Origin of the sequence: Halomonas rhizosphaerae, assembly GCF_030010555.1 — a bacterium.
GTDB lineage: Bacteria > Pseudomonadota > Gammaproteobacteria > Pseudomonadales > Halomonadaceae > Halomonas > Halomonas rhizosphaerae.
The window spans coordinates 53620-103190 of record NZ_JASCQP010000044.1 but is presented as its reverse complement, the minus strand read 5'-3'; the positions used below and the strand labels follow the sequence as shown (position 1 = coordinate 103190).

At 67.3% G+C, this 49571-nt stretch carries 42 protein-coding genes and 8 tRNA genes (1 of these 50 running past the window's edge); 28 read left to right on the top strand and 22 right to left on the bottom strand.

The features are described from left to right. Positions 1-464, bottom strand: a 464-nt coding sequence (locus QLQ83_RS18405; protein ID WP_282733626.1) for a transposase, incomplete at its 3' end; no start/stop codon positions are given. Then, on the bottom strand, positions 436-2901 hold the full coding sequence (plsB, locus tag QLQ83_RS18400) for a glycerol-3-phosphate 1-O-acyltransferase PlsB (RefSeq protein ID WP_282736947.1): 2466 nt from the start codon (positions 2899-2901) through the stop codon (positions 436-438). The genes plsB and QLQ83_RS18405, both read right to left, overlap by 29 nt. Before the next feature lie 128 nt (positions 2902-3029). Here plsB and QLQ83_RS18395 point away from each other — a divergent pair, with 128 nt between their 5' ends. After that, positions 3030-4151 carry a phospholipase D-like domain-containing protein gene (locus QLQ83_RS18395; protein ID WP_282736946.1) on the top strand — a complete coding sequence of 374 codons (1122 nt, stop codon included), beginning with the start codon at positions 3030-3032 and terminating at the stop codon, positions 4149-4151. A gap of 169 nt (positions 4152-4320) precedes the next feature. Here the strand turns inward: QLQ83_RS18395 and QLQ83_RS18390 are convergent, their stop codons facing one another. Beyond that, positions 4321-4971 carry a YecA/YgfB family protein gene (locus tag QLQ83_RS18390; protein WP_282736945.1) on the bottom strand — a complete coding sequence of 217 codons (651 nt, stop codon included), beginning with the start codon at positions 4969-4971 and terminating at the stop codon, positions 4321-4323. 74 nt (positions 4972-5045) lie between these two features. On the opposite strand from QLQ83_RS18390, the gene QLQ83_RS18385 reads away from it, so the two are divergent. The 3 genes from QLQ83_RS18385 to QLQ83_RS18375 all read left to right on the top strand — a co-directional run bounded on the left by QLQ83_RS18385 (position 5046) and on the right by QLQ83_RS18375 (position 8604). Further along, positions 5046-5594: a SprT family zinc-dependent metalloprotease gene (locus QLQ83_RS18385; RefSeq protein ID WP_282736944.1), complete on the top strand. Its 549-nt coding sequence runs from the start codon at positions 5046-5048 to the stop codon at positions 5592-5594. 176 nt (positions 5595-5770) lie between these two features. After that, a complete protein-coding gene (gene acs, locus QLQ83_RS18380; protein WP_282736943.1) occupies positions 5771-7720 on the top strand; it encodes an acetate--CoA ligase in 1950 nt (649 codons plus the stop codon). A gap of 221 nt (positions 7721-7941) precedes the next feature. Next, a complete protein-coding gene (locus QLQ83_RS18375) occupies positions 7942-8604 on the top strand; it encodes a LuxR C-terminal-related transcriptional regulator (protein WP_282736942.1) in 663 nt (220 codons plus the stop codon). Between the two features lie 103 nt (positions 8605-8707). Here QLQ83_RS18375 and QLQ83_RS18370 read toward each other — a convergent pair whose 3' ends face one another. The 4 genes from QLQ83_RS18370 to QLQ83_RS18355 form a co-directional block, all read right to left on the bottom strand. Continuing rightward, entirely contained in the window at positions 8708-12649 is a 3942-nt protein-coding gene (locus tag QLQ83_RS18370; RefSeq protein ID WP_282736941.1) for a hybrid sensor histidine kinase/response regulator, read from the bottom strand. 77 nt (positions 12650-12726) lie between these two features. Next, complete coding sequence (locus tag QLQ83_RS18365; RefSeq protein ID WP_282736940.1) at positions 12727-13242, bottom strand: hypothetical protein; 516 nt, start codon at positions 13240-13242, stop codon at positions 12727-12729. A gap of 98 nt (positions 13243-13340) precedes the next feature. Beyond that, positions 13341-15137 carry a sodium:solute symporter family protein gene (locus QLQ83_RS18360; protein WP_282736939.1) on the bottom strand — a complete coding sequence of 599 codons (1797 nt, stop codon included), beginning with the start codon at positions 15135-15137 and terminating at the stop codon, positions 13341-13343. Positions 15138-15143: 6 nt separating this feature from the next. Further along, positions 15144-15404: a DUF4212 domain-containing protein gene (locus QLQ83_RS18355; RefSeq protein ID WP_040185430.1), complete on the bottom strand. Its 261-nt coding sequence runs from the start codon at positions 15402-15404 to the stop codon at positions 15144-15146. Positions 15405-15932: 528 nt separating this feature from the next. Here QLQ83_RS18355 and QLQ83_RS18350 point away from each other — a divergent pair. The 3 genes from QLQ83_RS18350 (at position 15933) to ttcA (ending at position 19439) form a co-directional block, all read left to right on the top strand. Beyond that, positions 15933-17756 carry a putative nucleotidyltransferase substrate binding domain-containing protein gene (locus QLQ83_RS18350; RefSeq protein ID WP_282736938.1) on the top strand — a complete coding sequence of 608 codons (1824 nt, stop codon included), beginning with the start codon at positions 15933-15935 and terminating at the stop codon, positions 17754-17756. Between the two features lie 50 nt (positions 17757-17806). After that, positions 17807-18433, top strand: a complete 627-nt coding sequence (locus QLQ83_RS18345) for a 3'-5' exonuclease (RefSeq protein ID WP_282736937.1) — start codon at positions 17807-17809, stop codon at positions 18431-18433. A gap of 88 nt (positions 18434-18521) precedes the next feature. Beyond that, complete coding sequence (ttcA, locus tag QLQ83_RS18340; RefSeq protein ID WP_407650035.1) at positions 18522-19439, top strand: tRNA 2-thiocytidine(32) synthetase TtcA; 918 nt, start codon at positions 18522-18524, stop codon at positions 19437-19439. Between the two features lie 129 nt (positions 19440-19568). Here ttcA and fnr read toward each other — a convergent pair whose 3' ends face one another. The 11 genes from fnr to ccoN form a co-directional block, all read right to left on the bottom strand. Next, positions 19569-20312, bottom strand: a complete 744-nt coding sequence (gene fnr, locus QLQ83_RS18335) for a fumarate/nitrate reduction transcriptional regulator Fnr (protein WP_282736935.1) — start codon at positions 20310-20312, stop codon at positions 19569-19571. Positions 20313-20428: 116 nt separating this feature from the next. Further along, on the bottom strand, positions 20429-21811 hold the full coding sequence (gene hemN / locus QLQ83_RS18330) for an oxygen-independent coproporphyrinogen III oxidase (RefSeq protein ID WP_282736934.1): 1383 nt from the start codon (positions 21809-21811) through the stop codon (positions 20429-20431). A 97-nt stretch (positions 21812-21908) separates the two neighbouring features. Further along, complete coding sequence (locus tag QLQ83_RS18325) at positions 21909-22607, bottom strand: sulfite exporter TauE/SafE family protein (RefSeq protein WP_282736933.1); 699 nt, start codon at positions 22605-22607, stop codon at positions 21909-21911. Continuing rightward, a complete protein-coding gene (ccoS, locus tag QLQ83_RS18320; protein WP_282736932.1) occupies positions 22607-22822 on the bottom strand; it encodes a cbb3-type cytochrome oxidase assembly protein CcoS in 216 nt (71 codons plus the stop codon). Before ccoS ends, QLQ83_RS18325 begins: the two co-directional genes overlap by 1 nt. Then, on the bottom strand, positions 22819-25302 hold the full coding sequence (locus QLQ83_RS18315; protein ID WP_282736931.1) for a heavy metal translocating P-type ATPase: 2484 nt from the start codon (positions 25300-25302) through the stop codon (positions 22819-22821). Before QLQ83_RS18315 ends, ccoS begins: the two co-directional genes overlap by 4 nt. Positions 25303-25320: 18 nt before the next feature. Further along, positions 25321-25833, bottom strand: a complete 513-nt coding sequence (locus QLQ83_RS18310; RefSeq protein WP_282736930.1) for a FixH family protein — start codon at positions 25831-25833, stop codon at positions 25321-25323. Then, complete coding sequence (gene ccoG, locus QLQ83_RS18305; protein ID WP_282736929.1) at positions 25833-27266, bottom strand: cytochrome c oxidase accessory protein CcoG; 1434 nt, start codon at positions 27264-27266, stop codon at positions 25833-25835. Before ccoG ends, QLQ83_RS18310 begins: the two co-directional genes overlap by 1 nt. Before the next feature lie 133 nt (positions 27267-27399). Further along, complete coding sequence (gene ccoP / locus QLQ83_RS18300; RefSeq protein WP_282736928.1) at positions 27400-28329, bottom strand: cytochrome-c oxidase, cbb3-type subunit III; 930 nt, start codon at positions 28327-28329, stop codon at positions 27400-27402. After that, positions 28326-28541, bottom strand: coding sequence for a cbb3-type cytochrome oxidase subunit 3 (locus tag QLQ83_RS18295; RefSeq protein ID WP_282736927.1), 216 nt, complete (start codon positions 28539-28541; stop codon positions 28326-28328). Before QLQ83_RS18295 ends, ccoP begins: the two co-directional genes overlap by 4 nt. Before the next feature lie 2 nt (positions 28542-28543). Then, positions 28544-29152, bottom strand: a complete 609-nt coding sequence (gene ccoO, locus QLQ83_RS18290) for a cytochrome-c oxidase, cbb3-type subunit II (RefSeq protein WP_282736926.1) — start codon at positions 29150-29152, stop codon at positions 28544-28546. 23 nt (positions 29153-29175) lie between these two features. Beyond that, complete coding sequence (gene ccoN / locus QLQ83_RS18285) at positions 29176-30600, bottom strand: cytochrome-c oxidase, cbb3-type subunit I (protein ID WP_282736925.1); 1425 nt, start codon at positions 30598-30600, stop codon at positions 29176-29178. A gap of 163 nt (positions 30601-30763) precedes the next feature. On the opposite strand from ccoN, the gene QLQ83_RS18280 reads away from it, so the two are divergent. The 10 genes from QLQ83_RS18280 (at position 30764) to QLQ83_RS18235 (ending at position 39373) form a co-directional block, all read left to right on the top strand. Beyond that, positions 30764-31486, top strand: a complete 723-nt coding sequence (locus tag QLQ83_RS18280) for an alpha/beta family hydrolase (RefSeq protein ID WP_282736924.1) — start codon at positions 30764-30766, stop codon at positions 31484-31486. A gap of 136 nt (positions 31487-31622) precedes the next feature. Next, positions 31623-31698, top strand: a tRNA-Val gene (locus QLQ83_RS18275). A 42-nt stretch (positions 31699-31740) separates the two neighbouring features. Further along, positions 31741-31817 (top strand) — tRNA-Asp (locus QLQ83_RS18270). 28 nt (positions 31818-31845) lie between these two features. Then, positions 31846-31922 (top strand) — tRNA-Asp (locus QLQ83_RS18265). A gap of 39 nt (positions 31923-31961) precedes the next feature. Continuing rightward, positions 31962-32038: transfer RNA gene (locus QLQ83_RS18260), tRNA-Val, on the top strand. A 3-nt stretch (positions 32039-32041) separates the two neighbouring features. Continuing rightward, positions 32042-32118: transfer RNA gene (locus QLQ83_RS18255), tRNA-Asp, on the top strand. A gap of 174 nt (positions 32119-32292) precedes the next feature. Next, positions 32293-34305 carry an NADPH-dependent 2,4-dienoyl-CoA reductase gene (locus tag QLQ83_RS18250; protein WP_282736923.1) on the top strand — a complete coding sequence of 671 codons (2013 nt, stop codon included), beginning with the start codon at positions 32293-32295 and terminating at the stop codon, positions 34303-34305. Positions 34306-34567: 262 nt separating this feature from the next. After that, a complete protein-coding gene (locus QLQ83_RS18245) occupies positions 34568-36490 on the top strand; it encodes a PrkA family serine protein kinase (protein WP_282736922.1) in 1923 nt (640 codons plus the stop codon). A 15-nt stretch (positions 36491-36505) separates the two neighbouring features. Then, positions 36506-37792 (top strand): YeaH/YhbH family protein, encoded by a 1287-nt coding sequence (locus QLQ83_RS18240; protein WP_282736921.1) that lies wholly within the window; start codon positions 36506-36508, stop codon positions 37790-37792. A gap of 30 nt (positions 37793-37822) precedes the next feature. Next, entirely contained in the window at positions 37823-39373 is a 1551-nt protein-coding gene (locus QLQ83_RS18235; RefSeq protein ID WP_282736920.1) for a SpoVR family protein, read from the top strand. A 63-nt stretch (positions 39374-39436) separates the two neighbouring features. On the opposite strand, the gene QLQ83_RS18230 is transcribed toward QLQ83_RS18235, so the two are convergent. After that, positions 39437-39751 carry a high-potential iron-sulfur protein gene (locus QLQ83_RS18230; protein ID WP_282736919.1) on the bottom strand — a complete coding sequence of 105 codons (315 nt, stop codon included), beginning with the start codon at positions 39749-39751 and terminating at the stop codon, positions 39437-39439. Positions 39752-39968: 217 nt separating this feature from the next. Between QLQ83_RS18230 and QLQ83_RS18225 the strand changes: the two genes are divergently transcribed. The 3 genes from QLQ83_RS18225 to QLQ83_RS18215 all read left to right on the top strand — a co-directional run bounded on the left by QLQ83_RS18225 (position 39969) and on the right by QLQ83_RS18215 (position 41752). Beyond that, positions 39969-40442, top strand: coding sequence for a methylated-DNA--[protein]-cysteine S-methyltransferase (locus QLQ83_RS18225; protein ID WP_282736918.1), 474 nt, complete (start codon positions 39969-39971; stop codon positions 40440-40442). Positions 40443-40556: 114 nt separating this feature from the next. Next, positions 40557-40832: an Lrp/AsnC family transcriptional regulator gene (locus QLQ83_RS18220; protein ID WP_023004511.1), complete on the top strand. Its 276-nt coding sequence runs from the start codon at positions 40557-40559 to the stop codon at positions 40830-40832. A gap of 53 nt (positions 40833-40885) precedes the next feature. After that, positions 40886-41752, top strand: a complete 867-nt coding sequence (locus QLQ83_RS18215; RefSeq protein ID WP_282736917.1) for a DNA/RNA non-specific endonuclease — start codon at positions 40886-40888, stop codon at positions 41750-41752. Between the two features lie 87 nt (positions 41753-41839). Here the strand turns inward: QLQ83_RS18215 and QLQ83_RS18210 are convergent. The 3 genes from QLQ83_RS18210 to QLQ83_RS18200 all read right to left on the bottom strand — a co-directional run bounded on the left by QLQ83_RS18210 (position 41840) and on the right by QLQ83_RS18200 (position 42218). Beyond that, positions 41840-41926 (bottom strand) — tRNA-Leu (locus QLQ83_RS18210). A gap of 41 nt (positions 41927-41967) precedes the next feature. Then, positions 41968-42054: transfer RNA gene (locus tag QLQ83_RS18205), tRNA-Leu, on the bottom strand. Between the two features lie 77 nt (positions 42055-42131). After that, positions 42132-42218, bottom strand: a tRNA-Leu gene (locus tag QLQ83_RS18200). A gap of 236 nt (positions 42219-42454) precedes the next feature. Here QLQ83_RS18200 and rnr point away from each other — a divergent pair. The 8 genes from rnr to QLQ83_RS18160 all read left to right on the top strand — a co-directional run. Then, positions 42455-44833 (top strand): ribonuclease R, encoded by a 2379-nt coding sequence (rnr, locus tag QLQ83_RS18195; RefSeq protein WP_282736916.1) that lies wholly within the window; start codon positions 42455-42457, stop codon positions 44831-44833. Next, entirely contained in the window at positions 44833-45693 is an 861-nt protein-coding gene (gene rlmB, locus QLQ83_RS18190) for a 23S rRNA (guanosine(2251)-2'-O)-methyltransferase RlmB (protein WP_282736915.1), read from the top strand. The genes rnr and rlmB overlap by 1 nt, the downstream gene beginning before the upstream one ends. Positions 45694-45865: 172 nt before the next feature. Then, positions 45866-46237, top strand: coding sequence for a 30S ribosomal protein S6 (gene rpsF / locus QLQ83_RS18185; protein ID WP_040185479.1), 372 nt, complete (start codon positions 45866-45868; stop codon positions 46235-46237). Between the two features lie 34 nt (positions 46238-46271). Continuing rightward, on the top strand, positions 46272-46499 hold the full coding sequence (rpsR, locus tag QLQ83_RS18180) for a 30S ribosomal protein S18 (RefSeq protein WP_013333281.1): 228 nt from the start codon (positions 46272-46274) through the stop codon (positions 46497-46499). Positions 46500-46512: 13 nt separating this feature from the next. After that, positions 46513-47364, top strand: a complete 852-nt coding sequence (locus QLQ83_RS18175) for a YybS family protein (protein WP_282736914.1) — start codon at positions 46513-46515, stop codon at positions 47362-47364. Between the two features lie 16 nt (positions 47365-47380). Next, positions 47381-47827, top strand: a complete 447-nt coding sequence (gene rplI / locus QLQ83_RS18170; protein ID WP_282736913.1) for a 50S ribosomal protein L9 — start codon at positions 47381-47383, stop codon at positions 47825-47827. 184 nt (positions 47828-48011) lie between these two features. Further along, positions 48012-49400, top strand: coding sequence for a replicative DNA helicase (dnaB, locus tag QLQ83_RS18165; protein WP_282736912.1), 1389 nt, complete (start codon positions 48012-48014; stop codon positions 49398-49400). 70 nt (positions 49401-49470) lie between these two features. Continuing rightward, on the top strand, positions 49471-49571 hold the beginning of the coding sequence (locus tag QLQ83_RS18160) for a hypothetical protein (RefSeq protein ID WP_040185486.1). The gene runs 193 nt beyond the window's last position; 101 of the gene's 294 nt are visible here — the first part of the coding sequence; its start codon is at positions 49471-49473; its stop codon lies off the right edge, out of view.

The window sequence follows — 49571 nt, the reverse complement described above, 5'->3', positions numbered from 1 at the left end:
AGATAGGCATTCTCCGCCCGCAGATATGCCAGCTCCTCGAGCAGCTCCTCATGGGAGCGCTCACCATCGGAGGGAGGCTCGGGCGGTGGAGATGGGGGCTTCTGGGGCATCGGGCGGCGTCCCGTACGTTTCGGTTCCAAGGCGATTAGGCCACCACTATGGTACTGGCGCTCCCATCTGCCAATAGCGCCAGCGGCACGGATATCAAACAGGGCCTCGGTCTGCCGGATCGACAAGCCGTCGCGCCACATCCTTTCCAGCACCTCGCGCTTGAACGCTGGGCTGTAGTGACGGCGTGTCTGGCACAATCCTGAAGGCCCATGCTGCCGGTACTGCTCCACCCATCGCCTGACCATGGAATAGTCCAGACCAAAGTGGTGGGCGACCACTTCTAGGCCGACATCCCCATCCAGGTATTGCTGCACCACTTGCAACTTAAAGTGGTCGCTGTACTGGTTCCTCATAGAAACACCCCGAAGGTTGAATTGGGTGTCCAACTTTCGGGGTGCAGTTCATTTGCTGGGCCGCTTCGCGCAGGCGGTCGTCGAACATCAGGCGGCCGTTCTCGGTGTACAGCCATCCCTGTGCCTCCAGGCTCTCCACCAGGCCGGAAAAAAGCCGGGTATCGAAAAACTCCGGCGCATCCAGCCCCGAGAGCAGGGCCAGCCGTTCGGCGAGCTCGCGGCTGCGCGCGGTCAGCTCGTCGGCCGTGAAGTGCCCGGCGGGCTCGCTCAGCAGCACCGACAGCAGCAGGTAGCCGCGCTCCAGGGAGGGCTGCATCAGGCCCCCGAGCATGCGCAGCTGCTCCCCGGCCTCCAGCGCCTCCCGAGGCCGTCGCCAGCCTTCGGCGTGACGTTCCAGCAGCCCCGCCTCGACCAGGGCGTCGAGCATGGTGGCCAGGTCCTCGCGCAGCGAGGCCGGCGCGGAGATCATCAGCTCCCGGGTGAGGATCGGCCAGCCCGGCGCGAGCAGGGCCTCCAGGTCATCAAGGTCATGGCATGCCTGGTGGCGGAAGGCGAAGGCGGTGAGCCCGGCGAGCGCGAAGAGGTGCAGCACGTTGTTGCGGTACCAGCCCAGCAGGCCGGCCCGGTGGTCATCGGCGACGATGATGTCGCCCAGCGGGTGCGGCCGGCGCTCGACCATCCCCAGGGCGAGCACCCGGTCGAGCCAGGCGTCGGGCGTGCCATCCGGGAGGCTGGCATGACGGCCGCCCGGGAGACGCTGCTGCAGGGCGACCAGCAACGCCAGCTGGCGCTTGAGCAGGCTGGCCTCGATGGCATGGTGAGGGGTGGCCAGCAGGACCAGGGCCACCAGGTTGACCGGGTTGAGGGCGGCGGCCGCATTGATGCGCCGCGAGAGGGTCTCGCCCAGGCCGGGCACGACCCGGGCCAGCCAGGGCGGGCGCGGGTCGTCGAGCCGTCGTCGCCAGCCGGGCACCTCCGCGTCGAGAAAGGCCGAGAGTGACAGGGGCTCGCCGATGTTCACCGTCACCTGCCCGAAGGGTTGGCGCAGCCGGCCGACTACCCGCAGCAGTCCCCACGGGCTCTCCTTGCGCTTCCTGCCGCCATGCAGCTCACGCTGGTAGCTGCCACTCTCGAGGATCCGCTCGTAGCCGATGTAGACCGGCACGAAGACCAGCGGCTGGCCCCCGCCGCGTGCGCTGCGCAGGTAGGAGCGCAGGGTCATCGAGAGCATGCCCGGCCGGGCAGGCAGCATGCGGCCACTGCGCGAACGCCCGCCCTCGATGAAGTACTCCAGCGGGTGGCCGCGAGCGATCAGGCGGTGCAGGTACTCGTTGAACACCGTGGCATAGAGGCGGTTGTCTCGGAAGCTGCGTCGCATGAAGAAGGCCCCGCCGCGACGCAGCAGCGGGCCGACCAGGGGCATGTCGAGGTTGCGCCCGGCAGCGATGTGCGGGGGCATGAGGCCGTCGCGGTAGAGCACGTAGGAGAGCAGCAGGTAGTCGATATGGCTGCGATGGCAGGGCACGTAGACCAGGGTGTGGTCGCCGGCGACGGCCTTGACCCGCTCCAGGCCGTGCACCGCCACGCCGTCGTAGAGGCGGTTCCAGAGACGCCGCAGCAGGCCGGCCATGAAGCGCAGCACCGGATAGGTCATGTTCGAGGCGATCTCACGGCCATAGCGGCGGGCCCGGCCCTCCAGACGCGCCACCGAACGCTGCTCCGCGGTCGCTACCTCGCGGATGACGCGGCGCACCTCGGGACTCGCCGCGACCCCCTCGATCAGGGTGCGCCGATGGGAGAGGTCCGGGCCCAGCACTCGGATGCGCAGGCGTCGAAAGTGCACCCGCAGCAGCCGCGCGACCTTGCGATTGGTGAGGCGGGCCTCGCGCGCGTCGAGCAGCTCGGAGAGCCTGAGCGGCGTGCCGAGATGGACCTCCACATCCTTGCCGTTGACCACCACCGACAGCAGGCGGCGAAGTCGCCCGGTGAGCTGCCAGCTGTCCGCGGCAAGCAGCTGCCAGAAGCCGAAGCGCTTGCCCGGGGCACGCCCCCAGAAGATGCTCACCGGCACCAGCTGGACGTCACGGGCGGGGTCCCGGCGGCACTGCTCGATCAGCGACAGGAAGGGGGCCTCCGGTCGCCGCGTGCGGCGCCACAGGCGGCGGCTCGCGGCGGGCAGCGGCACGCTGGCGGGCAGGGTGACCGCGCCGATGGTGCGCCGGCCACCGGCCGCCGGCAGGCCATGGGCGCGGGTCAGCGATGCCAGCAGCAGGGTGTCGGAGAGCGCCGGGTGCGGGAGCACATAGAGGGTCGGGAGCGTCGGCTCGAGGGGGAGCGCCTCGGGGTCGGGCTCGATCAGCCGGATCCGGGCCCAGCGCGCCATCAGTCGCTCGAGCGGCGCGCGCAGGGCACCGGCCAGCATGCGTGCAAGGCTCATCCTGTCGCCTGTGCCCGGGAGTGAGCCGTCAGTATAGCGGCCCGTTTCCCGGCGGTCAGGGGGCCGGGCTTTTCCCGGGCCGGCAAACATGCGTCAATGCTGTAACGGTATGTGACAGGGACGGTGCCATGCACGGCATGTGGCGAGACGGCAATCACTTCGAACTGCTTCCCGAGGCGGCCCTCTTCCTGCCCACGATGTTCGAGGCCGTCGACCAGGCGCGTCACTCCGTGCTGATCGAGCTCTACCTGATGGAGTCCGGCCGGCTCGCCACCGCGCTGATCGAGGCGCTGGTTCGCGCCGTCGAGCGCGGCGTATCGGTGCTGCTGCTGCTCGACGGCTATGGTGCCATGGGGCTCGCCACCGTCGACCGCCAGCGTCTCGAGGAGGGGGGAGTGGCGCTGCGCTTCTTCAATCCCCTGGGGGTGCAGTCGCTGGTGCGCAACCTGACCCGGGACCACCGCAAGCTGGTGGTGGTCGATGGTGCCGAGGCCTTCACCGGCGGCTTCGGGGCGGTGGACGAGTTCCTGGATGCCTGGTACGAGGTGGCGGTGCGCATCGAGGGGCCAGTGGTGGCCGACTGGGTGCGGCTGTTCTGCCGGCTCTGGGACTCCCCCATGAGTCGCGGGCCGGGCAGGGCCTCGCTCGTGCGGGGGCTGGAACTTGCCGCGCGCCAGCGCGAGGGTTACCGCGGCATGCGCGGCCGCGTGGTCTGGGGGCAGGGCTATCGCTACCAGGCGATCCGCCACTCGCTGCATCATCGGGTCTCGACGGCCACGGAGCGGCTGTGGATCTGTACCCCCTACTTCGTACCCACCTTCACCCTGCGCAGGCGCCTGGCCCGGGCCGCCCGACGCGGCGTCGACGTGCGCCTGCTGCTGCCGGGCGAGGTTCACGACCATCCCGGCGTGCGCTACGCCGGGCAGCGCTTCTATGGCCGCCTGCTGCGGGCGGGGGTGCGCATCTTCGAGTTCCAGCCCACCTTCATCCATGCCAAGTTCTCGCTGGCCGATGACTGGGTCAGCCTTGGCTCGTGCAACTTCGACCACTGGAGCCTGCAATGGAACCTGGAGGCCAATCAGGAGGTGGATGACCCCCGCTTCGCCGCCGAGGTCGCCGGGCTGTTCGAGCGCAACTTCGCGTCGAGCCGGGAGATCGACCCCGAGACCTGGTCCCGGCGGCCACGGATGCAGCGCTTTCGCGAGTGGCTCTACGGGACCCTGGATGCCTGGCTGACCCGGCTACGCTAGCCCGGCTTCGCCGGGCGCTATACGCCTTAAGCCGTAAGCTTGAAGAGACAACCGTTGGTACCTGTACCAGAAGCCACAAGCTGGTTTCCCGCTTCCCGCTTCCCGCTTCCCGCTTCCCGCTTCCCGCTTTCCGCTTCCCGCTTCCCGCTTCCCGCTTCCCGCTTCCCGCTTACCGCTTGCCCTTGCCGCGCCCGGCGGGCTGCTTGCGGCGTGGCTTGGGCTTGGGCGTCTCGGGGGGGACCCGATAGTGAAGGTAGAGGTCCAGCACCAGTTCCGGCAGCTGGGTGACGAGTCCCTCGAGCCGCGTCGCATCACCGGCCAGCTCCGCCATGTCGGGTTCGTCCTCGAACAGGCCGGAAAGCAGCATGAAGGGCAGCAGCAGGGTGGCGGCGGCCTCCTCGTCATCGGCGAACCAGGCGGCCTCGTCGAGGAAGACGCCTTCCATGAAGCCGGCGCACCAGTCGCCGATCGGCGTCTCCTCCGGGGTGTTGTCGCCGAGTTCGAGCTCGAAGGGCAGTTCCGGGAGGCCGCCCGTTTCCAGCACCTCGATGGCGTTGTGCCTGAGCCGCTCGAGCAGCCCCAGGATCGTCTCGCGCTCGGCGTCATCGGCGAAGGCCGGTTCACCATGGAACAGCTCGGCGACCCAGGCCGACGCGGGGGTGTCGCGCGGGGCGACGGCCAGCGCCACCAGGAAGCCGTGGGCGCCGATCAGGTCCAGGGCGTCGGCGTCGACCCGCTCGGAGTCGAGGAAGTCGTCGAGCAGGTCGAGCTCCTCGTCCTCGAGCAGCGGCTGGGGGAGGGGCGTTTCGGCATCGGACATGACGGCTCTCGCAGGGAAGACGGAGGCAGGGGAAGGCTTTACGCCTCGACACGAAGGCGCCATTCTAGCATCCCATGACGATACCCGCGCTTCCCGCCCCCGACCCCACCCGGCTCGACGCCCTCGACCGGGCCGCCCTCCACCGGACCCTCATCGAGCGGGCCGAGGCGGCCTACCAGCTGTGTCGTGAGCTGCATCCCGCGCTGCCACGTCCGGCGGTATGGCTGGACCTGCGTGGCAAGTGCGCCGGCCAGGCGCACTTCGGTCGCCGCGGGCTGCGCTTCAACCCGGTGCTGCTGGAAGAGAATCGCCTCGCCTTCCTGGTCGAGGTGGTGCCCCACGAGATGGCCCACTGGCTGGTGCACCACCTGGAGGATGGCCACCGGTCGCGCCCCCACGGCCGCGAGTGGCAGACCGTGATGTGGCGCCTCTTCGGCCTGGAGCCCCGCGCCACCCACCGCTTCGATACCGGCCGGGCGAGCCCGGCGCCTTACCGCTACCGTTGCGGCTGCCGAGAGCACGGCTTCACCGCCCGACGGCATGCCCTGGTCCGCCGGGGGCGAGGGTATCGGTGCCGGCACTGCGCTGAGACCTTGGTCTATCTCGGTCGTTCCGCTTCCTGAATTTGATCGTAAGTTATTGTGACATATGAGAAAAATGTTTCTACCAATGTCTAAAGGGAAGGCCGCCTCCTGACGTATATGCTGTGGTCAGGTTTTATGGGGCCGGCCCGCCCAACACACAATGCGGCCGGCAACATCCACCTGGAGGGTCCATCCCCCTGGACAGAGGCATATCCATGACCGAGCAGCAGAAAGTCTATCCGGTAAGCGACGAGTTTGCCGCCAAGGCCCACGCCGACAAGGCCACCTACGAGGCCATGTACCAGCAGTCGGTTGACGACCCGAAGGGATTCTGGGGTGAGCAGGCCAAGCGCCTCGACTGGTTCAAGGCGCCGACCAAGATCAAGCACACCTCCTTCGACTCGCACAACGTGGATATCCGCTGGTTCGAGGACGGCACCCTGAACGCCAGCGTCAACTGCCTCGACCGCCATCTCGAGACCCGCGGCGACCAGCCGGCGATCATCTGGGAAGGCGACGACCCCAAGGACGACAAGACGCTCACCTACCGTGAGCTCTACGAGAAGACCTGTCAGCTGGCCAACGGTCTCAAGGAGCTGGGCGTCGGCAAGGGTGACGTCGTCACGCTCTACATGCCGATGATTCCCGAGGCCGCCATGGCGATGCTGGCCTGTGCCCGCATCGGTGCCGTGCACTCGGTGGTGTTCGGTGGCTTCTCCCCGGACGCCGTCGCCCAGCGCGTGATCGGCGCCAAGTCCAAGCTGATCATCACCGCCGACGAGTCCGTGCGCGGCGGCAAGCAGGTGCCGCTCAAGGACAACGTCGATGCCGCCCTGACCCGCGATGGCACCGAGGTGTGCGAGAACGTGCTGGTGGTCAAGCGCACCGGCGGCGAGATCGACTGGAAGGACGGTCGCGACGTCTGGTACGACGATATCGTCACCAAGCAGTCCACCGACTGCCCGGCCGAGGAGATGGGGGCCGAGGATCCGCTGTTCATCCTCTATACCTCCGGCTCCACCGGGGCGCCCAAGGGGCTGAAGCACACCACCGGCGGCTATCTGCTGCATGCCGCCATGACCCATCAGTACGTCTTCGACTACCAGGAGGGCGAGGTCTACTGGTGTACCGCCGACGTGGGCTGGGTCACCGGCCACAGCTACATCGTCTATGGCCCGCTGGCCAACGGCGGCACCACCCTGATGTTCGAGGGCGTGCCCAGCTACCCGTCCCACGGTCGCATGGGCGAGATCGTCGACAAGCACAACGTCAACATCCTCTATACCGCACCGACGGCGGTGCGCGCCCTGATGGCCCATGGCGACAACGTCATGGACTCCAGCAAGCGCGACAGCCTGCGAGTGCTCGGCTCGGTGGGTGAGCCCATCAACCCCCAGGCATGGGAATGGTTCCATCAAGTGATCGGCAACGGGAAGTGCCCCATCGTCGACACCTGGTGGCAGACCGAGACCGGCGGGATCATGATCGCGCCGCTACCCGGTGCCACCGACCTCAAGCCGGGCTCCGCCACCCTGCCGTTCTTCGGCGTGGTGCCGGCACTGGTCGACAACGAGGGCAACGAGCTCAAGGGGGCCGCCGAGGGCAACCTGGTGATCCAGGACTCCTGGCCGGGCCAGGCGCGCTCCATCTGGGGCGATCACGAGCGCTTCGTGCAGACCTACTTCTCGGCGTTCAAGGGGGTGTACTTCACCGGTGACGGCTGTCGTCGCGACGAGGACGGCTACTACTGGATCACCGGCCGCGTCGATGACGTGCTCAACGTCTCCGGCCACCGCATGGGCACCGCCGAGATCGAGTCCTCCCTGGTGGCCCACGAGGCCGTGGCCGAGGCCGCCGTGGTCGGCTTCCCCCACGACATCAAGGGGCAGGGCATCTACATCTACGTGACCCTGGCCGACGGCTTCGAGGAGAGCGACGAGCTCAAGAAGGAGCTGACGAAGTGGGTGCGCAAGGACATCGGCCCGATCGCCTCGCCGGATGTCATCCAGTGGGCCCCGGGCCTGCCCAAGACCCGCTCGGGCAAGATCATGCGCCGCATCCTGCGCAAGATCGCCGCCAACGAGTGTGACGGCCTGGGCGATACCAGTACCCTGGCGGACCCGTCGGTGGTCGACGAGTTGATCGAGCATCGCGCCAACCGCTGAGGGCGCTGCCCGCCCGGCGGCAGGCGGTCAACGTCTGCCGCCTAATGACACGCCAAGCCGGCCCCGCGGGGCCGGCTTCTTTGTGCCCGGTCATGGGAGTGTCGACAATATCCCGAGAGCCCTTGGGAATCGCCGCGGCCATGGGGTAACATGCGGACAACAACTGTAGAGCCCAGCGTGGCGGCCGTCGGTCCGCCGCTCGAGGAACCGGAGGAAGATCCATGGCCTTTGCCCAGAAATTCATCGTTGCCGATGACCATCCGCTGTTCCGTGCGGCCCTGACCCAGGCCCTGCGCCAGCTGGCGCCCCAGGCCGAGATTGTCGAGTCCGACACCATGGAGGCCACCACCGAGGTGGTCACCCGCCATCCCGATGCCGACCTCATCCTGCTGGACCTGCACATGCCGGGCGCCCATGGCTTCTCGGGCCTGATCCAGCTGCGTGGCCAGACGCCCGACATCCCGGTGGCGGTGGTCTCGGGCAGCGACGAGATCCACGTGGTGCGGCGCGCCATCGACTACGGCGCCTCGGGCTTCATTCCCAAGTCCTCGTCCCTGGCGCTGATCGCCGAGGCGGTCGGCGAGATCCTCGATGGCGAGGTCTGGCTGCCAACCGAGATGGCCGCGGCCCTGGGCGAGGCCAACGAGGAGGAGACCAAGTTCGCCGAGGCCATCGCCTCGCTGACGCCCCAGCAGTTCCGGGTGCTCAACATGCTCACCGAGGGGCTGCTCAACAAGCAGATCGCCTATGAGCTGAGCGTCTCCGAGGCCACCATCAAGGCCCATGTCACCGCCATCCTGCGCAAGCTCGGCGTGCACTCGCGCACCCAGGCGGTGATCGCTGCCCAGAAGCTCGAGGTCGAGCCGCCGAGGGTGGAATCCTAGCGCCAGGCGCCGAGCTACAAGCGCCAAGGAATTGCAGAAAACCCACCTGACGGTGGGTTTTCTGCGTAATGCGCTTACGCTTTGTCTGGCCGCTTGGCGGCTGCTACTGCGCCGCGCGGCTGGCCTGCAGGGTGCGGGTGAGCAGGGCGCGCAGGGCGGCGGGGCGCACCGGCTTGAGCAGCAGCTGGTAGCCAGCGCGCCTGACCTCCTCGGCCACTTCCTCGGTGCGGTCCGCGGTGATCACGATGCCGGGCACCGCGCCTTCCAGCCGCTCGCCGAGCGCTTCCAGGGCCATCAGCCCGGTGACCTCGTTGTCCAGGTGATAGTCCGCCAGGATCGCGTCCGGGTCGCCATCCAGGTGGCGCAGCACCGACTTGGCGCCGCCGATGGTGGTGGCCGTGAAGACCTCGCAGCCCCAGCCCGAGAGCATCGCCTTCATGCCCTCGAGGATCAGCGACTCGTTGTCGATGCAGAGGATCCGGGTGCCGGCGAGCTTGTTGCCGGCGCGCTTCGGCGAGGCGTCCTCGGCCTGCTCCGTCGCGGTGCGGGGGGCGACCACCGGCACGCTGACCGAGAACATGGTGCCGAAGCCCTCCTTCGAACGCACCCGGATGGGATGGTCGAGCACCCGGGCCATTCGGTCGGCGATGGAGAGCCCCAGGCCCAGGCCCTTCTCGCTCTCCTTGTGCCGCGTCGCCTGGTCGAGGCGCCGGAACTCCTGGAAGATCTCGAGTTGCTTGGCCTCGGGAATCCCCGGGCCTGAGTCCCATACCTCGATGGTGATGCGCTCCCCATGGTGGCGGCAGCCCAGCAGCACCCGGCCGGCCTGGGTATAGCGGATGGCATTGGAGAGGAAGTTCTGGATGATCCGGCGCAGCATCTGCGGATCGCTGTCGACCCACTGGCGGGTCGGCACCACCACCAGGTCCAGGCCGCGCTCCTCGGCCATCACCTCGAACTCGGCGCGCAGCGGCTGGATGATATCGGCCAGGGCGAAGTGGCTGCGCCGCGGGGTGAGGGCGCCGGCATCCAGCTTGGAGATGTCGAGCAGGGTGCCGAGCAGCTCCTCGGCGGCCTGCAGCGAGTTGTCGATATGGCCGATGGTGCGCTTCATGTCGTCGGCCGCCATCTCCTGGGCGAGGGCCGAGGTGAACAGTCGTGCGGCATTGAGCGGCTGCAGCAGGTCGTGGCTGGCGGCGGCCAGGAAGCGCGTCTTGGAGGCATTGGCATCCTCGGCCAGCTGCTTGGCCTGGCGCAGGGCGAGCTCGGCCTCGGCGCGTACCCGGTTCTCCTGGCGCAGGGCCGCGTTGGCCTCGGAGAGCGCCTGGGTGCGTTCGCGCACGCGCTCCTCCAGGGTCTCGTTGGTCTCCTTGAGGGCGATCTCGGCCAGGCGTCGCTCGGTGATGTCCTGGTAGAGGGCGAAGAAGCCGAGTATCGCCCCGCTGTCGCCGAAGTGGGGCGTGTAGGTCACCAGCATGTAGCGGCGGTCGTCGCCGATGGGCAGCGAGACCTCGAAATTGACCCGCTCGCCGGCCAGGGCGCGCTCGATCCATGGGGCCCGCTCGCGCGCCATGCCGGGGTCCATCACCTCTTCCACGCGCTTGCCGATCACCGCGTTGCGGTCGATGCCGAAGGCCTGCTCGTAGGCGCGGTTGGTGAAGAGGTAGCGACACTCCTTGTCGAAGTAGGCGATCAGCGCCGGCACGTTGTCGGTGTAGATGCGGATGTTGTTCTCGGAGCGGATCAGCGCTTCCTCGATGCGCTTCTGCTGGGTGATGTCCTGGTAGGTGTAGACGAAGCCGCCCCCTGGCATGGGATTGCCCTGCACCTCCAGCACGCTGCCGTCCTGGCGGTAGCGCACATAGCGATGAGGATGGCCCTCGCGGATGTTGTCGATCAGCAGCCGCACGTGCTCCTCGGGATCGCCGGGCCCGTATTCGCCGTTGTGGGCGTTGTAGCGGAAGATCTTGTCCATCGGGGCGCCGACGCGGATCAGGTGGTCGGGGAAGCGGAACAGCTCCAGGTAGCGCTGGTTCCACACCACCAGCCGCAGGTTCTGGTCGACCACGCTGATGCCCTGGTTGATGTTCTCGATGGTGGCCTGCAGCAGGGCGCGATTGAACTCCAGCACCTGGGAGGCCTCGTCGACGATGGAGATCACGTCCGAGATGCCGATGCCGCGCCCCTGGAGGGCCGAGTTGACCACGATCCGCGCCGAGGAGGCGCCGAGCACCGAGGCCAGGAAGCGCTCGGTGAACTGGATGACGTCGATGGAGGCCCGGGTGTTGTCCTCCAGTGGCTTGCCGGTGCGCCGGGCATAGTCCTCGAATGCGCGGCTCACCTGGCCGGCGCCCAGGAAGCGTTCGCAGAGCACCTTGAGGTCGCCCACGGTGGTGGCGCCGGTCCAGGGGCGGTTCACCGAGGTCTGACGGGTCTCGACGCTGTCGACGAACAGCGAGGCCTGGATCCGCTCGACGACCCGCTGGGGCGTCATCTGGGAGACGAAGATGTAGCAGAAGAGGTTCACGCCCAGGGAGAGCATCACGCCATGGGTGAAGCTGTCACCGACATTGAGGCCGAACAGCGAGGTTGGGGCCAGCCAGGCGATCCCCAGCGGTCCGCCGTCGAGCCAGTTCCCCGGCAGAACGCCGGCACCGATCAGGGTGGGCATCAGCAGGCTGTAGGCCCAGATGGCGAAACCGGCGTTCATGCCGGCGATCACCCCGAGGCGGTTGCCGCGCTTCCAGTAGAGGCCGCCGATCAGTGCCGGGGCGAACTGGGCCGCGGCGGCGAAGGAGAGCATGCCGGTGCTGGCCAGCGAGCTGAACTCGCCGATCAGCTGGTAGAAGCCGTAGGCCATGGCCAGGATCGCGGCGATGGTGATGCGCCGCGCCCGCAGCACCAGGCGGCCGTAGTCGCGCGGCTTGGTATCGAACCAGCGCAGGCGGAACAGGGCGGGGATGACGATCTCGTTGGAGATCATGATCGAGACCGCCACCGCGGCGACGATCACCATGCCGGTGGCGGCCGAGAAGCCGCCGATGAAGGTCAGCAGCGTCAGCCATTCGTTGCCCGCGGCCATGGGCAGGGCCAGCACGTAGGTGTCCGGCTCGATGCCGCTGTCGGCGAAGATGGTCAGGCCGGCCGCCGCGATGGGGATGACGAAGAAGGCGAAGGCCAGCAGGTAGAGCGGGAATAGCCAGCGGGCCTTGGTGGCGTCGTCGCGGTGGATGTTCTCCACCACCGCGACGTGGAACTGGCGGGGCAGGCAGAGGATGGCCAACATGGCCAGCAGGGTCTGGGCCCAGAAGCTCTGGCCGAAGTCCTGGTCGGCCAGCTGACGCTGGAGCTCGAGCTGGGTCTCCGCGCGGCCCAGCAGGTCGGCCAGGCCGTCGAACATCCCCCAGGTGACGTAGGCCCCGAGCGCCAGGAAGGCGAGCAGCTTGACCAGCGACTCGAAGGCCACGGCGTGGATCAGGCCCTCATGATGCTCGGTGGCATCGGTGTGGCGGGTGCCGAAGAGGATGGCGAAGGCGGCCATCACCATCGCCACATAGAAGGCCGTGTCGCCGAACAGCGGCGCCTGGGTGATGTCGCCGGCATCGGTGATCACGCTGAAGGAGGTGGAGACCGCCTTCAGCTGCAGGGCGATGTAGGGCAGGGTGCCGATCAGCGCCACCAGGCTGGCGAAGGCGGCCAGCGACTGGGTCTTGCCGTAGCGCGAGGCGATGAAGTCGGCGATGGAGGTGACGTTCTGGTGCTTGGCGACGCGGATCATCTTGGCCAGCACCGGCCAGAACAGCAGCAGGGTGAGGATCGGCCCGACGAAGATGCTGGCGAAGGACCAGCCCGCCGTGGCCGCCTGGCCCACGGCGCCATGGAAGGTCCAGGAGGTGCAATAGATGGCCAGCGCCAGGCTGTAGATCACCGGGCGGCGTTGGCTCGCCCCGTGTTCCCGGGCTCGGCGATCGCCCCGCCAGGCGATGGCGAACAGCACGGCGATGTAGAGCAGCGAAACGGCGATCAGCAGCCAGCCAGCGAACATGCACTCTTCTCCCTTACGGATGCGCCCATTCTAGGGCATGGCCGGCCCCGGAACAGCCGTTGGTAAAGGGGTGCCGGTCAGCCTTCCGTGCAGATGGCGCGGTAGAGCGGGCTGGAGGCCTCGACGCGGCGCATCTCGTCGGTGCGGGGCGCGCGCGACTCGCCTTCCAGGGGCAGCATTTCCCGGGTCGCGCAGTTCATCAGGTAGGCCTGGTGACTGACCTGGTCCACGTACTCCTTCTCGAAGCGGTAGAGGATGAACTCGACCAGGCGACCGTCATCTCCCCGGCTCACCGCCAGGTTGTCGCGGTCCACGATGGTGAAGGCCCTGGTCATGGGGAAGGCGAAGGTCCAGGGACGCCAGAACATCTGTCCCTCCTCCACGGAGACCACCTCGGCCGATGGCGGCAACTGCTGCTGCTTGTGCTCGAACCAGGTGTATTCGGTGTAGATCTGGTAGCCGAGCATCCCCAGGCCACCGCAGGCCGGGATGATCCAGCGCGGCAGTCGCTTGCCGCTGGCCAGCCGCAGGATCAGGCCGATCCCTGCGGCGCCGAGGCCGGCGAAGACCGCTGCTATCAGGTGCCATATCATGATTCATGCGTCCTTCAAAGCGATCGGGCTTCCCTGAGGAAGCCCGATCGGTCGTGGTTGGACTGGCCCGGCTAGCCGGGCCAGGAGGCCATTATGGCTCAGTGCCCGGTCGCGACACCAGCACCCTTGGGATAGCGGACGCTTTCCACCAGGTCCTGGATCTCCTGCGGAGGCTCCTCGGTCGCACTGGAGACGGCGAAGGCCACGGCGAAGTTGAAGATCGCGCCGACCGCACCGAAGGAGAGCGGCGAGATGCCCAGGATCCAGTTGTCCGGCGTGTTGGGCAGCATGTTGGTGCCCGGAATGAACAGCCAGCCCAGGTAGGTGAAGATGTAGAGCAGGGTAGCGCCCAGGCCGGTCAGCATGCCGGCGACGGCGCCCTTGTTGTTCACCCGCTTGGAGAAGATGCCCATCATCAGCGCCGGGAACAGCGAGGCACCGGCGATACCGAAGGCTAGCGCCACCGTCTGTGCCGCGAAGCCCGGAGGATTCAGGCCCAGGTAGGTCGCCAGGAGGATGGCGCCGGCCATGGAGATCCGCGCCGCCAGCATCTCGCCCTTCTCGGTGATCTTCGGGTTGATCATGGTCTTGATCAGGTCATGGCTGATGGCCGAGGAGATGGCCAGCAGCAGGCCGGCGGCCGTGGACAGAGCCGCGGCGATACCCCCGGCGGCGATCAGGCCGATGACCCAGCTTGGCAGGTTGGCGATCTCCGGGTTGGCGAGTACCAGGATGTCGTTGTTGACGGTAAGTTCGCTGCCTTCCCAGCCGCGCTCTGCGGCGGTTTCGGCGAATTCCTCGTTGCCGTCGTTGTAGACCTGGATGCGGCCGTCGTCGTTCTTGTCCTCGAAGTTGATCAGGCCGGTCTCTTCCCAGGTCCGGACCCACTCGGGACGCTCCTCGTAAAGGATGGGGTTGGTGGCGGCGTCCTCGTAGTTCTCGACCTGGCCGGCCATGTCCGGATAGACCGTGGTCATCAGGTTCAGGCGTGCCATGGAGCCCACCGCGGGGGCGGTCAGGTAGAGCAGGGCGATGAACACCAGGGCCCAGCCGGCAGACCAGCGGGCATCGGCCACCTTCGGCACGGTGAAGAAGCGGATGATGACGTGGGGCAGGCCCGCGGTACCGACCATCAGCGACAGGGTGAACAGCACCATGTTCAGCTTGTTGTCGACGTCGGCCGTGTAGTCACGGAAGCCCAGCGCGTTGATCACGTCATCCAGCTTCGCCAGCAGCGGCACACCGGACTCGGTATGGGTGCTGAACAGGCCCAGGCCGGGAATGGGGTTGCCGGTCAGCTCCAGCGAGATGAACACGGCCGGGATGGTGTAGGCGATGATCAGCACGATGTACTGGGCCACCTGGGTGTAGGTGATACCCTTCATGCCGCCGAAGACCGCATAGAGGAAGACGATGAAGGCCGCGATCCAGATGCCCCAGGTGTTGGAGACCTCCAGGAAGCGGGAAAAGGCCACGCCGGCACCGGTCATCTGGCCGATGACGTAGGTGATCGAGGCGACAACCAGGCAGATCACGGCGACCAGCCGGGCGGTGTTGCTGTAGAAGCGGTCACCGATGAAGTCGGGCACCGTGAACTTGCCGAACTTGCGCAGGTAGGGTGCCAGCAGCATGGCCAGGATGACGTAGCCGCCGGTCCAGCCCATCAGGAAGGTGGAGTTGGCGTAGCCCCCGGAGGCCAGCAGGCCGGCCATGGAGATGAAGGAGGCGGCGGACATCCAGTCGGCGGCGGTGGCCATGCCGTTGGTCACCGGATGCACGCCGCCGCCGGCCACGTAGAAGTCCTTGGTCGAGCCCGCTCGGGCCCAGATCGCGATGCCGATGTAGAGGGCGAAGGAGGCCCCTACGAACAGCAGGTTGATTGCAAACTGACTCATGCTGGCTTACTCCCCGAGTCCGAACTGTTTGTCGAGACGGTTCATCTTCCAGGCGTAGAAGAAGATGATGCCGATGAAGGTCAGGATCGAACCCTGCTGGGCGAACCAGAAGCCCAGGTCCGTCCCGCCGACGGGAATGCCGGCCAGCAGCGGGCGAAGAAGGATGGCGAAGCCGTAGGACACCAGGGCCCAGACGATCAGGCACCCCGTGATCAGGCGTACGTTCGCCTTCCAGTAAGCAGCGGCATTGGCTTTGTCGTCTGCCATAGTGTTGCTCTCCACTTGTTGTTCAGGTTGGGAAGTTGCCCAGAGCGTTGAGGTCACTCATCAGGACAGTCGTGTCGACGGAGCCAGCCTGGCCTGCGCAGTCTGGATCAGCCTGTCATCAGGTTGCCCGCTCCTTGTCGAGGCACATTGTCGACGCGGGATTGTCCTGCATGGCTCAGGGCCAATAGTGGGCAGCAAACGCCTAAAATAAATCCCAGACTTTCGTATCATGAAAAGATACCGATGGAAGACGTGCCTGATAAGTTTTTTACTATCAGTATCTTAACGACGGATGGCGGGCAAGATGGCGGCGCGGGAAGCGTGGGCATAGGACGATGGTATAGCCCCGAAATCCAGGGCGGTTAATGCTCACCCCGGGCGGCCTTTGACGATGGTCTAAGGCCGCCAGGATAGGACGATTGTCTAGGTTATTTACTGAAACCCGACTTTGCTATCTTGGATTCTCGCTGGAATCGAAGCACAACCTAGCCAGCGGGGTGGTGATCACCGCGCAACGAGGACGGCCCCATGGTCGAAGTAGAACTCTCACAGCCGCCTTTTACCTTCCTCGACGAGGAGGGCCGGGAGCGCGTACGCAGCGGCATCGATCTGGCCTATTTCGACCGTGACGAGATCATCCTCGATGCCGGCCAGCCCGGGGAGTACGTGTACCTGATCCATAAGGGCGAGGTCGCCGAGCTCGACCCGACCCTGCCCGGCGCCCAGTCACGCATCGGCCACTACACCGCGGGCGACCTGTTCGGGGCCATCAGCATCCTCAATGGCAAGAGTCGCTATCGCTTCCGGGCCGAGCAGGAGTGTCTCTGCTATCTGCTGCCCAAGGGGCTGTTCAAGCAGCTTTGCGAGGCCTATCCGGCCTTCTCCGAGTTCTTCCGCCAGCGCCTGGCGCAGAAGACCCGGCTGCTCACCGAGCGCCGCGCCGAGGGCGGGGTGACCATGGCCGGCTTCATGCTCGCCCTTGTGGGCGAATGCATGCGCGACCCGCTGCTCGTCGCGGGCACGACCAGCATCGCCGAGGCGGTTCACACCCTGAACGACAGCCATGCCGACAGCCTGCTGGTGCAGGGCGACGACGGGCCGGGCATGGTCACCAAGACCGATCTGCTCAATGCCCTGGTGCTCGAGGGGCTGGCCCAGAACAGCCCGGTGCAGGCGATTGCGCACTTCAAGCTGGTCACGGCAACGCCGGGGCAGTACCTGTTCGAGGTGCTGGTCCAGATGACCCGCTTCAAGGTGGAGCGCGTGGTGGTGATGGAGGACGGCGCCCCGGTGGGGGTCGTGGAGCTGACCGACGTGCTCAGCTACTTCTCCAGCCGCAGCTACGTGGTCAGCCTGCAGGTGGAGCAGGCCAACAGCCTGGAGGCACTGGCCGCCGCCAGCCGCCGCACCCCGGAGCTGGTGCGTGCGCTCATGGCCCAGGGCGTCAAGTTGCGCTTCGCCATGGGGCTGCTGGCGGCCCTCAACGGGCGCATCATGAACAAGGCCTGGGGCTTTCTGATCGACGAGCTCTACCACGCCGACAGCTGCCTGATCGTGATGGGCAGCGAGGGGCGCGGCGAGCAGATCCTCAAGACCGATCAGGACAATGGCCTGATACTGGCCGACGACCTGGAGTGGCCCGACTGCCATGAGCAGATGCAGCGCCTCACCGAGACGTTGATCGAACTGGGCTATCCGCCCTGTCCGGGCAACATCATGGTCTCCAACCCGGAGTGGGTCGGCACCGAGAGCCAGTGGCGCGGACGCATCGCGCAGTGGGCGGCGAGCCGTGACGGCGAGAGCCTGATGCGCCTGGCGATCATGCTCGATTCCCACGCCGTGGCCGGCAACCCGGCCCTGCTCGAGCGGCTACGCGAGGAACTCTTCGAGCGCTGCAGCCGCGACGAGATCTTGCTCTCCTACTTCGCGCGTACGGCGCTGCGCTTCTCCACGCCGCTGACGCTCTTCGGGTCCCTGAAGAAGCCGCAACATGGCGTCGACATCAAGAAGGGGGGCATCTTCCCCATCGTCCATGGCGTGCGCACCCTGGCCCTTGAGCGTCGCATCACCGCGACCTCCACCCTGGACCGGCTCGAGGCGCTGGTGGCCGACGGTCGCCTCGAGGAGCGCTTCGCCGAGGACCTGGGGGAGGCCCTCTCGCTGTTCACCGAACTGCGGCTGCGCCAGCAGCTCGAACGCCTCGACGACCCGGAAGGCCGGGGCGAGGAACCCGACCGGGTGGTGGTCCAGGAGCTCTCGTCGCTGGAGCGGGACCTGCTGCGCGAGGCGCTGCATATCGTCAAGGACTTCAAGCAGCGGCTGTCGCACCGATTTCACCTCGAGTACTCGTGAGCCTCGAGGCGCGCGCTCAGGGAACGATAACGACAACAGGAGGTTCATCCATGCTCAAGGCACTGCGGCGCGCCGCCGATCGCCGACGACAGGCCCACGGCGACTATGGCTGGCTCTTCTCCCCCTACACCGGGGACGAGATGGTCGCCATCGACTGCGAGACCACCGGACTCGATACCCGGCATGCCGAACTGGTGTCGCTGGCGGCGGTGCGTATCCGTGGCGACCGTGTGCTGACCAGCGATTCGCTGGACCTGCGCCTGGCAAGGCCGGCGAGTCTCTCCGGCGACTCGATCCGCATCCACGGCCTGCGCGGTATCGATCTGGTCGACGGGGCGGGCGTCAAGGAGGCCCTTGAGCAGTTTCTGGACTTCGTCGGCAATCGCCCGCTGGTCGGCTGGTGCCTGGACTTCGACCTGGCGATGCTCAACCGCTACCTGCGCCCCCTCTTCGGCTTCGACCTTCCCAATGCCGGCATCGACGTGGCACAGACCTACCAGCGGCAGCTGCGCCGCAGCCACCCCGAGCTGGATGTCCGGCCGCGCTTCGAGCAGGTGGCCGAGCGCCTGGGGGTGCCGGTCATGGGGCGCCACACCGCCCTGGGCGATGCCGTCACCACGGCCCTGATCCACCTGCGCCTGGCGCGCGGTCCCATGCTGGCGGAGCGGCTCTGCTGAGCCCGGCTGGGTGGCGTTTCGCCTGGCCACGGTGTGGGTGGTAGGATAGCGCCCGTCATTTCCAGCCGCTCAGGCAGCGCCCGAGACCATGCAAGACGCCCTGATGTTCGACCCCCGTGAGACCGCCGCGCCCGACAGTCTGCCCCCCAGGCAGCCTGCGTCGACCCTCGAGGGCCTTGATGCCCGAGGCAAGCGCGAGTTCAACAAGCTGCACAAGCGCCTGCGTCGCCAGGTGGGCAATGCGATCATCGACTACGGCATGATCCATGAGGGGGATCGGGTGATGGTCTGCCTCTCCGGGGGCAAGGACAGCTACACCCTGCTGGAGATCCTGCGCAACCTGCAGCGCAACGCCCCGGTGGCCTTCTCGCTGGTGGCGGTGAACCTCGACCAGAAGCAGCCCGGCTTCCCGGAGCACGTGCTGCCCGAGTACCTGGAGGGCACTGGCGTCGAGTACCACATCCTCGAGCGTGACACCTACTCGGTGGTCAAGGAGAAGACGCCCGAGGGCAAGACCACCTGCGCACTCTGCTCACGTCTGCGGCGCGGTTCGCTCTACGGCTTCGCGGAAGAGATCGGCGCCACCAAGGTGGCGCTGGGGCACCACCGCGAGGACATCCTCGAGACGTTGTTCCTCAACATGTTCTTCGGCGGCAGCCTCAAGGCGATGCCGCCCAAGCTGCTCTCCGACGATGGCCGGAACATGGTCATCCGGCCGCTGGCCTACTGCCGGGAGGCGGACATCGCCGAGTTCGCCCGGCTGATGGACTTCCCGATCATTCCCTGCAACCTCTGCGGTTCCCAGCCCAACCTGCAGCGCCAGGTGGTCAAGGAGATGCTGGCCGACTGGGAGAAGACGCATCCCGGCCGTCTCGAGAGCATGTTCAAGGCGGTCACCAAGGTGGCGCCCTCGCAGCTGGCCGACCGCGAGCTCTTCGACTTCGCCGGCCTCGAGGAGAAGCAGACGCGGATGCAGGCCGACCGCATCGATATCCTCAATCAGTAGGTCAGCGACAAGCCACAAGGAACAAGCGCCAGGAAACAGGGAACCCCATCGGGCATTCGCACGATGGGGTTCCTGCATTACGGCAGAGGAGGCGGGCAGTCTCTGGCTTGGGGCTTGGGGGCGTGGGGGCTACTTGGCCCCTTCCTCCTCGGCCACCTCGATCAGCGCCTCCAGGTCGAGGATGTTCACCTCGCGGCCGGACACGGCCACCAGCCCCTGTGACTGGAAACGGCCCAGGATACGGCTGACGGTCTCCACGGCCAGGCCCAGGTAGTTGCCGATGTCGGCCCGGGACATGGAGAGCCGGAAGCTGTAGGGGGAGTAGCCGCGACGGCGGAAGCGGTCGGAGAGGCTGGTGAAGAAGGTGGCCAGGCGCTGGTCGGCGGTCTTGCGCGAGAGCAGCCGCATCATGCGCCGATCGTCGCGCATCTCCTTGCTCATGCTGCGGTAGAGCTGGCCCCGGAGCTCGGGCAGCGACTCGGAGAGGGTGTCGAGACGGTCGAAGGGGATCTCGCAGACCGTGGTGGTTTCCAGGGCCACGACGGTGCCGGGATAGCGTTCCTCGTCGATGCCGTCGAGTCCCACCAGTTCGCTGGGCAGGTAGAAGTTGGTCAGCTGGTCCTCGCCGCTGCCCTCGGTGGTCACCTGCTTGAGGCTGCCGGAGCGCACCGCGAAGACGCTGGTGAAGGGACTGCCCTGGCGGAACAGCGACTCGCCCTTCTTGAGCGGCGCCCGACGCCGGATGATGGCGTCGAACTGGTCCATGTCCTGAACCTCGAGCGCCAGGGGCAGGCAGAGCGAACTCAGGCTGCACGTCTGGCAGCGGGTCTCGTTCAGCAGTGAACGGCGCCTGCCGGTCGCGGTGTCAGGCATGCTCTCCTCCATGAATGATGACTCAGGTCACAGTATGGAGGATTGTCGTCCAGCGGCAAAGCATCCCTTAGGAGGTACTCCCCGGCGCGAGCGCGCGATGCCCTGCGCCGCGCCGGTCAGACGGCACGGGCATCGAAGGCCGCGGCCAGGCGGTGCACCAGCAGCCGTCCCGTCGGCGTGACCTCGAGGCGCTGTCCACGTCGCTTCACCAGGCCGTCCCGCTCGGCGCTCGCCAGCCGGGCGAGGGCATCGCTCAGGTGCGCTCCGGCATCCAGGCCGAACTCCTGCCCGAGGGCGGCCAGGTCCAGGCGCATGTCGCACATCAGGCGCTCGATCGCCCGGGCTCTCAGCCGGTCGTCGTCGGTCAGTCGCCGGCCGCGCTCCACCGGCAGCTGGCCGGCATCGAGACGCGCCTCGTAGTCGTCAAGTGCCATGGGGTTGCGGGTGGCGATGCCGCCGAGCCGGCTTTGGGCGCCCACGCCCAGGCCCAGATGGTCGCAAGGCGCAAGCGCGCTGTAGCCGTTCAGGTTGCGCGACAGCAGGCCCCGTGCCTGGGCCGCTGCCAGCGGGTCCTCGGGGCGGGCGAAGAGTTCCATGCCGATGTGCACATAGCCCGCATCGGCAAGCCTCGCGAGGGCGGTGTCGATAATGGCCAGCTGCTCCCCCCGCGGCGGCAGTTCCTCGGCTTGGATCCGGCGCTGGGCCGTGAAGCGCTCGGGGCGGTGGTCGTAGTGGAACAGCGACAGGCGGGCCGGCGCCATGGCGATCACCTGCTCGAGGGTCTCGGCAAAGCTCTCGCGAGTCTGGCGGGGCAGGCCATGGATCAGCTCGAGGCCCAGGGAGCGGAAGCCCAGCCGGTGGGCCTCGTCGATCAGCTGTTCGGTGAGCACCCGGGGCTGGTGGCGGTTGATGGCGCGCTGGACCCGTGGGTCCAGGTCCAGCACCGACAGACTCAGGCGGTTGAAGCCCAGTGCCTGGAGATGGCGCAGGGTGAAGACATCGGCTTCGCGGGGATCGACCTTGATGCTGTAGTCCCGCTGGCGCGAACCCGACAGGCCGAAGCGGGCATCGAGCCGGTCGATCAGGTCGCTCATCTGGTCCAGGGTCAGGAAGGTCGGGGTCCCGCCGCCCCAGTGCAGCTGCATGATCTCCCGTGCCCCGTCCAGATGGCGCGAAGTGAGTACCATCTCCCGATCGAGCCGCGAGAGGTAGGGCTCGGCGCGCCGGGTGTTCTCGGCGGTGACCCGGGTGCAGGCGCAGTGGTGACAGCTTTGGCGACAGAAGGGCACGTGCACATAGAGTGACAGGCCCTGCCCGCCGGCGTTGCTGCGCGCCAAGGCCGCCGTGAGGTCTTCGTCGGAGACATCCGTCGTGAAGCTGTCGGCGGTGGGGTAGCTGGTGTAGCGCGGCCCGCCAGCAGCATGACGACGCAGCAGGCCCGCATCGCGGATCAGCGCAGTGCCGCTGGGACGGTCGTCGACGACGGCGCGAGCGGACATGGACGGCACTCCGGAGGTTGAACGTGCCTTCATGCTAGCGGCGCGTGCCAGGGGGCGCGTTGAGCTGCGTCAAGCGAAGTGGGATTCACGCCGGGATTCAGTGGCCCGCCGAGACGGGCAGCAGCGTCCACAGCTGCCAGAGGGCAAAGGCGATGATCGACAGCGCGGCCAGCGCCCGGGTGGCCGGGTGGCGGATCAGGGCGCCGAGCTGGCGGGCGGCGAACCCGGTGGCCAGCAGGGCCGGCAGGGTGCCGAGGCCGAAGGCCCCCATCAGGGCAGCGCCGCGCCAGGGATCGGCGATGGCCAGGCTCCAGGCGAGCATGGAGTAGACCAGCCCGCAGGGCAGCCAGCCCCAGACCGCCCCCAGGGCCACCGCCTGGGGTACTCGCACCACCGGCATCAGGCGTCTGCCCAGCGGCTCGAGGTGCTTCCAGAGCCGGCGCCCCAAGGCCTCGACCCGCAGCAGTCCCTTCCACCAGTCGGCGATGTAGAGGGCCATCAGGATCAGCATTGCCGCGGCCAGGGCCTGGAGGACCAGGCGCGCCTGGGGCGTGAGGGCTATCAGGGTGCCGAGCCCCGCCACCAGGGCACCGGCCACCATGTAGCTGGCGATCCGGCCCAGGTTATAGCCCAGCAGCAGCCCGGAAAGACGTGCCGGGCTGCGCATGCTGGGCGGGACGGCGAAGGTCAGGGCGCTCATGATGCCACCGCACATGCCGATGCAGTGGGCGCCACCGAGCAGGCCGAAGACGAAGGCGGCGGCCAGCGGGGGCAGGTCGAGGCCGGTGGGGTCCATCAGTCGTGGCGTTCCTCGTCGTCGGGGGACACGTCACGCTCAGGGGGGCGCCGCTCGCCCTTCGTGCGGTCGTTGTCGTCCTCGTCGAAGAGGATGCGGTAGGCGGGCCCTTCCAGGTCCTCGAACTGGTCGTGCTTGACGGCCCAGAAGAAGGCCCAGACGGCCAGCCCCAGCAGGATCAGCGAGAGGGGGATCAGCAGGTAGAGGATGCTCATGCGTTCACCAGCCTGGGGGCGTCGCTGCCGACCGGTCGTGAGGGGGCGTCCCGGGTCAGGCGCAGGGCATTGCCGACGACCACCAGGGAGCTGGCCGACATGCCGATGGCGGCCAGCCAGGGCGGCACGAAGCCCATGGCCGCCAGGGGCAGCGCCGAGACGTTGTAGACCAGCGACCAGGTCAGGTTCTGGCGGATGATGCGCCGGGTGGCCCGGCCGGTCTCGATGGCCTCGACGATACGCCCCAGGCGCGGGCCGAGCAAGACGGCGTCGGCGCGGGTGCGCGCCAGGTCGGTGGCACCGTTCATGGCGATGGCGATGTCGGCGCCGGCCAGGACCGGGACATCGTTGATGCCGTCACCGACCATCGCCACCCGTTCGCCGCTGGCCTGCAGGGCCTGGAGGCGGGCCAGCTTGTCCTCGGGGGTGGCCGCCGCCTGCCAGGTGTCGATGCCCAGGCGCCGGGCCATGTCCGCCACCGCCGAGGGGGTGTCGCCGGAGAGCAGCTCCACCGCCAGGCCCCGTCCCTGCAGGGCCTCGACCGTCTCCCGGGCATCCTCCCGGAGGCGGTCGTGGAGGGCGAACCAGGCCCGCGGCTGGCCCTCCTCGGCCAGCAGCAGCCACTGCCCCTCGCCGGGCAGTGCCGGGGGGGCCTCGGGGGCGGCGAACTCGGGCCTGCCGAGCCGCCAGCGGCGATCGGCGATCCTGCCCTCCAGGCCCTGGCCGGGTCGGCTGAGCACCTCCCCGGCCGTGACGGTGGCCTCGCGGAAGGGGCGGAAGGCGCGCGCGATAGGGTGTTCCGACTGGGCCTCCAGGGCGGCCGCCACGCGGCGTGCCCGGGCCTCGTCGAGCGCGCTGCCCGGATCGCCGGTCAGGCGGGTCTCGACCAGGCTCATCTCGCCACTGGTCAGGGTGCCGGTCTTGTCGAAGATCACCCGGTCGAGCTGCGACAGCGTCTCCAGGGCATCGGCGCGGGTGATCAGCACGCCGCGTCGATGCAGGCGGCCATGGCCGGCGGTGAGGGCCGTGGGGGTGGCCAGTGCCAGGGCACAGGGACAGGTGACCACCAGCACGGAGAGCGTCACCCAGAGGGCTCTCGAGGGGTCGATAAACCACCAGGCGACGGCTACCCCGAACGAGATGATCAGCACCTGCAGCACGAAGTGGTGGGCCATGCGCGCCGCCAGCTGGGCGATACGAGGCCGACTGGCGAAGGCGCGGTCAGTGAGGTCGACGATGCTGGCGACCCGGGCATCGGCGCCGGCATGGGTAACGCGCACCGTCAACGGACTCTCGATGTTCTGGCTGCCGCCGGTCACGCGGTCGCCGACGCCGCGGGTCACCGGCAGGTACTCCCCGGTAAGCATGGACTCGTCGAGGCTCGACTCGCCGGACTCGATGACCCCGTCGGCCGGCACGCCATGGCCGGGCTTGACCAGCACCCGGTCGCCGGCGGCAAGGTCGCTGGCGGGCAGGATGCGCTCCTCGCCCGCCTCGGTGAGGCGAATCGCCGAGAGGGGCAGGGCGCCGGACAGGGCATTGCCGCTGTGCCCGCTGCGGCGTCGGGCACGGCCCTCCACGTAGCGGCCGAACAGCAGGAAGAAGGTAAACATGGCCAACGAGTCGAAATAGACGTCGCCATGGCCGGCGATCACCGCATAGCCACTGGCCAGGTAGGCGCCGCCGATGGCCAGCGATACCGTCACGTCCATGCCCAGCACCCGGGTCTGCAGGTCGCGCAGGGCGTTACGGAAGAAGGGCTGGGCCGAGAAGAGCACCACCGGGGTGGCCAGGGCAAAGGAGAGCCAGTGGAAGAGGGCGAGGAAGTCGGCGCTGATCTCGTCGGGGCCGGCCACGTAGATGGGGATCGAGAACATCATCACCTGCATCATGCCCACGGCGGCGACGATCAGGCGGCGCACGTTCATGCGCTCCTCGTGCTGCAGGCTCTGCTGCGCCGCATCGGGCTCCCAGGGCTGGGCCGGGTAGCCGATGGCGGCCATCTCGGCGAGGATCCGTGACAGGGCGACCCGCCCGGGGGCCCAGCTGACCCGCAGGCGATGATGGGTGAGGTTGACGGCGCTGGCGGTGATCCCGTCCAGGGCATTGAGGCGGTGCTCGATCAGCCAGGCACAGGCCGCACAGGTGATGCCGTCCACGGCCAGAGTGGCATGCACCGTCCCGTCTTCCCCTTCGGGGTGCACGAAGCGTGCCTGCAGCCCCGGGTCGTCGAAGACCGCCCAGGTCTCGGCCCTGGCGGCCTGGCGGTCGTCCGGTCGCTCGGGCAGCTCGGTGCGGAAGCGGTAGTAGCTCGCCAGGCCGCCATCGACGATGGCGTGGGCCACGGCCTCGCAGCCGGGGCAGCAGAGCGGGTGGCGCGCCTCGTCGAGGGTGATCGACCAGGGCGCACCCGCCGGCACCCGGCTGCCGCAGTGGTAGCAGCCGGGGCTCGCGTCAGGCGTCGGGGGGCTCTGGGTCATGGTATCTCGTGACCCGCCCTAGAGGCCGGGGACCAGGGCGATCTCGTCGTCGCTGGGGAAGCGGGCCTCGCCGGTCAGGCGCCATTCGGCGTCGCTGCCCTCGGCGGGCTGCAGCTGGAGGTACCAGCGGTAGTTCAGCGGCTCGTCGATCATCCCCACGTAGCGTCCGTCGCGGACATGCTCCAGGGTCAGCGAACGGTCGCGGTGGCTGTCGGTGGGAAAGATCAGGGCCAGGTGGAGGCGCTCAGGACGGCGCTCCCCCTGCAGGTCGACGACGATGTCGCCGGTGCGGGCGTCGGCGCGCATGACTGCCTCGAGCCCCAGTGTCTGCGCATGCTCCTGCTTGGCCAGCTGCTCGTTGATGGCCAGGCCGCGCTCATAGTAGTCGCCGCCCACCGAGCCGTCATAGTAGCGGATCGACAGCGTCAGATAGACCAGGCTGAAGGTGATCGAGGAGGCCAGCAGGCCGATCAGGAACCAGGGCCAGAACTGCTTGTACCACGGCGGGATGCTCTCGTGTTCCGCACTCATCAGCGGGTCTCTCCTATGAAACGGCTGTCGCGTTCGATGGCGATGTCGGCATCCAGCGCTTCCAGCCGCAGGATGATCTCGGCGCTGGGCCGGTCGATGGCCTCGGGCGGAACGCTGGCCTGGATCACCAGCTGGCGCGACTCGCCGGCGGGCACGCTGACCTGGTCGGTATCCAGGGTCAGGCCGGGCAGGCCGGAGGCCTCGAGCCGGTAGACATGCGCCTGGTTGTCGAGGTTGCGCACCGTCAGGGTATATACGTTGCTGATGCGGCCATCGCGGGTCATCTGGAACAGCTGGTTGCGCTCGCGCTCCACGTCGAAGCCCAGGGGCGTGCGATCCGCCACCGCCCAGGCGAAGACGCCGATCATCACCAGCAGGGCCGCCAGATAGCCCATCAGGCGCGGCCGCAGGATATGGGTGGGCTTGCCCTCCAGGGCATTCTCGGTGGTGTAGCGTATCAGGCCGCGGGGATAGCCCATCTTGTCCATCACGCTGTCGCAGGCGTCGATACAGGCCGCGCAGGTGATGCACTCGTACTGCAAGCCGTCGCGGATGTCGATGCCGGTGGGGCAGACCTGCACGCAGAGGTCGCAGTCGATGCAGTCGCCGTGGCCGGCGGCACGGGCCTGTTCGTGGCTGAGGCTCTTCTTGCGCGGGCCGCGGGGTTCGCCGCGAGCGGTGTCGTAGGAGACGATCAGGGTGTCGCGGTCGAACATCACCGACTGGAAGCGGGCATAGGGGCACATGTAGATGCACACCTGCTCGCGCAGCCAGCCGGCATTGAGGTAGGTGAACACCAGGAAGAAGCCGACCCAGAAGTAGGACCAGCCGTGGGCCTCGAGGGTGGGCAACTCCACCACCAGGTCGCGGATGGGCGTGAAGTAGCCGACGAAGGTGACCCCGGTGGCCAGGGCGATCACCAGCCAGATGGCGTGCTTGGCGGACTTGCGCCACAGCTTGTCGGTGGTCATCGGCTGCTTGTCGAGCTTGATGCGACGGTTGCGCGAGCCCTCCAGGCGGTGTTCGACCCAGATGAACAGGAAGGTCCAGACACTCTGCGGACAGGTATAGCCGCACCAGACGCGGCCGGCGAACACCGTGATGAAGAACAGGCCGAAGGCACAGATGATCAGTAGCCAGGAGAGCAGCATGAACTCCTGGGGGTAGAAGGTGGCGGAAAAGATGTGGAACTCGCGACCAGGGAGGTCGAACCAGATCGCCGGCCGATCACCCCATGGCACCCAGGGCAGCAGGAAGAAGGCCAGCATCAGGGCCCAGTTGGACGTGCGGCGCAGGCGCTGGAAGACGCCCTTGATCTCGCGCACGTAGATGTGACGTCGGCTGGCGTACATCTGCTGGGTGACCGCTTCCTGCGGCGTGTGATGCTCCACGGGATCCGGGGTGACATCGTGGGTCGGGATCTTCTCGCTCATGGCAGGCTCACGGCTGGCAAGGAGGGCAGGGCCTGTCGGGGCCGCTGGGATGGGGCATATTGTATCGGGGTGGCCGCACAACGAGAAAGGGTGCGACCGGAGGCCGCACCCTTTGAAGCCTGAGGCTCCTGTCTCAGTCCTCGAAGCGCAGGCTGTAGACGTAGGCGGCGACCAGGTGGACACGCTCCTCGCCGATATAGGCGGCCTGGGCCGGCATATGGCCGTTGCGGCCGTTACGCAGGGTCTGGCGCACCGAATCGGCAACGCTCTGCCCCGGCGCCTGATAGAGCCAGATATCGTTGGTCAGGTTGGGCGCCCCCAGTGCCTGGTTGCCGGTGCCGTCGGGCATATGGCAGGCCGCGCACACCGAGGCGAAGGTCGCCGCACCGCGCTCGGCGCGATCGGCGTCGTGCTCGAGGTCCGACAGGGCCAGCACGTGCTGGGTGACGTTCTCGATGTTCTCGCTGCCCAGCTGCTGCCAGGAGGGCATCAGGCCGTTACGCCCCTGGTGCAGGGTCGTCAGGATGTTCTCCGGCTCGCCGCCGTACAGCCAGTCGTCATCGGTCAGGTTGGGGAAGCCATAGCCACCCTTGGCGTTGGAGCCATGGCATACCGCGCAGTTGTTGAGGTAGATGCGCTCGGCGACCTGCATGGCCTCGTCGTCTTCGGCCAGCTCGGGGATCGGTACCTCCTCGTACTGGGCGAAGATCGGCGTGAAGCGCTCCTCGGCGCGGGCCACTTCCTCTTCCCACTGGCCTTCCTGGGTCCAGCCCAGCACGCCGGCGAAGTTGCCGAGGCCCGGGTAGAGCACCAGGTAGCCGAGTGAAAAGACGATGGTGCCGATATAGAGCTGCAACCACCAGCGGGGCAGCGGGTTGTCGTACTCTTCGATGCCATCGGCGGCATGGCCGGTGGTCTCGACGTTGCCCTCGGCATCGGGGGTCTTGTCGGTCTTGCGGTTGGCATAGAGCAGCCAGAAGGCAATCCCGATGGAGCCCAGCGTGATGACGATGATCCAGGCACTCCAGAAGCCGGAGAGGGAGTCACCCCAAAGATTATTCATGTGTTCCTGTCTCCCCTGTCATGGCGGGAATCGGTCTCGCGCGAGGCGCTCGTGTCACGGTTCGCCGGCATATCATCCTCGTCGGCGAAGGGCAGGTTCTTTGCCTCGTCGAAATCCTTCTTGCGTCGCTTCGAGTAGGCCCACAGGGTGAGCCCGATGAAGGCGATGATCAGGATGCCCGTGATGATGCCGCGAAAGGTTCCGGTATCCATAGTCAGCGTGTGCCCTCGAGCACGGTGCCAAGCTGTTGCAGATAGGCGATCAGCGCGGTGATCTCCTGCTCGCCGCGCACCTCGCGGGTGGCGTTGTCGATCTGCTCGTCGGTATAGGGCACGCCGAGGGCTCGCAGGGCGCGCATCTTCTTCGGCGTGTCCTGGCCATCCAGGGTGTTCTCGAACAGCCACGGATAGGCCGGCATGACCGATTCCGGCACCACGTCACGCGGGTTGTACATGTGGGCGCGGTGCCAGTCGTCGCTGTAGCGCCCACCGACGCGGGCCAGGTCCGGCCCGGTGCGCTTGGACCCCCACAGGAAGTTGTGGTCGTAGACCGATTCGCCGGCCACGCTGTAGTGGCCATAGCGCTCGGTCTCGGCACGGAAGGGGCGGACCATCTGCGAGTGGCAGCCGACGCAGCCCTCGCGGCGATAGATGTCGCGGCCTTCCAGCTCCAGTGCGGAGAGCGGCTCGAGCCCCTCGACGGGTTCGGTCGTCTGCTTCTGGAAGAACAGCGGCACGACCTCGGCCAGGCCGCCGAAGCTGATCACCACCAGGATCAGTACGGCAAGCAGGCCGACGTTCTTTTCGACGATCTCGTGTCTCATTGGTGTCGGTTTCCCCGGTTAGCTCAGGCAGTCTGCGGAATCGGCTGACGGGCGCCTTCGCCGCGCCGGACGGTCATGAAGACGTTGAAGGCCATGATCAGCATGCCGGCCACCCAGCACAGGCCGCCGATCAGGCGCACGATGTAGCCCGGGCCGCTGGCCTCCACGGATTCGACGAAGGTGTACATCAGGGTGCCGTCGGGGTTGATGGCGCGCCACATCAGGCCCTGCAGGATGCCGTTGACCCACATGGCGGCGATGTAGAGCACGGTGCCGATGGTGGCCAGCCAGAAGTGCACGGCGATCAGGTTCACCGAGTGCATCTCGGTGCGGCCGAAGAGGCGCGGGATCAGGTGGTACATGGAGCCGATGGTGATCATCGCCACCCAGCCCAGGGCGCCGGCGTGCACGTGGCCGATGGTCCAGTCGGTGTAGTGCGAGAGGGCATTGACGGTCTTCACCGCCATCATCGGCCCCTCGAAGGTGGACATGCCGTAGAAGGAGAGGGCCACCACCAGGAAGCGCAGGGTCGGGTCGGTGCGCAGCTTATGCCAGGCGCCGGAGAGGGTCATCATGCCGTTGATCATGCCGCCCCAGGAGGGGGCCAGCAGGATGATCGACATGATCATGCCCAGCGACTGGGCCCAGTTGGGCAGGGCGGTGTAGTGCAGGTGGTGCGGGCCGGCCCACATGTAGACCATGATCAGCGCCCAGAAGTGGACGATGGACAGGCGGTAGGAGTAGACCGGACGCTCGGCCTGCTTGGGTACGAAGTAGTACATCATCCCCAGGAAACCAGCGGTCAGGAAGAAGCCCACCGCGTTGTGGCCATACCACCACTGCACCATGGCGTCGATGGCGCCGGCGTAGATGGAGGTGGAGTACATGGCGGTGACCGGGATGGCGGCGTTGTTGACGATGTGCAGCACCGCCACGGTCAGGATGAAGGCGGCGAAGAACCAGTTGGCCACGTAGATGTGGGAGGTCTTGCGCAGCTTGATGGTGCCCAGGAAGACGATGGCATAGCTGATCCAGACCACGGCGATCAGGATATTGATCGGCCATTCCAGCTCGGCGTACTCCTTGGTGGTGGTGTAGCCCAGCGGCAGCGAGACCACCGCGGAGACGATCACCGCCTGCCAGCCCCAGAAGGTGAAGGCCGCGAGCTTGTCGCCGAACAGGCGGGTCTGGCAGGTTCGCTGCACCACGTAGTAGGAGGTGGCGAACAGTGCCGAACCGCCGAAGGCGAAGATCACGGCGTTGGTGTGCAGGGGGCGCAGGCGGCCGAAGCTCGTCCACGGCAGTCCCAGGTTCAGTTCCGGCCATACCAGCTGTGCGGCAAGGATGACACCGAGGGTCATGCCCACGATGCCCCACACCACCGTCATGATCGCGAACTGCCGAACTACCTTGTAGTTGTAGGTCGGGTGTTCAAGTGCTGTGCTCATGTCAGGTTCCCATCGAACGCGGTTTGGGGGTGTCCCGCGGCATTCTGCCTCGGGGCGACCTCCGCAGGATGATGCAGGTCTTTAACCAACGCTGATTCTAGCGCAGGCGTGCGACAAGCTGAACACGCCAATGTGTTGATTCATGAACGAGAAGGGGCTGAAATTGTCAGACCGTTTTTGTCGGGATTTGCCGCCCATCGACCGCCAGACCCTGCAGCGATTGCTGCGCGAGGGCGAGTCCGGTGGCTGGAATATCCAGGGGCTCGGCCCCCTGGAAGTGCGTGGAGAGTGTCGGGCAGGCCGGCTGCTGATGGCCCACGGCGCCGGTGCGGGGCAGGATTCAACCTTCCTGCAACGGTTGCGTGATGCGCTGGCCGGGGTGGGGGTCCAGACACTGGCCATCGAGTTCGCCTACCTGCAGCAGATGCGCCGTGAGGGGCGGCGGCGACCGCCACCGAGGGTCGATCGCCTGGTCGAGGAGCTGGTTCAATGGTGCGACAGCGTGTCGCACCGAGACCTTCCGCCACCCTGGCTGGGCGGCAAGTCGATGGGCGGACGTGTCGCCAGCCTGCTGGCGGCCCGCGACGGTGCCCCTGGCCTGGTGCTGTGCGGCTACCCCTTCCATCCACCCGGCAAGCCCGAGCGCCTGCGGCTTTCCCACTGGCCGCTGCTGGCATGCCCGACCCTGGTGGTGCAGGGCAGCCGAGATCCCTTCGGGACCCGTGACGAGGTGGCGGGCTATGCGCTCCCCGGCACGGTGCGACTGCACTGGCTCGAGGACGGCGACCATGACTGGAAACCGCGTCGCGCCTCCGGCAGGACCCAGGCGGCACTGATCGACGAGGGGGCGGCGGCGATCGCTGCCTTCATGAGCGCCCACGCCTGAAACTCCCGAGCCGCGGGCGGTGCGGGCAAGTCGATGAAAGGGCGGCGGTTCTCCGCTCTGGGGCGCCCCCTGGCGGCGATGCGAAAAGCGTTGACATTGGTCGGGGCCCCTGTAGAATGCAGCGCCACGTGACCGGGGGTGGTTAGCTCAGCTGGGAGAGCACCAGCCTTACAAGCTGGGGGTCACAGGTTCGAACCCTGTACCACCCACCATCGCCTCGGCGATGCCCGATCATGTCGCAGGAAGAGAGCAGCGGACCGGTAGTTCAGTTGGTTAGAATGCCGGCCTGTCACGCCGGAGGTCGCGGGTTCGAGTCCCGTCCGGTCCGCCATCGTCTTCCCTGTCGCAGGTCATCTTGCGGACCGGTAGTTCAGTTGGTTAGAATGCCGGCCTGTCACGCCGGAGGTCGCGGGTTCGAGTCCCGTCCGGTCCGCCATGATGGCATGACGACAGCAGCAAGCTTGCAGTAACGCGTGGGTGATTAGCTCAGTTGGTTAGAGCACCAGCCTCACATGCTGGGGGTCACTGGTTCGAGTCCGGTATCACCCACCACGCGGACCGGTAGTTCAGTTGGTTAGAATGCCGGCCTGTCACGCCGGAGGTCGCGGGTTCGAGTCCCGTCCGGTCCGCCATCTGCACACGAATTCTTCAGCCCCGAGGCCCTACAGGCCTCGGGGCTGTCTCGTTGGTGCCCGGCTTCCCCTCCCGCTCCTCGCTATCATTGGTCGATGACCCTTTGCGTCATCCGGCTCGACTATCATACAGTTGTTTGAATCGACCGCCGTTCCGACCGTGAGGATCCTGCCGTGAGTGCTTATCCCCAACTGTTCCGACCCCTGCGGGTCGGCCACCTGACACTACCCAATCGGGTGCTGATGGGCTCGATGCACACCAACCTCGAGGAGGCGCCGGGCGGCTTCGCGCGGCTGGCGGCCTTCTATGCCGAGCGGGCCCGGGAAGGGGTCGGGCTGATCGTCACCGGCGGCATCGCGCCCCATCCCGAGGGCGCCGTCTTCGAGGGGGCGGCGACCCTCGAGCGCTCCGAGCAGGTGGCGGACCACCGTGGGGTGGTCGAGGCCGTGCACGAGGCCGGCGGGCGCATCTGCCTGCAGATCCTGCACGCCGGCCGCTATGCCTACACGCCGGAGCTGGTGGCGCCCTCGGAGCTCCAGGCCCCCATCAATCCCTTCACGCCCCGGGCGCTCGACGGCGACGAGGTCGAGGCACGCATCGAAGCCTACGTGCACTGCGCGAAACTGGCCCGGGAGGCCGGCTACGACGGCGTCGAGGTGATGGGGTCGGAGGGCTATCTGATCAACCAGTTCATCTGTCCCCGCACGAACCATCGCGACGATGCCTGGGGAGGCAGCCTCGAGAATCGCCTCCGCTTCCCGGTGGAGGTCGTGAAACGCATCCGTGAGGCGGCGGGGGACGACTTCCTGCTGATCTTTCGGCTGTCGATGATCGACCTGGTGGAGGAGGGCAGCACCTTCGAGGAGGTCGTCGCCCTGGGGCGCGCCCTCGAGGCCGCCGGCGCCAACCTGATCAACACCGGCATCGGCTGGCACGAGGCGCGCATCCCCACCATCGTCACCAGCGTGCCGCGGGCCGCCTTCACCGAGGTGACCCGGCGCATGAAGGCCGAACTCTCGGTGCCGCTGATCACCACCAACCGCATCAACATGCCGGAGGTCGCGGAGCGGGTGCTCGCCGAGGGGCACGCCGACATGGTCTCCATGGCGCGGCCCTTCCTGGCCGACCCCGCCTGGGTAAGCAAGGCCGACGCGGGACGCGGCGAGGAGATCAATACCTGCATTGCCTGCAACCAGGCCTGCCTGGACCAGGTCTTCCTGGGGCGGGTGAGCTCCTGCCTGGTCAATCCGCGTGCCTGCCACGAGACGGAGCTGGTGGTCGCCCCGACCGCTGAGCCGAAGGCCATCGCCGTGGTGGGCGGCGGTCCCGCCGGTCTTGCCACCGCGGTTACCGCCGCCGAGCGCGGCCATGCCGTGACCCTCTTCGAGCGCGGCACCGAACTGGGCGGGCAGTTCAACCATGCGCGGCGGATTCCCGGCAAGGAGGAGTTCGACGAGACCCTGCGCTACTACCGGGTAAGACTCGACAGGCTGGGCGTCACGGTACGCCTGGGGACCGAGGCGGATGTCCAGGCCCTGCGCGACTTCGATGCGGTGGTCCTGGCCACCGGCGTGCGACCGCGCAGGCTCGAACTGCCGGGCAGCGACCACCCGAAGGTGATCGGCTACCCGACGGCGATCACCCATCCCGAGCGGGTCGGCCGGCGCGTGGCGATCATCGGCGCCGGGGGCATCGGCTTCGACGTGGCGGAGCTCTTGACCCACGCCGGCGACGCCGCACCGGCGGTCGCGACCTGGTGCGACGAGTGGGGGGTGGATCTCGGCGTGGCGCAGCGTGGCGGCCTCAAGGCGGCCGAGCCTCGCGCGAGCCCCCGGCAGGTCACCCTGCTGCAGCGCAAGACCAGCAAGCCGGGCAAGGGGCTCGGCAAGACCACCGGCTGGGTGCATCGGGCCTCGCTCAAGCATCGCGGGGTCGAGACGCTGGTCGGCTGCGAGTATCTCGGCATCGATGACGAGGGGCTGCATATCCGCCTCGATGGCGAACCGCGGTGTCTCGAGGTCGATACCATCGTGGTCTGCGCCGGGCAGGAGCCGGTGCGTGAGCTGCTCGCGCCGCTGCAGGCGGCCGGGATGGGCGTGCATGTCATCGGCGGTGCCGACGAGGCGGCGGAGCTCGATGCCCGACGGGCCATCGAGCAGGGAACCCGGCTGGCCGCACGACTCTGACGCCGATCGCGGCCGCCTGTTCTCGCCAGCCGTTGACCGCCCGCCGGCCTCCTCCGGCGGGCTGCGTCGTTTCAGCGTTTAATCTTTCGTGATTCCTCATGAACCGAGTGGCGCTCGCCGGGCTCTCAGGGGGGAGGGCTCGGGTGCGTTGATTGGTGAGGCAAACCGTTATCCGCTGATGCTGTCTACGCTGATGAGACCCACCCCCGGCCTGTCACCACCATGTCGAGTGGCTGGGGAACCGGGCATACAGGAGGCATCGATGAGCATCTTCGATCATGTGCAGAACCGCTTCGCTCGCGTCCAGCAGGAAGAGATGAGCCTGCAGGAGTATCTGGAACTCTGTCGCCAGGAGCCCGTGGCCTATGCCTCGGCGGCCGAGCGTATGCTGGAGGCCATCGGCGAGCCAGAGGTGATCGATACCGCGAAGGACCCGCGGCTGTCCCGCATCTTCTCCAACAAGGTGATCCGCCGCTATCCGGCCTTTGCCGAGTTCTACGGCATGGAGGAGGCCATCGAGCAGATCGTCGCCTACTTTCGCCATGCCGCCCAGGGGCTCGAGGAGCGCAAGCAGATCCTCTATCTGCTGGGACCGGTAGGGGGTGGCAAGTCATCCCTGGCCGAGCGGCTCAAGCTGCTGATGGAGAAGGTGCCCTTCTATGCCATCAAGGACTCGCCGGTCTACGAGTCGCCGCTGGGCCTGTTCTCCCCGGAGGAGGACGGCGAGCTGCTGGAGAAGGAGTACGGCATCCCCCAGCGCTACCTCAAGAGCGTGATGTCGCCCTGGGCTGCCAAGCGCCTCAAGGAGTACGGGGGGGACATCTCCCAGTTCCGGGTGGCGCGTCTCTATCCCTCGCGGCTCAACCAGGTGGCCATCTCCAAGACCGAGCCCGGCGACGAGAACAACCAGGACATCTCCTCGCTGGTGGGCAAGGTGGACATCCGCCAGCTCGAGCTCTACTCCCAGGATGACCCGGACGCCTACAGCTTCTCCGGCGGGCTGTGCCGCGCCAACCAGGGGTTGATGGAGTTCGTCGAGATGTTCAAGGCGCCGATCAAGGTGCTGCATCCGCTGCTGACGGCGACCCAGGAGGGCAACTACAACCCTACCGAGGGCATGGGGGCGATCCCCTTCGACGGTGTGGTGCTGGCCCACTCCAACGAGAGCGAGTGGCAGACCTTCCGTAACAACCGCAACAACGAGGCCTTCCTCGACCGGGTGTACATCGTCAAGGTGCCCTATTGCCTGCGGGTCACCGAGGAAATCAACATCTACAAGAAGCTGCTCGAGCACTCGTCGCTGGCCGAGGCGCCCTGTGCACCGGATACTCTGCGCATGCTGGCCCAGTTCTCGGTGCTCTCCCGGCTCAAGGAGCCGGAGAACTCGAGCATCTATTCCAAGATGCGGGTCTACGACGGCGAGAACCTCAAGGACACCGACCCCAAGGCCAAGTCGATCCAGGAGTACCGCGATGCGGCCGGGGTCGACGAGGGCATGGAGGGGCTGTCGACGCGCTTCGCCTTCAAGATCCTCTCCAAGGTGTTCAACTTCGACAACCACGAGGTGGCGGCGAACCCGGTTCACCTGCTCTATGTGCTCGAGCAGCGCCTGGAACAGGAGCAGCTCCCCCGGGAGACCTTCGAGCGCTACCTGCGCTTCATCAAGGAGTTCCTGGCCCCGCGCTACGTCGACTTCATCGGCAAGGAGATCCAGACCGCCTATCTCGAGTCCTATTCCGAGTACGGCCAGAACATCTTCGACCGCTACGTCACCTATGCCGACTTCTGGATCCAGGATCAGGAGTACCGCGACCCCGAGACCGGCGAGTTCCTCGACCGCCAGGCCCTCAACGAGGAGCTGGAGAAGATCGAGAAGCCGGCGGGCATCTCCAATCCCAAGGATTTCCGCCACGAGGTGGTCAACTTCGTGCTGCGGGCCCGTGCCCAGAACAATGGCATGAACCCCAGCTGGCAGTCCTACGAGAAGCTGCGTGGGGTGATCGAGCACAAGATGTTCGCCAACACCGAGGAGCTGCTGCCGGTGATTTCCTTCAACGCCAAGGCCTCGACGGCAGACCAGAAGAAGCACGAGGACTTCGTGGCACGCATGGTCGACCGCGGCTACACCGAGAAGCAGGTGCGCCTGCTCTCCGAGTGGTACCTGCGGGTACGCAAGTCGCAGTAGGCCGAGGAGGTCGTCATGACCTATTTCATCGATCGTCGAGCCAATGCCAAGCACAAGAGCGCGGTCAATCGCCAGCGCTTCCTCGACCGCTACCGCACCCATATCAAGCGGTCGGTCGAGGAGGCGGTGAACCGTCGCTCGATCACCGACATGGAGCGCGGCGAGAAGGTCTCGATTCCCGCCCGGGACATCTCCGAACCGGTCTTCCAGCACGGCCCGGGGGGCAAGCGCACCATCGTCGCGCCGGGCAACAAGGAGTTCGTCGAGGGGGACCGGCTGCGCCGACCCGGCGGCGGGGGCGGTGGAGACGGTGCCGGGGAAGGCGGTGCGTCCAACCAGGGCGAAGGCATGGACGAGTTCGCCTTCACCCTGAGTCGCGAGGAGTTCCTCGACTTCGTCTTCGATGGCCTGGAGCTGCCCCACCTTGAGCGCAAGAACCTGGTGGACCTCGACGAGGTGCGTCCGGTGCGTGCGGGGGTGTCGAAGGAGGGCGTCCCGGCGCGCATCAACATCGTGCGCTCCATGCGCGAGGCCCAGGCCCGGCGCATCGCCATGCGGGCGCCGATCCGCCGGGCACTGCGCGAGGCTATGGAGGCACTGGCCGAGGAGGAACGCAAGGACCCGGTGCTGCGCAACCCCGCCCGCATCGCCGAGCTCAAGGGAGAGATCGAACGGCTGGAGAAGCGCCTGGAGGCGGTGCCCTTCATCGATACCTACGACCTGCGCTACAACAACCTGATCGACCAGCCGCAGCCCTCGAGCAAGGCGGTGATGTTCTGCGTGATGGATGTCTCGGGGTCCATGACCCAGGCCCACAAGGACATCGCCAAGCGCTTCTTCCTGCTGCTCTATCTCTTCCTCGAGCGCAACTACGAGAAGGTCGAACTGGTCTTCGTCCGTCACCATACGGCGGCCAAGGAGGTCGACGAGGAGGAATTCTTCTATTCCCGCGAGACCGGCGGCACCATCGTCTCCAGCGCCCTGACGCTGGTCGACGAGATCATCGAGGCGCGCTACCCGCCCGGACAGTGGAACCTCTACGTGGCGCAGGCCTCGGACGGCGACAACTGGGACGACGACTCCATCACCTGTCGCGACCTGCTCGTCGAGCGCCTGATGCCGCGGCTGCAATACTTCACCTACGTGGAGATCACCCCCCATGCCCACCAGGCGCTGTGGGAGGAGTACGAGCGGGTGGAGGCCGAGTATGCCGAGCGCTTTGCCATGCGTCAGATCGTCGAGGCCGGGGACATCTATCCGGTCTTCCGCGAGCTGTTCAAGCGCCGCATTGCCAGCGCTTGACCACCAGAGCAGGCGGCCTGAGGAGGCAGCATGACCCGACGCAAGCCCATCGCCACCGGATCCGACTGGAACTTCGAGATCCTCGACGCCTTCGAGGAGGAGATTGCACGCCTGGCGGACGAGTATCGCCTGGACACCTATCCCAACCAGATCGAGGTCATCACCACCGAACAGATGATGGATGCCTATGCCAGCGTGGGCATGCCGGTGGGCTATCACCACTGGTCCTTCGGCAAGCAGTTCCTGGCCGTGGAGCAGGCCTATCGCCGTGGCCAGATGGGGCTCGCCTACGAGCTGGTGATCAACTCCGACCCCTGCATCGCCTACCTGATGGAGGAGAACACCCTGATGATGCAGGTGCTGGTCATGGCTCACGCCTGCTATGGCCACAACTCCTTCTTCAAGGGCAACTACCTGTTCCGTACCTGGACGGATGCCTCTTCCATCGTCGATTACCTGGTGTTCGCCCGGAAGTACATCGGTGAGTGCGAGGAGCGCCACGGTGTGGCCGCGGTGGAGCAGCTGCTGGATGCCTGCCACGCCCTTCAGAACTATGGCGTCGACCGCTACAAGCGCCCCTCGCCGGTCTCCGCCGCCGAGGAGGCGCGGCGCCAGAAGGAGCGCGAGACGCACCTCCAGGCCCAGGTCAACACCCTGTGGCGCACCATCCCGGGCCGCCCGCGCGGGGATGCCCTGCCCGGCATGGCCGACGAGGAGGATCCGCTGGGCCTTCACGAGGGCGGTCGCTATCCCCCGGAGCCCCAGGAGAACCTGCTCTACTTCATCGAGAAGAACGCCCCGCTGCTGGCCCCCTGGCAGCGCGAGGTGGTGCGCATCGTGCGCAAGCTGGCCCAGTACTTCTATCCCCAGCGCCAGACCCAGGTGATGAACGAGGGCTGGGCGACCTTCTGGCACTACACCCTGATGAACCGGCTCTACGAGGAGGGCCTGGTGGATGAAGGGCTGATGCTGGAGTTCCTGCAGTCGCATACCGCGGTGGTCAACCAGCCGGCCTTCGACAGCCCCTACTTCAGCGGCATCAACCCCTATGCGCTGGGCTTCGCCATCTTCACCGACCTCCGGCGTATCTGCGAGGCGCCGACGGAGGAGGACCGGCAATGGTTCCCCGACAGCGCCGGTGGCGACTGGCGGGAGACCCTGGAGTTCGCCATGAAGAACTTCAAGGACGAATCCTTCATCCAGCAGTTCCTCTCACCCAAGGTGATCCGCGACCTCAAGCTGTTCACGGTGGTCGACGACGATCAGGAGGAGATGCTGGAGGTGGCGGCGATCCATGACGAGCGTGGCTATCGGCGCATTCGCGAGTCCCTCGCCACTCAGTATGCCCTGGCGGTGCGTGAACCCAATATCCAGGTCTACTCGGCGGACATCCGCGGCGACCGTTCGCTGACCCTGCGCCACGTCCAGGACAGTCGGCGTCCGCTGGCGCGCAGCGTCTACCCGGTCATCCGTCATCTCCACCAGCTGTGGGGCTTCCCGGTGCGGCTGGAGTCGGTGCAGGACGACGAGGTGGTGCGACGCTACCACTGGCCACTGCCCGAGGAAGAGCGGCGCGACTGAGGCGGCTGAACGGCGAGACCCGCGCCATGGCGCGGGTCTCGTCATTGGGGCCTGACGGCGTAATCAGCTCTGGGCGGACCAGGACTGGCACCAGCCGGCCGGCTCGACGCTGTTCTCCGGGAACAGCTGGCAGCCTTCGTTGTCGGCCTGGAAGAACATGCAGTTGTCACACCGCTCACCCTCCTCGTAGGCCGGATGGTCGCTGGCGTCGCTGGCGTTCTCGACGTAGTTCAGGGCCTGGGCCTGCTCGGCGCTCGGGTCGAGCCGCGGCAGGTCCTGGGCGAAGGCGCTCTTCGACAGGATGCCGGCGCCGAGGGGCAGGGCGGCAAGGCCCAGCAGGCTGTTGCGCATGAAGTCACGACGGCTATTGTCGGCCATGGTCTCTCCTTGTCATCACGGTGGGTCTTGGGGTCACGGTGGGCACGCGTGGTGCCCGTTTCTTCTTGGCGGGTGGTCGAGCCACCTCTTGATCCGACAGGCGCGTCCCTGCGGAGTTCGTTCGGTCAATGGTAGTAAACTGATGGGGGTATCGCGAACCGGTCGGGGTATGTGCGGCAATCCGCCGCACAGCCGCCGGCCCAGGAGAAGGGAGGCCATGGCGTTCACTCGATTTTCCTCGCCGATCGGCGAGATCCTGCTGTGCGCTGGCGCAGCCGGGCTGCAGAGGGTGGTGCTGGCCGCCGAGCAGACACCCGACCCGCCGGGGGAGGTCCGGGACGATGAGGCCCTCAAGGGGGCGCGTGACCAGTTGCTCGGCTACCTCGCCGGGCGCAGGCGTCACTTCAGCGTGGACCTGGCCCCCGGGGGCAGCGACTTCCAGCGGCAGGTGTGGTCGGCGTTGCTGAGGGTGCCCTATGGCGAGACACGCACCTATGGCCAGCTGGCCCGGCAGCTGGGTCGGGAGGGGGCCGCCCGTGCCATCGGTGCGGCCAGTGGCGCCAACCCCTTGCCGCTGCTGATTCCCTGTCACCGCGTGGTGGCCGCCGACGGCCTGGGAGGCTACAGCGGCGGGCCTGATCTCAAGCGCCGCCTGCTGGCCCTGGAGGAGAGCTCCGGTGCCCAGGCATGACCCCTCTGTTCAGCGCCCTCGACGGCGCTGCTATACTCGCGCCAGCTGCGGTGGCCACCCGGTCGCCCGCAGAACGAGACGCGCGCACAAGCGCCCATAGCAGGGAGAAGTCCGATGCAGAACGCGGTGATTCTGATCAATGCCGAGAAGGGCCAGGTGAAGGCCGTGGCCGAGCGGCTGGCCGACGTGGAGGGCATCAGCGAGGTCTATTCCACCTGTGGCCGCTATGACCTGGTGGCCATCGCACGGACCCGTGACTTCGAGAGCCTGGCGGAGCTGGTGACCGGACGCCTCAATGCCGTCGAGGGCATTCGCGACACCGAGACGCTCAATGCCATGCAGGTCCACTCCCGGCACGACCTGGAGACCATGTTCTCGCTGGGGTGGTGAGGGAAGGCGTGGGCCGCGTGCCCGCCGCATGATCGGACAGGGAAGGGTCAGGCATGGCAGCAAGACGAAGGCGCGTCGCCAACCGCTGGCGCCGCCAGGCGCGTCGCTTCGGCATCACGGCGCTGTTCGTGGCAGTGGCCGCCGGGCTCTGGCACTTCCAGGAGCGCGAGCTGCGCGACGGGCTCAGCTGGCAGGGCGTCACCACCTGGCAGGAGCTCACCCCGCTGAGCTTCCATCGCGTGTTGCGCAACGACGGCTTCCTGGTGGGGTGGTCCGATGTGCGGGTCAATCCGCTGTGGGTCAGCTATCTGCTGCACGATGTCGAGGACCCGAACGCCGGGCCGCGACCCGGCTTCCAGCGCGACTGGCGCGCGCTGTGGCCGATCTCGCCGGACAGCTACTTCGGCAGCGGCTATGATCGTGGGCATCTCGCCCCCAACTATGCCATCGCCGCGGTCCATGGCAGTGCGGCGCAGCGCGACACCTTCCTGATGAGCAACATGTCGCCCCAGCGGCCCGACCTCAACCGGCGCCTCTGGCAGCGCCTGGAGGAGGTGGTGATGGATCGCTTCGTGCCACGCTTCGGTACCCTCCAGGTGATCACCGGTCCGGTCTTCCCGGCGTCGTTCCGGGACAACGTGCTCAATCGGGTCGGCCTGGTGGAGGTGCCCGAGGCCTTCTACAAGATCCTGGTGGTGCCGGGCGAGGAGCCGCGCGCCCTGGCCTTCCTCATGCCGCAGCGGGTGGCGGGCGACGAGTCGCTGGATGACTTCCTGGTCAGCATCGATGAGCTGGAGGCGCGCACCGGCCTGGACTTCTTCCCGCAGCTGCCCGAGGCGGCCGCCGTGGCACTGGAGGCCGAGGTGGAAACTGCGGGCTGGGGGCTCGAGGCCGTGGCCAGGCTGCCCGGCCGCTTCTGAATGGCGGACACAAAAAAACCGCGAACATGGCGTCGCGGTTTCCTGTGGGGCTGCAATGTTGACTCGGCTGCATGACGCGAGAAGAAGTGGTGCCCAGGAGAGGACTTGAACCTCCACATCCGTAAGGATACTAGCACCTGAAGCTAGCGCGTCTACCAATTCCGCCACCTGGGCGCATCATGCTGTCGTCGTGTTCGCGAGCATCGCGTCTGCGATGGTGCCCAGGAGAGGACTTGAACCTCCACGTCCATAAGGACACTAGCACCTGAAGCTAGCGCGTCTACCAATTCCGCCACCTGGGCGAACACGAGCGATCCGAGCTGACAAAGAGCGTGGGAGCGAACTCCCGGGTATCCGTTCGAGAGCGACGGGATACCGATGGTGCCCAGAAGAGGACTTGAACCTCCACGTCCGTAAGGACACTAGCACCTGAAGCTAGCGCGTCTACCAATTCCGCCATCTGGGCAGGCGAGGCGTATGGTACCCGATTCGTTTGCCGATGCAAGCGGATCTGGCCCCGCCCTCCAGGATTTTTTGTCGCGCGCCACGCGTCGGCGGCGCCGCCATGGTTGGGTGATGGGGGCACCGGCGCTATACTGCGCCCATGACAATCGACCCGAAATCCCAGATGCCACGCGCCGGACGTCGTCCCCGCGCCCTTTCGATCACGCTGCTCCCGATGCCGCCAAGGATGCCCACCGCATGACCCACTGGACGCTCAGCGACGATCCGCACGCCAAACGCGAAGCCCACAAGTACGACAAGCCCGCTCCCAGCCGCGAATACCTGCTCGCCCGCCTGGAGGAGGCCGGCAAGCCGCTTACCCACGAGGCGATGAGCCAGCAGCTGGGCCTCGACGACGAGGAGCTCCAGGAGGCCGTGCGCCGGCGCCTGGCGGCGATGGAACGCGATGGCCAGGTGCTGCGAAACCGCCGCGGCGCCTATGCGCTGATCGACAAGCTCGACCTGATCAAGGGCAAGGTGCTGGGGCACCGTGACGGCTTCGGCTTCCTGCTGCGCGACGACGGCAAGAAGCCCGACCTGGTGCTGCCGCCGCGGCAGATGCGCCGGGTCTTCCACGGCGACCATGTGCTGGTTCGGGTGAGTGGGCGCGATCGTCGGGGCCGCGACGAGGCCACCATCGTCGAGATGCTCGCGCGCAACACCCAGACCATCGTCGGCGTCTACCGCGCCAATACGCCGGAATTCGGGGTGCTGATCCCCGAGAACTCCCGCATCACCCAGGAGATCATCATTCCCCACAGCGCCTGTGGCGGGGCCCAGGATGGCCAGGTGATCTCGGCGAAGATCGTCCAGCAGCCCGAGACCCGGGTGCAGCCGGTGGGCGAGGTGGTCGAGGTGCTCGGTGAGCGCATGGATCCCGGGATGGAGATCGACATCGCCATCCGCAGCTACGAGATCCCCGCCGAGTTCCCGCCGGACGTCCACGACCAGATCGCCGGCATGTCCGCCGAGGTGGCCGAGCAGGACAAGCACCATCGCATCGACCTGCGCCACGTGCCGCTGGTGACCATCGACGACGAGAGCGCCAAGGACTTCGACGACGCCGTCTGTGCCTGGAAGACCAAGTCGGGCAGCTGGAAGCTGCTGGTGGCCATCGCCGACGTCTCCCATTACGTGCGGCCCGGCAGTGCCCTGGACCAGGAGGCGATCACCCGCGGCAACTCGGTGTACTTCCCGGGTCAGGTGGTGCCGATGCTGCCGGAGCTGCTCTCCAACGGGCTCTGTTCGCTGAACCCGGCCGTCGACCGCCTGGCGCTGGTCTGCGAGATGAACATCTCCCAGAGCGGGGCCATCAGCCGCTACCGGTTCTACGAGGCGGTGTTCCAGTCCCATGCGCGCCTCACCTACAACAAGGTGGCCGCCATCCTCGACGACGAGGGGGAGGAGGGCGACGCCCTGCGCGAGGAGTACCGCGAGCTGGTGCCGTCGCTGAAGAACCTGCACGCCCTCTACCGGCTGCTGCGCGAGGCCCGGGTGGAACGGGGCGCCATCGACTTCGAGACCACCGAGACGGCCATCGTTTTCAACGACGAGCGCAAGATCGAGAAGATCGTCCCGCGCTCGCGCAACGACGCCCACAAGATCATCGAGGAGTGCATGCTGGCGGCCAACGTGGCCACCGCGCGCTTCCTCGACAAGCACGACCTGCCGGCCCTCTATCGCATCCACGAGAAGCCTTCGCCGGAGCGCCTCGACAAGCTGCGCCTGTTCCTCAACGAACTGGGCCTGTCGCTCGGCGGCGGCGACGACCCCAGCCCCCAGGACTACCGTGACCTGGCCGAGGCGATCAAGGGGCGTGACGATACCGACGTCATCCAGACGGTGATGCTGCGCTCCATGAGCCGGGCGGTCTATTCGCCGCAGAACGATGGCCACTTCGGCCTGGCCTATCCGGCCTATGCGCACTTCACCTCGCCGATCCGGCGCTACCCGGACCTGCTGGTCCACCGCGCCATCCGCTCGGTGATCCGCGGCCCGCGCCAGACCAATACCGTGCTGCGTGCCGAAGGGGCCAGCGTGGAACCCCCCAGCAAGTGGGCTCCCTACACCTTCGAGCAGATGCTCGAGCTCGGCGAGCACTGCTCGATGACCGAGCGGCGTGCCGACGACGCCACCCGCGACGTGGAGGACTGGCTCAAGTGCGAGTTCATGTCCGACAAGCTCGGCGAGGTCTATGACGGCAGCATCGCCTCGGTCACCCAGTTCGGCATCTTCGTGCGCCTCGACGAGGTGTTCGTGGAAGGGCTGGTGCACGTCACCTCGCTGCCCTCCGACTACTACCACTACGAGCCCGAGAAGCACCGCCTCAAGGGCGAGCGCAGCGGCATGAGCTACCGCCTGGGCGATGGCGTCACCGTGCAGGTGGCTCGCGTCGACCTGGACGAGCGCAAGATCGACTTCGAGCTGGCCGACGACAAGCCGCGTCCCAAGCGCCAGCCGCGCAAGCGTCGCGGCGGCGACAAGCCGGCCGAGGCGGGCGACGGCAAGCCGGGTGACAAGTCGGGCAAGAGCGGCCGGCGTCGGCGTGGCCCGCGTCGCTCGAGAGCGCGCGGCTGATGGCGGCAGGTCGCAAGCCCCGGCACGACAGGACGCCGGGGCAGGAGAGCAGGGCCCGGCGTCACGCCGGCAGGGAGTCGCCTCGCGCGCCCGCCCCGCCCGGGGGGCTCGAGGCGGTGTTCGGCGTGCATGCGGTGCGGGCGCTGCTCGACCGCGGCGAGGTGCCCCGCGAGCTCTGGGTCCAGGAGGGCAGTGCCGGCACGCGCCTGGCCGAGCTGGTCGAGGTGGCCCGCCAGGGCGGTGCGCGTCTCCACTCCCGTCCTCGGGACGAGCTCGACCGCCTCGCCCAGGGGGCCGCTCACCAGGGCATCATCGCCTTCGCCACGCCGCTCGCCTTCGAGGGCGAGACCTCGCTGTGGCTCAGGCTCGAGGGCTGGCCCCATGAGCCCCCCCCGCTGCTGCTCGTGCTCGACGGCATCACCGACGTGCACAACTTCGGTGCCTGCCTGCGCAGCGCCGATGCCGCGGGGGTGCACGGGGTAATCGTGCCCAAGGACAAGGCGGCGCCGCTCAATGCCATGGTGCGCAAGGTGGCCTGCGGGGCCGCCGAGAGCATGCCGGTCTACCAGGTCACCAACCTGGCCCGCGCCATGGCCAGGCTCAAGGCGCTCGGCGTGTGGATCACCGGCACCGCCGGCGAGGCCGAGGCGAGCCTCTTCGAGGCCGACTTCACCGGCCCCACGGCGCTGGTGATGGGGGCCGAGGGCAAGGGGATGCGCCGCCTCACCCGCGAGGCCTGCGATACCCTGGTCAAGCTGCCCATGGCCGGCAGTGTCTCCAGCCTCAACGTCTCGGTGGCCACCGGCATCTGCCTGTTCGAGGCGGTGCGCCAGCGCCAGGGGCGCGCGCCGGGCGACTGAGCGACGCCCGCCTTGCCAGTCGGGCCGCAGATCATTAGAATACTTGCGCCCGCTCGTCCTGCGAGCGGGTCTTTCTGTCTTCTGACAACCCGTCTTTTGACAATCACTCCTTGCTTCCCCTGAGCGATACGCGTTCGCCATTGAGGAAGCTGCCAAACCGCAAGGAGATCCCATGCGTCACTACGAGATCGTCTTCATGGTCCACCCGGACCAGAGCGAGCAGGTCCCGGCCATGGTCGAGCGCTATACCGGCCTCGTCACCGAGAACGGCGGCACCGTGCATCGCCTCGAGGATTGGGGCCGTCGCCACCTGGCCTACCCGATCAACAAGATCCACAAGGCTCACTACGTGCTGATGAACGTCGAGTGCAGCGGCGAGACCCTCGACGAGATCGAGAACATCTTCCGCTTCAACGACGCCATCATCCGCAGCCTGGTGGTTCGCGCCAAGGAAGCTGTCACCGAGGCCTCGCCGATGATGAAGCCGGTGGAAGAGAAGCGTGTCCGTCGCGACGAGAAGCCGCGCAGCACCGAATCCGCCTGAGCCACCCCATCGCACCTCTGAAGGAGTCTTCCCCATGGCACGCTTTTTCCGTCGCCGCAAGTTCTGCCGTTTCACCGCCGAAGGCGTGAAGCAGATCGACTACAAGGATCTGGACACGCTGAAGGCCTACGTCACCGAGACCGGCAAGATCGTTCCCAGCCGCATCACCGGGACCAAGGCCCGTTACCAGCGCCAGCTGTCCACCGCGATCAAGCGGGCACGCTACCTGGCGCTGCTGCCCTACACCGACAGCCACCAGTAAAGCACTGCGCGTGATGTTGCCCGTCGCCCGCTGGATGATGCGCGGCACGCCCCACGCCGCGGCCGGGGCGGCCGTGGCCACCGCGATTCCCTGGCTGTTCTGGCTGGGGGCCGCCGTGGCGGGCCTGGTCACCCTGCGACACGGCCTGGCCGCGTCGCTGCCGGTGATCATCGCTGCTGCCTTGCCGGCCGGCTGGTGGTGGACCCAGGGGGACGTCATCCCCCTGGCCAGTGTCCTGCTGGTCGTGCTGATGGCGGTGGTGCTGCGCGCCCGGCTGCGCTGGAGCGAGGCGCTCCTCGCCGGCACCCTGGCCGGGGCGGCGATGATCCAGCTGGACATCTTCCTGCCGCCGGGCGGGGCGGGCCCGGTACTGGAGCAGCTGCGCCAGGGCTCGCCGGACATCGCGGCGATGCTCGCCGAGCTCTCCCGCCAGGGCATGGACACCGAGCAGCTGGCCGGCCTGTTGATCAGCGGCGTGACCGCGCTGATCGTGCTGCTCGCCGCGGTGGCCTGCCTGGCCCTGGCGCGCGGCTGGCAGGCCGGGCTCTACAACCCCGGCGGGTTCCGCGAGGAGTTCCACGGCCTGCGCCTGGCGCCCCGTGAGCTCGCCATGCTGGTGGTGCTCGGGGTACTGGGAGCCGTGCTGCAGCTACCGGCCCTGGGCATGCTGGCCTGGGTGCCGCTGCTGGTGGCCGGCATCGCGCTGGTGCATGGTTTTATCGGATTGAAGGGAATGAACGGGCTGTGGCTGGTCGCCTTCTATGTGCTGCTGATCACCACCTGGCCCATGATTCTCATCGTGCTGCTCGCGGCCTTCATCGACACGTTCGCGGACTTCCGCGGACGACTGGCCCGCAGCCACTGACAAGAGGTTTACGAGAATGGACGTCATTCTGCTCGACAAGATTGGCAAGCTGGGCGGTCTGGGTGACCAGGTCACCGTCAAGCCTGGCTACGGCCGCAACTACCTGGTGCCCTATGGCCTGGCCGTGCCGGCCACCAAGGAGAACATCCAGGCCTTCCAGGCCCAGCGTGCCGAGCTCGAGGCCCAGGCCGCCGAGCGCAAGGCCGTGGCCGAGGCGCGTGCCGAACAGCTCAACGACATCGAACTGTCGCTGGTCTCCAAGGCCGGTGACGAGGGCAAGCTGTTCGGCTCGATCGGTCCGCGTGATCTGGCCGAGGCCATCTCCAGCGCCGGGCTCGAGGTCGCCAAGAGCGAAGTGCGCATGCCGCAGGGCCCGATCCGCCAGACCGGCGAGTACGACATCGACCTGCACCTGCATGCCGAAGTCGACGCCACCGTCCGTGTGGTGGTCGTGGCCGAGTAAGGCCTGCGCGACGGCACGCCCGCCGGGGCGTGCCGCGACAGGGGGGCGAGGAGTGAATCCTCGCCCCCTTTTCGTGTGATGCGTCCTGTCACGAACAGGTGTTGTCGTCCTGCCTCGGGCATGGGGTCGGGGCGTGCCATCGCGTAGAATGATCCTGCCCCTTTCCCCTGAAGGTCCGCGCACCATGAACGAACCCCTCACCCTCGACCGGGAAACCGCTGCCCTCAAGGTGCCGCCGCATTCGCTGGAGGCCGAACAGTCCGTGCTCGGCGGCCTGATGCTCGACAATCAGGCCTGGGACAACGTGGCCGACCGTCTGGTGGCGGATGACTTCTATCGCTACGAGCACCGCCTGATCTTCAACGTCATGGCCGGCCTGGCCGAGGCGGGGCGCCCGCTGGATGTGGTGACCCTCTCCGAGGCGCTGGAGGGGCGGGACCAGCTCGATACCGTGGGTGGCCTGGCCTACCTGGCGGAGCTGGCCAGGAGTACGCCGTCCGCCAGCAATATTCGCGCCTATGCCGACATCGTTCGCGAGCGTGCCACCCTGCGCAAGCTGATCCGTGCGGCCAGCCAGATCGCCGATGGCGCCTTCAGCCCCCAGGGGCGCCCCGCCGACGAGCTGGTCGACGAGGCCGAACGGCTGGTGTTCCAGATCAGCGAGGAGCGCCCCAAGTCGGGGGGGCCGATCGGCATGAGCGAGCTGCTGACCAAGGCGGTGGATCGCATCGACGAGCTGTTCAACCTGCAGGGCGAGATGACCGGGCTCTCCACCGGCTTCCGCGACCTGGACGAGATGACCTCGGGGCTGCAGCCCTCGGACCTGGTGATCATTGCCGGCCGCCCCTCCATGGGCAAGACCACCTTCGCCATGAACCTGGTCGAGCATGCGGTGATCGCCAGCGACAGGCCGGTGATGGTGTTCTCCATGGAGATGCCCGCGGACTCGCTGATGCTGCGCATGCTCTCCTCGCTGGGGCGCATCGACCAGACGCGGGTGCGTACCGGCCAGCTGGAGGATGAGGACTGGCCGCGCCTGACCTCGGCGGTCAATCTGCTCAAGGACAAGCAGCTGTTCATCGACGACACCGCCGCGCTCTCGCCCAACGAGATGCGCTCGCGGATCCGTCGCGTGGTGCGCGAGCACGGTAACCTCGCGCTGATCATGATCGACTACCTGCAGCTGATGCAGATCCCCGGCTTCTCCGAGAACCGCACCGGCGAGATCTCCGAGATCTCCCGCTCGCTCAAGGGGCTGGCCAAGGAGTTCGGCTGCCCGGTGGTGGCCCTCTCCCAGCTCAACCGCTCGCTGGAGCAGCGCCCCAACAAGCGCCCGGTGATGTCGGACCTCCGCGAGTCCGGGGCCATCGAGCAGGATGCCGACATCATCGGCTTCGTCTATCGCGACGAGGTCTACAATCCGGATAACCCCGACAATCAGGGGTTGGCCGAAGTGATCATCGGCAAGCAGCGTAACGGCCCCATCGGCACCGTGCACATGGCGTTCATCGGCAAGTACACCCGCTTCGAGGACCTGGCCCCGGACAGCTACCGCGAGGCCTTCGGCGAGTGACGGCGCCCTTGAGTCCCGTGACCGGCCCCGTATAATGCCCAGCCCTCGAATCACACAGGAAGGAGGCACCATGGCAGGCGGATTCCGACGCGGCAATCGCCGGCGTACCCCGAAGCTCGAGGGGCGCGGCGAGCTCCAGTCGATGGAGCGTGAAGGCCCCTTCAAGGAGTG

Bases quoted from the DNA above. Each gene is read 5' to 3' on its own strand.
- QLQ83_RS18385 (WP_282736944.1), top strand. From the start codon at position 5,046: ATGACGATACCCGCGCTTCCCGCCCCCGACCCCACCCGGCTCGACGCC.
- QLQ83_RS18390 (WP_282736945.1), bottom strand. From the start codon at position 4,971: ATGTCCGATGCCGAAACGCCCCTCCCCCAGCCGCTGCTCGAGGACGAG.
- QLQ83_RS18315 (WP_282736931.1), bottom strand. From the start codon at position 25,302: ATGACCCAGAGCCCCCCGACGCCTGACGCGAGCCCCGGCTGCTACCAC.
- QLQ83_RS18345 (WP_282736937.1), top strand. From the start codon at position 17,807: ATGCTCAAGGCACTGCGGCGCGCCGCCGATCGCCGACGACAGGCCCAC.
- QLQ83_RS18360 (WP_282736939.1), bottom strand. From the start codon at position 15,137: ATGAGTCAGTTTGCAATCAACCTGCTGTTCGTAGGGGCCTCCTTCGCC.
- QLQ83_RS18370 (WP_282736941.1), bottom strand. From the start codon at position 12,649: ATGTTCGCTGGCTGGCTGCTGATCGCCGTTTCGCTGCTCTACATCGCC.
- QLQ83_RS18295 (WP_282736927.1), bottom strand. From the start codon at position 28,541: ATGGATACCGGAACCTTTCGCGGCATCATCACGGGCATCCTGATCATC.
- ccoG (WP_282736929.1), bottom strand. From the start codon at position 27,266: ATGAGCGAGAAGATCCCGACCCACGATGTCACCCCGGATCCCGTGGAG.
- QLQ83_RS18225 (WP_282736918.1), top strand. From the start codon at position 39,969: ATGGCGTTCACTCGATTTTCCTCGCCGATCGGCGAGATCCTGCTGTGC.
- plsB (WP_282736947.1), bottom strand. From the start codon at position 2,901: ATGAGCCTTGCACGCATGCTGGCCGGTGCCCTGCGCGCGCCGCTCGAG.
- ccoS (WP_282736932.1), bottom strand. From the start codon at position 22,822: ATGAGCATCCTCTACCTGCTGATCCCCCTCTCGCTGATCCTGCTGGGG.
- QLQ83_RS18375 (WP_282736942.1), top strand. From the start codon at position 7,942: ATGGCCTTTGCCCAGAAATTCATCGTTGCCGATGACCATCCGCTGTTC.
- QLQ83_RS18175 (WP_282736914.1), top strand. From the start codon at position 46,513: ATGTTGCCCGTCGCCCGCTGGATGATGCGCGGCACGCCCCACGCCGCG.
- QLQ83_RS18235 (WP_282736920.1), top strand. From the start codon at position 37,823: ATGACCCGACGCAAGCCCATCGCCACCGGATCCGACTGGAACTTCGAG.
- rpsF (WP_040185479.1), top strand. From the start codon at position 45,866: ATGCGTCACTACGAGATCGTCTTCATGGTCCACCCGGACCAGAGCGAG.
- QLQ83_RS18395 (WP_282736946.1), top strand. From the start codon at position 3,030: ATGCACGGCATGTGGCGAGACGGCAATCACTTCGAACTGCTTCCCGAG.
- dnaB (WP_282736912.1), top strand. From the start codon at position 48,012: ATGAACGAACCCCTCACCCTCGACCGGGAAACCGCTGCCCTCAAGGTG.
- QLQ83_RS18325 (WP_282736933.1), bottom strand. From the start codon at position 22,607: ATGGACCCCACCGGCCTCGACCTGCCCCCGCTGGCCGCCGCCTTCGTC.
- QLQ83_RS18365 (WP_282736940.1), bottom strand. From the start codon at position 13,242: ATGATATGGCACCTGATAGCAGCGGTCTTCGCCGGCCTCGGCGCCGCA.
- QLQ83_RS18310 (WP_282736930.1), bottom strand. From the start codon at position 25,833: ATGAGTGCGGAACACGAGAGCATCCCGCCGTGGTACAAGCAGTTCTGG.
- QLQ83_RS18220 (WP_023004511.1), top strand. From the start codon at position 40,557: ATGCAGAACGCGGTGATTCTGATCAATGCCGAGAAGGGCCAGGTGAAG.
- ttcA (WP_407650035.1), top strand. From the start codon at position 18,522: ATGCAAGACGCCCTGATGTTCGACCCCCGTGAGACCGCCGCGCCCGAC.
- QLQ83_RS18355 (WP_040185430.1), bottom strand. From the start codon at position 15,404: ATGGCAGACGACAAAGCCAATGCCGCTGCTTACTGGAAGGCGAACGTA.
- acs (WP_282736943.1), top strand. From the start codon at position 5,771: ATGACCGAGCAGCAGAAAGTCTATCCGGTAAGCGACGAGTTTGCCGCC.
- QLQ83_RS18230 (WP_282736919.1), bottom strand. From the start codon at position 39,751: ATGGCCGACAATAGCCGTCGTGACTTCATGCGCAACAGCCTGCTGGGC.
- ccoO (WP_282736926.1), bottom strand. From the start codon at position 29,152: ATGAGACACGAGATCGTCGAAAAGAACGTCGGCCTGCTTGCCGTACTG.
- rnr (WP_282736916.1), top strand. From the start codon at position 42,455: ATGACCCACTGGACGCTCAGCGACGATCCGCACGCCAAACGCGAAGCC.
- rpsR (WP_013333281.1), top strand. From the start codon at position 46,272: ATGGCACGCTTTTTCCGTCGCCGCAAGTTCTGCCGTTTCACCGCCGAA.
- fnr (WP_282736935.1), bottom strand. From the start codon at position 20,312: ATGCCTGACACCGCGACCGGCAGGCGCCGTTCACTGCTGAACGAGACC.
- ccoP (WP_282736928.1), bottom strand. From the start codon at position 28,329: ATGAATAATCTTTGGGGTGACTCCCTCTCCGGCTTCTGGAGTGCCTGG.
- rlmB (WP_282736915.1), top strand. From the start codon at position 44,833: ATGGCGGCAGGTCGCAAGCCCCGGCACGACAGGACGCCGGGGCAGGAG.
- QLQ83_RS18245 (WP_282736922.1), top strand. From the start codon at position 34,568: ATGAGCATCTTCGATCATGTGCAGAACCGCTTCGCTCGCGTCCAGCAG.
- QLQ83_RS18215 (WP_282736917.1), top strand. From the start codon at position 40,886: ATGGCAGCAAGACGAAGGCGCGTCGCCAACCGCTGGCGCCGCCAGGCG.
- QLQ83_RS18240 (WP_282736921.1), top strand. From the start codon at position 36,506: ATGACCTATTTCATCGATCGTCGAGCCAATGCCAAGCACAAGAGCGCG.
- hemN (WP_282736934.1), bottom strand. From the start codon at position 21,811: ATGTCCGCTCGCGCCGTCGTCGACGACCGTCCCAGCGGCACTGCGCTG.
- ccoN (WP_282736925.1), bottom strand. From the start codon at position 30,600: ATGAGCACAGCACTTGAACACCCGACCTACAACTACAAGGTAGTTCGG.
- rplI (WP_282736913.1), top strand. From the start codon at position 47,381: ATGGACGTCATTCTGCTCGACAAGATTGGCAAGCTGGGCGGTCTGGGT.
- QLQ83_RS18350 (WP_282736938.1), top strand. From the start codon at position 15,933: ATGGTCGAAGTAGAACTCTCACAGCCGCCTTTTACCTTCCTCGACGAG.